The following is a 57671-nucleotide window of genomic DNA, read 5'->3' as shown; positions in this document are numbered from 1 at the left end:
AAAACCAACATTCATTGGAGAACCGAAACATAATTCCCCAATAGACCTTGTTAAAAGCCTATATTTTTATAAAAAAACGCTTAAATTGGTGGTAACTGCTCATTTCTATATAATAACATAACCGCTCTATGAAAAATTCTGTCCTTTACAACTTTATCTCAGGTCTACCCAAAACAGAATTACACTTACATATTGAGGGTACTTTTGAGCCGGAGCTCATGTTTAAGATTGCAAAGAGAAACAACCTTAAGATCAAATATGCCAACGTAGATCAAGTTAAAAAAGCATATAGTTTCAACAACCTGCAAGAGTTCTTGGATATCTACTATGCAGGAGCATCGGTATTGCTTAAAGAAGAAGATTTTTACGATCTTACTTGGGCCTATTTAACAAAAGTTCATGAGCAAAATGTTAAGCACGTAGAAATATTTTTTGACCCTCAGACCCATACTGATCGTAATGTTCCTTTTGACTACGTTTTGAATGGTATTTACAACGCTTTAGAAGATGGTCAAGAAAAACTGGGCATCAGCTTTAAGTTAATTATGAGTTTTTTAAGGCATCTAAATGAAGCATCGGCCTTTAAAACTCTAGAACAAGCTTTACCCCATAAAGACAAAATTGTAGCGGTTGGGCTAGATTCCTCTGAAGTAGGTAATCCGCCTTCAAAATTCAAAAACGTCTTTCAAAAGGCCCTTGAAGAAGGATTTTTAACCGTTGCCCATGCAGGTGAAGAAGGTCCATCCGAATATATATGGGAAGCACTGGATTTGCTTAAGGTTACACGTATTGACCACGGCAATCGCTGTCTGGACGACCCTAAGCTATTGCAGAGGTTGGCCAAAGAACAAATGCCCCTTACCCTTTGTCCTCTATCAAATTTGGAACTTAAAGTAATTCAAGATTTAAAGGAATATCCGCTGCTTACAATGATGGAGCACAACCTCTTGGTTACCATCCACTCAGATGACCCAGCCTATTTTGGTGGATATATGAACGAAAATTTCTGGGGCGTAGCCAATGCCTTAAACCTTTCTAAATCTCAAATCGCGGAACTGGCAAAAAACGGATTTAAAGCTAGTTGGTTGTCCAATCAGAAAAAACAGGAGTTCATTAAAGAAATTGACCTCTACTTACAAAACCATTAGCCGCTATTCTTATAAGTAGACGTCTTTTGCCCATATGCGTTACCCCGTACAATCACAATTCATTACTTTTGTATAAATTGTATTTAACTGACACAAAATGAGCAAAACAAAAATTGCACCGTCCCTTTTGGCTGCCGACTTTGGCAACTTGCAGCGTGATATAGAAATGGTTAACAATAGTGATGCAGATTGGCACCATATTGATGTAATGGATGGTGTTTTTGTACCTAATATATCGTACGGTATGCCTGTGGTTAAAACTATTGCCGAGCACGCTACAAAACCATTGGATGTGCATTTAATGATTGTTGACCCTGACCGTTATATCAAAACTTTTGCAGAGTTGGGTGCCACACATCTAACCGTTCATTATGAAGCCTGCACACATTTACACAGAACTATACAGGCCATCAAGGCCGAGGGCATGAAAGCCGGAGTTGCCTTAAACCCACATACCAATGTTAACCTGCTCAAAAATGTTATCAAGGATATAGACATTGCCCTTATCATGAGTGTAAACCCTGGTTTTGGCGGACAAAGCTTTATTGAGAATACTTACGAGAAAGTTTACAACCTTAAAGAATTGATAAAAGAGTCCGATGCTTCTACCTTAATAGAGGTTGATGGCGGGGTAAATTCTAAAAATGCCAAAGCCCTAATCAAGGCCGGTGCCGATATTTTAGTTGCGGGCAGCTTTATTTTTAAGACCGAAGACCCAATAAAAACAATTCAAGAACTTAAAAAATCTACCGATAGATGGAGCATTTTCGAGTTGTAATTATAGGAGGAGGACCTATAGGAATTGCATGCGGACTTGAAGCCAAGAAAAGAGGATTGAGCTATGTTATTTTGGAAAAGGGGCCTATTGTAAATTCCCTTTTTAATTATCCGCAGAACATGCAGTTCTTTTCTTCTTCGGAAAAATTGGAAATAGACAACATTCCTTTTATAAGCACCGAAGCTAAACCCAAACGTAACGAAGCCCTGGAATACTACAGGAGAATCGTTACTTCTAACGAGCTTAATATTAGGCTGTTTGAAAAGGTAGATAAGGTTGAAAAGACCGAAAATGGTTTTTCAATAGCATCTAGCAAGAATAGCTATGCAGCGGACAAGGTAGTCGTGGCCACAGGTTTTTATGATTTACCAAATAAGCTTAATATACCTGGCGAGGACCTTCCTAAAATAGCGCATTACTATGACGATCCACATTTTTACGCCAGTCAAAAACTGGCCGTTGTAGGCGCCAGTAATTCTGCTATTGACGCTGCTTTGGAGTGCTGGCGAAAAGGTGCTGAAGTAACTTTGGTGATAAGAGGAGATGAAGTAGGGCCACGGGTAAAATATTGGGTTAGACCGGATATTATAAACCGCATAGAAGAAGGCAGCATAAAAGCGTATTACAATTCTACGCTAAAAGAAGTGCGCCAGAATGAAATTGTTATTAATACCCCAGAAGGCGCCATAACCCTAGATAACGACTTTGTTCTAGCCTTAACCGGCTATATGCCCAATTTTAATTTCTTGACCCAGATGGGAATTGCACTCTCTGACGATGATAAAAAATTGCCGCAATATGACCCGGAAACTATGGAAACCAATGTATCCGGAATTTATTTGGCCGGTGTAATCTGTGGTGGCATGGAAACCCATAAATGGTTCATAGAAAATTCAAGGATACATGCTAAAATAATTATCGCATCCATTCTTAAAGAAAAAGAGGTAAGCAAAGTTTAAAATTTACATACCCCCGTTTTCAGGGGGTATTATTTCACTGTTACGGGTATAGTTCTCAGAGGTACAAACCATGAAATTTGTACCAACAAAGAACCCGAACAATGAAATACATTTATCCAAAATTGCTTTTCGTCTGTCTATCCGTAGCTATCTATTGCAACAATAAATCTCAAAAAAGAGATTCGCTTGCTAACTCGGGGCATACCAACCATTATTCTTTGTTGGTCCAAAGGGGTGCGTTTCATTTTGATTCGTTCAAAATCGTAAAAAATAAAATTTCCCACATTCCGGGAATTTCGTCCAATTTTGAAACAGCTACCTATAACAAAAACAGTCAAAGCTTTTTAGACACGTTGCAAACCTTAGGTTTTTTCAAAAAAATAGAGGCAAAAGGCTTTTGGGACCTAAAGCCCCATTACGGTTCAGAAACTTCATGTAACAGTCAACTTATTGTTACCCTGACCTCCAACGGAAAATCAAAAACCGTAATTTGCGATGATTACCAAACCAATTGCCCCGACCTCATAAAATATATAGAGAAAAAAGTTGTTGAATTGGAAGGAAACGATTTAAAACGGATCAACCTACCAGGATAAAACCATACCACTGAAAACAAAACGTAAATTTCACACCATAAAAGCCCTAAGCCTTTTCAACCTATTGGGCCTACTACTCTTATGTGGTGCACCAAACCTCTACGCCCAAAAACACAGTGTAGATTCCAGCAATGTCAATACGCAACAGCGCATTACGTTTTCCACCATTCCAAATAATAGGGAGGCATCATTAGAACCCTACTACAAAGCCTTAAAAAATGCCGATTTCGGGAGTCAACGGTTCTCCGTATTTGAACAACTAGCAGAATTACACATCCAAAAAGGAAATACAGATTCTATCCTACATTATGGCAACCTCTATGTAAAGGAATTGGGCAACTGGGACAAACCGGAAACCAACAAACAGTTGCATTATGCCAAAGCTCATTACTTTCTAGGCATTGGCAGCCATTTTAATGGTCTCTTAGACAAATCTATAGAATGGCATATTAATGGCCTGCAAGACGCAGAAGCCGGCAATTCAGATGAGCTTCAGTACCAGAACAAAATAGGTCTTGCCCATAATTATATTATAAAATCAGAAAGTGACAAAGCCCTTGAGGTACTCACCAAAGCCATTTTAGATTTTGGCACTACGTTTCCGGACCTGACCATGCAGGCAATTATTTATATGGGTAACGCACACTTGGTAAAAGGGGAATTTGAATTGGCCAAAACTCAGTTTGATGAAGCCCTGCGCATGGCTACGGATTTTAAAAATTTTGAAAAGGAACTTACCGTTAAGTTAGAACTCGCCAAATTAGCGGAAGCACAAGAAAATTATGAAAAGGCATTTCAGGACTATGAATCCATCCGAAACCAGGCCTTGACAAACGGATTTACCGCCATTTACTTTGAAGGCTCGTTACGTTTGGCCAAGCTCTGCTATAAAGAGGAAAAATATGAAATGGCCAACATTGCCTTAAGTTTCGCCTATATAAACGCTATTGACCGCGAGAACTTACAATTCCAAAAAGAAGCTCTAGTAATACAGGCCAGAAGTTTTGCCAAATTAGAGGACTACAAAAATGCTTATGCCGTAATGACCCAACTGTTTGGTGTTAACGACCAAATCAATAGCAAGCAACAGCGAGAAATTATTAAAGAACTGGAGATACAATACGAAACCCTAGAAAAGGAAAAGGCCATTTCTTCTTTGGAAGAGGAACAAATAGCGAAGAACGCTGAACTGGAACGACAGAAAACCATTAAAAATGCCTTTCTAATTGGCTTCCTGATTATATTAATTCCCATAATAGCTTTGCTGTATGTGTATTACCAAAAAATTCAGACCCAGAGCGAACTTTCCAAAAAACAAGAAGAAATAAACCTTCAGAAAGTAGCGTCCTTAAAACAAAAACAAGAACTGGACCTGATCAAAGCTTCAATGGAAGGGCAAGATGAAGAACGGAAAAGAATTGCCCAAGAGCTACACGATAGTATTGGCGGAAATCTTGCAGGAATTAAGCTTCAGGTATCTACCATGACATCGGAGTCCGGCAAATGGAAAGAAATAAACGGTCAATTAGACGAGACCTATCAACTGGTAAGGGATATATCACATACCCTGATTCCCAAGAAATTTAAACAACACGCTTTCTCGGATTTAATCAGAGAGTACATTGCATCAATTTCAAGAAGCGGAAAATTAAAAATAGGTTTTCATCCACACCCGGAGGTTGATGTAAACGGATTGGACGAAAAAATTCAAATGGAGCTTTATAAGGTCATTCAGGAGTTAATGACCAATACGTTAAAACATGCCCAGGCCAGTAGCGTAGATATACACTTAAACCTACTTAACGCAGAGCTATCCTTACTTTTTGAAGACAACGGAAAAGGATTTGACGCTTCTGAAGTAAAAGAAGGAATAGGGTTTCAAAATATTCGCAGTAGAATCAAGGAACTGAACGGTTCGCTCCATATAGACGCTTCTAAAAATAGGGGTAGCGTAATCTCTATAGAAATCCCTTTAAAAAACTCATCTCATGAAATATAACCTCATCATTGCCGATGATCATAAAATGTTCATAGACGGACTACTAAGCATATTGAACGACGCTCCGGAATTCTCGGTTTCAACAACGACCAAAAACGGGGCACAGGTCATCAAATATCTGGATATTAACGGTACAAAAGACCTTCATCTTTTGATTACCGACCTCAGCATGCCCGAAATGGACGGTATTGAACTTAACCGTACCGTTAAAGAAAAGTACCCCACCTTAAAGACATTGATCGTAAGTATGCATATTGATGGTGGTATGATCGAGAAACTCATCCAAAACAATGTAGACGGTTATGTTCCTAAAAACGCCGAAAAAGATGAGCTCCTAACCGCTATGCGAACCATAGTAAAGGGCGAAAAATATTTCTCACAAGAAATTAAACGCGCCTACACGGATGCTATGTTCGAAAACAAAAAACAGGAGGAGATTCACCTTACGGACCGTGAAAAGGAAGTGCTAAAACTCATTGCCAATGAATATACCACTCAAGAAATTGCGGACGAACTATTCCTGAGCAAACACACCATAGAGAGCTACCGCAAAAATCTCATTTCTAAATTAGAAGTGAAAAATTTAGCTGGGCTCACCAAACACGCCATTAAAATTGGACTCCTGGATTCTTGATTAAACAAAAAGCAAAATAAGGGTAAGCACCAGACCGCCAAGAGCAAAGTAAATGCCCTTCTTAAATATGGGTGCGCTAGGGCGAAACATCCAAAAAGCGGATACCACAAAAAACAATAACGCAGCCCCAAAGAAGATATTTAGAAAATATAAAGGCTGGCTAGAAGTTGCCTTGTGTATTTTTGTCATCTTGTCTAAAACGAAGGGTAATTTCTTTTCGGTATAATTAGCCTCCCCGGTTTTACTATCGTACGTACCTCCTTCAAAATGAACCATATTACCTTCTTCTTTTTGAAGTTTAAAATGCTTTATTTTTAGAGCCTTACCTACTTCATTGGCCTTTATATTTGGCTTTATGGTCTTCTCAACAGCTACTTCTTTCTTAAGAAAATCGGTATTTCTATAAATTAACACAATACCGCTAATTGCATACATAGCCATTATACCCGCTAGGAAAAAGCCTAGGTATCTGTGATAAGTACGCATTTTTTCTTCAGTTTTTCTTCCCATTTTTTAAAAGTAGTTAGTTGATTTATCTTCGTCTTCCAGAATATTCCATGGCCTCTCCTTTACCAAAGCCATAGCTAAAGCCAAATGTAATAAACCTACCTCTTTGTCTCCGGTTATAACTTGAAAAAGTTTCCTGAAAAGTTTCGGACTCTTCTATACGTGAAGCAAATAAATCCCTGATGCCTAAATTTACGACTCCCTTACCCTTTAAAATTTTCTTACGTGCTCCAAGATCCAAGAATACGTTTTCGCTGGTCTTTCCCTGCACTGTTTCATAACTACTTTGATAATTGCCAGTTGTCTCAAAATCAATATCTGCAGGTAGTTTAATTTTGGTCATAAGCTTAGCGGACCACCTGTCCGCATCAAAATCGAACACCTGAGTACCCAGACTGCCGTCCCTAACAAACTTGTTATAGTTTAAGTCTGTAGTAACGGTAAACCATTTAGCCGGACTATACTTTCCATTGAACTCAAGACCTGTGGCTTTATTGGTTCCAATGTTCTCCGGTTTACTGATTTTTACGTCATCTTCAAAAGTAAAAATGCTCTCTATCACCTCTGTAGTGTAGCGATGGTAAATGCTAAAATTCAACGAGGCTTTTCCTAAAACATATATACTGGTCACTTCATACGAATCTGTAAATTCCGGTTGCAGATCCGGGTTACCTTGCCGGATATTAAAATTGTTCCTGATATTAAAGAAAGGGTTCAAATCCCACAGGCCCGGTCTATACACCCTTCTTGAGTATCCCGCCTGCATAGAAATCTTATCGTTAAACTTGTAAGAAGTATGTGCACTTGGAAAAAGGTTGGTGTAATTCTGTTCGTTTCTTTCGTTGGTGTTTTTCAACAACGTATTCAGGTTGGTCTGCTCTGCCCTAACACCAGCTTTAACACCCCATTTTCCACCCTCATATGCGGCAGTACCGTACGCTGCCAACACCTTTTGATCATACTCAAAAACGTTGGTCAAATCAGGATTGGATTGGTAATCTCCGTTCACAAAATCATCTACTTCATAATCATTACTTACATCGTTCATAACATATTGACCACCCGCTTCCATAGTCCATTCTTCATTGAACGGACGGGTGTAATCTAACTTAAAAGTATACTCGGCCTCCTTAAACTCTGTACGTGTGCGCTGCAAGGCATCATTATCCTCTCCAGAAATAGTAACATCTTCAAAATCCGAAGACTGGTCTTTTCCGAAAAAATTACCCAAAGCACTGAATAAAAGGTCATGATCTTCATGATCCTTAAAGTCGCTTTTATATTGAAGTTCATATTGATATTTAGGGTTGGTAGCTTCGGTGGTTTCTGTACGTTCCCATTCGGAGACCAATTGGTTGCCGGCATCAGATGACTTAAAATTTGTATTGGATGGCTGGTCCTCTATTTCATAGGCAAAATTCCCCGAAAGCGTTACTACATTATTCTCGTTAATGTAATAATCCGTACCAAGGATAACATTATAAAACTCCTCGTTTCTAAACTCCTCACCTACTGAAGAAATAGCTGTACCGTCAACCAAATTCCGGTTAATATTCTCTACATCGTTAGGCAACTCCCTATATCCTGCACCCAACTGACTGAACAGATTAAAACGTTCCGTGCGACGGTTGAGACTTAATCCAAAACTATGATTGTCCGGCGAACCTGTATTTAAGCTAATAGAGCCATTAAGCCCCTCGCGTTCTTCTTTCTTTATGACGATGTTGATAATTCCGGATGTACCCTCTGCATCATATTTTGCGGATGGGTTGGTAATGACCTCTACCCTTTCTATCATATCCGAAGTAATCGTACCCAAGGCATTCCCGCCTTCTCCCGTAAGAATTGAAGGTTTACCGTTAATTAAAACTTGCACACCTTGGCTACCGCGCAAGCTAATTTGGCCTTCTATGTTTACGTTTACAGAAGGCACGTTATTCAGCACTTCTAAAGCGCTTGCCCCGGTACTACTAATATCCTTACCTACGTTGAATACACGTTTATCCAACTTAAACTGTGTTCTAGAAACCTCGCCCTCCACTACCACTTCGGAAAGTTGTTGGGCGTCTTGATTTAACTGAACCACACCCAGCTCAATTTTTCCGTTGGCGGGCACGAGATTATCAAAACGCTTCTTCTCAAAACCGATAAAACTAATTTCTACGAAAAAATCCTGAGCATCTGTTTTTATACTAAAACTACCATCATCTAAAGTAGTGGTGCCGGTAATTCCTTTTTGAGTAGTCTTTTCTCCTATAAGTACCGTGGCAAATGCCACCGGTTGTTTGCTTCCTGTTTCCACTACCGTACCGGTAATCTCCGTTTCTCCGTTTTGGGACAAGCCCCATTCCGAAATCATTACGATACAAGCGAACACAAAAAATGTGCGGGTAATTTTCAAATTCATGGTCTAAGTTGTTTGGAACATAAAAATGCGCAAAAAAATCATCCAACGAAACTTAGAAACTGCTATTTAACAATTTTAACAATATCGCATGAGCCTGATAAACACAATGAATATCAAGAATTTGAACCATATCTCTAATCCCATTTCATGTTCTGTAAACGAACTGCATTTAAAATTGCCAATAATGCGACCCCTACATCTGCAAAAACAGCTTCCCACATGGTAGCCATACCACCAGCACCGAGAATCATAACCAAGGCTTTGACCCCAAATGCAAGACCAATATTCTGCCAGACTATTTTTCTGGTAGACTTCCCTATTTTTATGGCCTGTGCTACTTTGGCCGGCTCATCGGTCTGAATGATAATATCTGCGGTCTCAATGGCCACATCACTTCCTAAACCGCCCATAGCAATACCAACATCGCTTGCGGCCAATACCGGAGCATCGTTTATTCCATCACCAATAAAAGCCACTTTTGTTCCGGAGACACGCTTTAGATTTTCAACTTCGTTGAGTTTATCCTCTGGTAGAAGTCCACCCTTTGCCCAATCTACGCGCAGTTCGTTTGCCACTTTTTGCGTAATGGCATCTTTATCTCCAGACAACATTACAATTTTTGACACCCCAGTTTTCCGTATACGCTCAACAGCAGCCCCAGCACCCTCTTTAAGTGCATCGGAAATAACAACATAACCCACAAACTTTCTATCAACAGCAACCATTACTACACTTTCTACAACATCCTCCGTCTCTTTTGGAACTGATATTCCATTAGCAACCATTAGTGCCCTATTTCCAGCTAAAACGGATTTACCGGCTACCGTACCTACCAAGCCTTTGCCAGCAATTTCAAATACATCTTTTGCTTTACTGGTTGCATCTCCCTTCTTATACTCCAGAATGGCCTTTGCTATGGGATGGGTAGATTGTGCTTCAATGGCCATGAGATACTCCATAAAATCCTTTTCGGTTAAGGACGCACCAGATTCCTGAGCATTAGCCTGTAAAACAATTTCCTTAATTTGGAACACGCCCTTAGTTACAGTTCCCGTTTTGTCCATTGCCAAGGTGTTAATTTTGGTAATGGTATCAAGAAAAGAAGCGCCTTTGAACAAAATACCGTTGCGGGAAGCAGCCCCCAGTCCCCCAAAATATCCTAAAGGAATAGAAATTACCAAGGCACAGGGACAAGAAATCACCAAGAAAATTAAAGCACGGTACAGCCAATCCCTAAAGATATATTCCTCCACAAAAAAGTAAGGTAGCAGGGTTACACCAATAGCCAAGAAAACCACAATTGGAGTATAAATTCTAGCAAACTTCCGGATGAAAAGTTCTGTTTTTGATTTGCGGGCAGTGGCATTCTGGACCATATCCAAAATACGGGCAATGGAACTATCCTTAAATTCTTTAGTAACTTCAACTTCAATAACCCCATCCAGATTGATGCTTCCTGCAAATACTTTCTCGGTCTCAACTATACTTGACGGTTTACTTTCCCCAGAAATTGCCGCCGTATTCAAACTGGCCCTAGCAGACAACAATTTACCGTCTAACGGAACTTTTTCACCTACACGAACTTGAATACGCTCGCCAATTTCTACAGCCTCCGGAGCTACTGAAATAAAAATACCATCACGAAAAACCATAGCCGATTTAGGCCTCACATCCAATAACGCCTTAATATTTCCTCTGGCCTTTGTTACCGCGGAATGTTGAAACAGTTCTCCCACCGCATAAAAAAGCATCACCGCCACTCCTTCCGGATATTCCCCTATAGCGAAGGCACCAACCGTTGCAATGGTCATCAATAGAAATTCGGTAAAAAAATCTCCGTTCACAATGCTCTTCCAGCCCTGTTTCATTACTGGAAGCCCCACGGGCAAATAAGCAATACCGTACCAAACTATACGTACCCAATCCGAAAAAAATGGCACGTTAAAAACATCCAGAGTAATACCTGACACCAATAAAACAAAGCTAATACCAGCTGGAAGATATGGAGAAAACTTAGTGGGCTTTTCACTTTCGCCATTACCACAACAACTCCCACAATCACCATTAGCAGCTGTATCTGAATGTTGATGAGTATCTATATCCTGAAGGTTGACCTTCTTCTTTTTCATGATTTTTTCAAAATTGTAAATTCTTAAATACACTCCTTCACCTGAGCGGCACATACCTTAAATAAACACGAATACCAGTAAAATAAGGACCTCGAACACAAAAATTATTGAGCGAAACGGGTTCATTAACCATGCTATTGGCTTAGTGGCTATGTTCCGCTTCTCCTTTTTTCAACTCCGCCATTAAATAGTATGCATTATTGAAAGCAAACTTGGAACTATTGGCCATTGGGGCCAAAAAATTGACTGCCACCCAACCATCATCTTCAGTACCTAAAGTTACTTCATGTGGAACAAAACGAAACGTATCTGCCTCTTTTTCTACAGTAAAAACAAAGGTTTTATCTCCATCTTTGGCAATAGCACTTTCGGGAACGGCTTTTACCTCATTAACAGCTATCTGGATTCTCCCTTTTATATACATCCCGGGAATTAGGTTTCCCTCCTTATTTTCTATTTCGGCATGTACGTGTAAGGCCTTGGGACTTTGTTCAAAGGTTTTCCCAATAGAATAAATCTCTGCCGTAAACTCTTTTTCTCCTAATGATTGTACAAAGAACTTCACGCTCTGCCCCTCCTTTATCTTAAAAACATCCTTCTCAAAAACCATGAGATCGGCATGCACATGATGAGTGTCCACTACTTGAAACAGGTCCGTTTGGGGGTCTACATATTGTCCCGTCTTTACCTCCACCTTTTGCACATGGCCTTCAATAGGGCTACGCAATGCCACGCGCTGGTAAATAGTTCCTTTTTCTACTCCGCCTGCGTTTATATTCAACTGCCGTAATTGAGCCGCCAAACCTTTGACCCTACCTTGCGATGATTGATATTGGGCTTGCGCTTTCTGAAAATTTAACCCACTGCCCACACCGGCATCATACAACTTTTTTTGTCGTTCATATTCCCCTTTCAAAAACTGACTATTACTAAAAGCATCCAAATAATCGGTCTGTTTTTGAATAATATTGGGGTGCGATAAGTAGGCCACCGCTTGACCTTTGGCAACTTTATCGCCCTCAATAACCTCAATGGACACCACATTTGCCCCTACCACCGAGGTTATTGTAGCTTCGTTCTGCGGAGGCACCTCCAATTGCCCGTTTGCCTCAACATAACCGCTCATATTTCGCATATGCAAAGTATCGGTCTGCATTTGCAAAGCTTCAAACTGCTGTTGGCTAAGCATGACTTCCTGCTCTTCCTCTTTGTGACCTTCAGATTCCTCATGCCGGTGATTTTCTTCTGTGTTTTCTTTTGTCTTGCTCTCGCCACAAGACGTAACTGCAAGCATCAAAATGAAGAAGGCTAAAACTTTATATGTATATGGATGTTTCATGTTTTATTGATTGAAGTATTGTAATTCGTATATAGATTCTAGGTAATTGTCCAGCGCGTCCAGCGCGTCCATTTCGGTTTGTATGGCATCTCTAATAATCTGAGTGAAGCCCAAATAATCTACCGCGCCCTCTTTAAAGGCCAAAAGCGCCCCCTGGTGTTGCTGTTCGGCAAGCGGAAGTGCCTCGTTCTTATAGAAGGACCAAGACGTCTTCCATTTTTGATAAGAAACTAACGCTTGTTGATATTCAGACCTTAGCTGTTTCTGCTCAAAATCAGATTTCGTCTTTTCAATTTCGCTGTTGATTTTAGCCGATTTTTTCCTGCTACGTGCCGTTCCCGAAAAAAATGGAACCGACACGCCGGCCTGATAACTATAAAAACCATCCGCTCCGTTCACTTTCTGAATACCACCTTGCAAATTGAATTTAGGCAACAATTCCGCCTTTGCTGCTTTATAATCCGCCTGTGCTTCGTCAATACGTTTTTGTGATAATTGATATTTAGGGTGATTTTTCAAATTAGGTTGAACCTCAAATACCACGTCCATCCCATTACCCAAATCATCAGGAACAGAATAGAAAGTTTCAGAAGCCAACCAAAGGTTAAACCTTTGCAAGGCAATATCATAATCGGCCTGTGCTTGCTGGTATTTGTTCCTGATCTGTAAAGCCTGGTTCATAGCCGAAGTATATTCCAATTGGGAAATAGCCTCAACTTCATAGTTAAGTTCAATTGCCTTTTTGAACTGCCCATAGACGGAATCCAACTTTTTGTATAAGAGGTATCCTTTCTTCGCCTTATAGGCCTTAGCCCAAGCTTTCTTGACCTCCTGCTCTACCTGAAGTTCGGATAGGTTATATGCCGCTTCTGCAAGGGCAATCCGTTCTTGGTACAATTTTTTCTTCGCCCCAATCCTAAATAGGTCTATCTTTTGTTGGCCCAGACCTACCAAAGTATACACCGCACGGTCATCGGAAATTTCCTCACCTCCGCTAAACACCTGTGTAGTTCCCAAATCATAAATTTCGGCCTTTTGCACAGATTGTCTTTCTATTTCCAATTGTTCTGATTTCAGTAATGGAAAATTTTGTTTGGCGGTCTCTACCGCTTTTTCCAAAGAGATAAGAGGTAAAGAAGCTTCCGTTTCTTGGGCCAATCCATTGAATGTCATCGCCATAAAACCAATAACAAGAAAGGCTGTTTTTAACGATGGATTCAGTTTTAACTTTTGCTCTTCCCTATTTTCTACCCATTGATAAAAAATAGGAAGTATAAAGAGCGTTAATAAAGTAGACGTCAACAAACCACCAATAACCACGGTTGCCAGAGGGCGCTGCACTTCCGCACCCGCCGAAGCTGAAATGGCCATGGGCAGGAAGCCTAAAATATCCGTAAAGGCCGTTAGCATGATAGGACGAATACGTCTTTTTGTGCCTTGAACAATCCGGTCTTTTAAATTAACAACTCCTTCTTCCTTCAACTCGTTCAATCCGGATATCATGACCAATCCGTTTAGAACTGCCACTCCAAAAAGCACAATAAAACCCACCCCGGCTGAAATACTAAAGGGCATATCCCGCAACCAAAGGGCAAAAACCCCGCCAATAGTCGCCATAGGAATTGCCAAGTAAATCATAATGGTCTGAGGAAGCGATTGCAAAGCAAAATAAATCAGGATAAAAATGAGCAGTAACGCAATAGGGACCACCACTTGCAATTTTGCACTTGCCCTTTCCAAATTTTCAAAAGCGCCCCCGTACCGTATAAAATAACCCGCAGGCAATTTAAATTCCGCATCTAGCTTTGCTTGAATATCCTCAACAACAGATTTCACATCCCTATCCCTAATATTAATTCCCACATAAGTTCTGCGGTTGGTGTTGTCCCTACTTATCTGCATTGGGCCCGGTTCATAACTGATGGTCGCCAATTCACGAAGGGGAATCTGAGAGCCATCATCCAAGTTCACGAACAGATTTTGAACATCTTCAATACTGTTCCGGTTTTCTTCATGCATGCGCACTACTAAATCAAACCGCTTTTCGCCTTCAAAAATCACACCTGCCTTGCCGCCTGCAAATGCCGCTTGGATTAAACTATTTAGCTGATTGACACTAACCCCGTATTGGGCCAATTTGCTTCGGTTATAATGAATTGTAATTTGCGGCAGTCCGTTTGTGGCTTCGACCTTCATATCTGCCACACCGGGAATGTTGGCAATAAGTTTTCCCATTTCATCGGCCTTACTGGCCAACACCTCCATATCCTCACCAAAAATCTTAATGGCCACATCTTCACGAACTCCCGTAATCAGTTCATTGAAACGCATTTCTATGGGTTGGGTAAATTCATAATTCACTCCTGGCAGAATACTAATAGCTTCTTTGATTTCTTGTATTAATTCTGCTTTGCTTCGGCCGGACTCCCATTCAGTTTGCGGTTTCAAAATGGCAAAAATGTCCGCAATATCCATAGGCATGGGGTCTGTGGGAACATCTGCAACACCAATCCTGCTTATGACACGTTCTACCTCAGGAAACTTAGCCTTTACTATTTGTTCTATTTTTGTAGTGGTTTCAATACTCTCGGACAAGGAACTACCCGGTTTTAAAATGGCATGAAAAGCAATATCGCCTTCATCCAGTTGCGGAATAAATTCGCCGCCCATGCGGGTAAAAGTGAATACCGCCAAAAGAAAGAGTACCACCGCACTAGTAAAAATTAATCTGGACTTTGTCAACGATTTTAACAACAGAGGCTCGTAAGCCCTTTCTACCCCATGCACAAACCGGTCTCCGTAAGATGGTTTTTGAGATTTAGGAGCTCTTAAGAACCATGCCGAAATCATAGGCACATATGTGAGACACAAAATCATGGCCCCGATCATGGCAAAAATAAAGGTGAGTGCCATGGGCCGGAACATTTTTCCTTCTACCCCTTCCAAAGCCAAGATGGGCAGGAATACAATGAGAATTATCAACTGTCCAAAAAATGCGGCATTCATCATCTTTTTTGAAGCATTGGCTGAAATTTCATCTCGCGTTTCCGCAGTAACGGTTTTCTTTTTTACCACGTAGGAATACATTAGAAAGACCGTTCCCTCAACAATAATTACTGCACCATCTACAATAATTCCAAAGTCTATAGCACCCAGACTCATGAGGTTTGCCCAGACATCAAAAAAGTTCATTAAAATAAAGGCGAATAAAAGCGATAAAGGAATGGTAGAGGCCACAATAAGACCTCCACGCCAATTGCCCAATAAAAGAACTAACACAAAAATTACGATTAAACCACCTTCTAAAAGGTTGTTCCTTACCGTTCCAGTGGTCTCCGCAATCAGCTCGCTACGGTCAAGAAATGGTTTTATCTTGACACCTTCCGGTAAGGAATGCTGAATCTGTTCCATCCGTTGGATAACATTCTCGATTACCTCATTAGAATTAGCTCCCTTTAACATTAAAATCATGCCTCCTACCGCTTCTCCGGTACCATCTTTGGTTAGTGCCCCATAACGAACGGCACTACCCATACGAACCGTTCCTATATCCTTTATTTTAATGGGCACTCCGTTAACGGATTTAACTACCATATTCTCAATATCCGAAATGCTTCTGGCCAGACCTTCGCCTCTAATGAAATTGGCCTGATGATTACGCTCAATATAGGCACCACCTGTATTCTGGTTATTCCTTTCCAACGCTCTAAATACCTCAGAAATACTTATACCTATGGCCCGAAGCTCATCCGGGTCAACTGTTACCTCATATTGTTTTTGATTACCGCCAAAGGCATTTACCTCTACCACACCGGGTACCATGGCCATTTGTCTGCGGATGATCCAATCTTGAAACGTACGCAGATCCGTTATGGAGTACTTGTCTTTATGTGCAGCATCTACTTCCAGTACATATTGATAAATTTCACTAAGCCCTGTGGAAATTGGCCCTATGAAAGGTTTACCAAAACCTGCGGGAATTTGTTCCTGTACTTCGGGTAGTTTTTCCGCTACCAGCTGCCTAGGGAGATAGGTTCCTACTTTGTCATTAAAAACTATGGTTACTACGGAAAGTCCAAACCGGGAAACGGAGCGTATTTCCTCTACATTGGGCAAATTACTCATGGCCACCTCTACAGGATAGGTCACGAATTGTTCTATATCTTCCGTACCCAAATTGGGCGACTGCGTAATGACCTGTACCTGATTATTGGTAATATCAGGTACTGCATCTATGGGCACTTGGGTCATGCTCCAAACGCCGGCACCTATGAGGGCAAGCGTAAATAGACCCACAATAAACTTATTATGGATTGAAAAATCAATGATTCTATTGATCATATGGATTGCTATAATTCAGTTAGACAATGTCTGTTTCCTTCATGCTATAAACACAACAAAAACTAGGGTAATGAAACCCGAAACGGATTCATTACAACGGGATATAGGTATCCTATAAAAAAAACTGAATTATGCCCTGGGAGGTTGCAGAAGATCTAGAATAACATCTTTACCAAGACTATCAAAATGCGCCAATTCCTCCTGGGAAATTAGTGATTGAAAAGGCTCAAATGTTAGTATTTCGAAATTTACCGTATGTGTATGGCAACAATGACACATGCAGAAAGGAGAACACAAATCACCGGATTCATGTCCGTGATCCATACCATTATCAACAGATACCGTAACCTGATCTTTGGTAACGGAACCTTCATCACTACAAGGCACAACGTTAAGTGCCAAGAAGTAAACGGATAATATGATGGCGAATAATCTCACAATACAAAGATAGAAAGATTTTGATCGGTGACTGATACTCAAACCGTTAATTTGGCAGTAATCAAATCCGCGCCCAGTAATTTACGACAGATTCTTGGATAGATTCTTGTTATCCAATACACTTTAGAAATCCATGAATCCTTAAAACACCAAAAATCACACCCCTCATTTATCACTAGGGTTACTGCTCATATTCATTTATCTTTGCGGGCTCAAAACCAATTCATGTCCTACTCACTTCTATCCTCACCTTTGCAAGGTTTTACAGATGCCACGTTCCGTAATGCACAGCAAAAGTTCTTTGGCGGTATAGATACCTTTTACGCCCCTTACATTAGGTTCAATAGAAAAATGATCATTAAAGGGTCATACCAACGCGATTTAAACCCGGAGGTGAATACCAGCTTAGAATTGATTCCCCAGGTAATGACCGCAGATGTGGAGCACTTCCTATTCGTGATCAAGTACATTGAGTCCTTAGGGTATACCGAGCTTAATTGGAATTTAGGCTGTCCATACCCTATGGTTACGAACAGCGGCATGGGATCAGGACTCATTTGTAATACCGAAAAAATAGATCATATTTTAGATCGCGCACATAGCGAGACCAATGTTACCATATCTATGAAAATGCGTCTAGGATATGAAAACAGTACCGAAATTCTAGATGCCTTCCCCATTCTTGAAAAATACCCGCTTAAAAACGTAGCGATACATGCACGTCTTGGAAAACAATTGTATAAAGGTGGTGTAGACCTAGAAGCTTTTCAGAAATGCATAGACGTTGCCAAACACACTTTATACTATAATGGTGATATTACCACGGTAACACAATTTAAAGCCATGAGAGAGCGCTTTCCCTCAATTGAACATTTTATGATAGGCCGCGGTCTTATAGCCGACCCATTCCTACCCAGTATGATCAAAGCGGACACCACGGACTACCCTGCCAAACGATGGGACATTTTTAGAGAATTCCATGACACTATTCACCAACAGTATGATGCTATGCTCTCCGGACCTACCCCAATTAAAATGAAAATGCTTGGCTTCTGGGAATTCTTTTCACAATCTACACACAACCCCCAAAAAGTATACAAGGCCATAAAAAAAGCAGGAAACCCTATGAAATACAAACAAGCTGTAAGGGAAATTATAGCTACCCAAAAAAGAATGACAACAGCTTAGGAACTCCGAACAGGAAACGAAATACACCTAATAAAAAAGCTCTTTAAAACTAATGTTTAAAGAGCTTTGGATAAAATTGTGACCCCGGCAGGATTCAAACCTGCAACCCTCAGAGCCGAAATCTGATGCGCTATTCAGTTGCGCCACGAGGCCAATTTTATGCTAATTTCTGTTTTACTATGGCAGATATGGTTTTACCATCTGCCTGTCCGGCCAATTCTTTGGACACTATGCCCATAACCTTGCCCATATCTTTCATGCCGGATGCTCCTGTTGCATCTATGGTCTGCACTACTACTTTTTCAATTTCTTCTTCCGTAAGCTGTTCCGGTAAAAACTGTTCGATTACCGCAATCTGTGCCAATTCCGGTTCAGCAAGATCTGCTCTTCCCTGTTCCGTAAAAATAGCCGCACTGTCCTTACGCTGTTTTACAAGTTTTTGAACCAGCTGAATTTCATCTTCCTCTGTAATCTCCTTGTCCGTACCACTGGTCTGTGCCATAAGCAGGGCCGATTTTATAGCGCGAAGCGATTCCAAAGCAACACTATCCTTTGCTTTCATTGCCGCTTTCATCTGCTCCATCACCTTTTGTTGTAAGCCCATGCCTTTTTTATTTAGGACTGCGAAGATAAAAAATAAACCCGAAAAAAAATTAATTTTTTCGGGTTTAAGCTTGAGTTAGTTAGTTTATTTTAAAATATCTAATCTACATTATCGTGTAAAAAAGAATTGTTGGAACGTAACCTAATTTCATCGTTGCTATCCTCTCCCAATGTAGTTCTTGAAACCTTGCTCTCTTCTCTTCTAGCATCGCTTAAATCAATACCCTGACGTTTGTAAGCCGGCTCCTTTTCAATTTCGTCAATGCTGCTTACACTGTTTTGAAACTTATAGTTGAAGTCCTTTAATTTTCTTCTTCGCTCATCCGCTCTCTCCCTTAAAAGATCATCAATTGGACTGTTCATTGGGTCTACCTCTGCCGGTGCTTCACTTTGAGGTGTTTCAACACGCTTTACTTCCATTTTAGGCTCTTCCCTAACTACTGGTTTAGGTTGTTGCGGTCTTGGAGTAGGCTTTGGTGCCGGTTTGGCATTGGCAAGCTTTTCCTCCATTTCCATATAGTCGTCCAAACTATAACGCTTTTCGCCTTCCTCGTTATATTCAAGAACAGGAATAACTTCTACGTGACTGTTAACGTCTATATCCTTAACATCATCATCCAGACTAAAAGTAATAACATTATCCTGTGCTTCGTCTTCTACTTCATCTTTTTGAGTGAAAGGCATATCAAAACTCATGGTAATCTGCTCTTCCTTGAGTTTATCATAAGATACCGTCATTGGGTCTATAACCTCAATATCATTGATAGCATCTTGGGCATTAACGATTACAAAATCGTCTTCAGAAGTATTTACCTCTGCAACTTCTTCTAAAACTTCTTCATAAAAAACGTTGAAGTTTTTAATATAGCTAGTAGTCTCTATTAAATCCATGCCCGGCTCCTCTGGCGCATCTTCTTCAAGAGTGTGCTTGATCACCGGGGGTTCTTCCTTTACTTTTTCAATTGGCAATTGGTGAACTACGTTCTTTCTTGCCATTAAATCATGCTGGGCCCGTTGCTCATCTTCCAACGTGTGAATGATTTTTTTAGTTTCGGTATTTACAATTTCATCTTGCTGATCTACATCAAAACCCGTTGCAATAATGGTTACGGCAATAGCCTCTCCTAAATCTTCATCTTCACCTACACCCATGATGATGTTAGCGCCATGACCTGCTTCAACTTGAATGTAGTCATTAATTTCACCTATTTCATCAATAGTAATTTCTTGAGAACCGGAAACAATAAGCAACAATACGTTCTTGGCCCCACTGATTTTGTTATCGTTCAATAATGGAGAATCCAACGCTTTTGTAATGGCCTCATGCGCCCTTGCAGAACCTGTTGCCTGAGCAGACCCCATAATGGCAGTACCACTATTGGAAAGTACGGTCTTGGCATCCCTAAGGTCAATATTCTGAGTATAGTGATGTGTAATTACTTCTGCAATACCTCTAGCAGCCGTAGATAATACTTCATCCGCTTTAGAGAAACCGGCTTTAAAACCAAGGTTACCATATACTTCACGAAGTTTGTTGTTATTGATTACGATCAATGAATCTACATTGGCACGTAATTTTTCAATACCGATACGTGCTTGTTCGCAACGCATTTTACCTTCAAACTCAAAAGGCATGGTAACGATGCCCACGGTAAGCACGTCCAACTCTTTGGCTTGTTTAGCTATTACAGGAGCAGCACCTGTACCGGTACCACCACCCATACCAGCGGTAATAAATATCATTTTGGTAGTAGTGGCAAGCATCTGCTTGATTTCTTCCATACTTTCCAAAGCGGCCTGTTCACCCACCTCAGGGTTGGCACCAGCACCCAATCCTTCTGTTAGTGAAACACCTAGTTGTATTTTTGTTGGCACAGAACTATTGTTCAAGGCTTGGGAATCCGTATTACAAATTACGAAATCTACGCCATTGATGCCCGACTGAAACATGTGGTTAATCGCGTTGCTACCACCGCCCCCTACGCCGATTACTTTAATTACATTGCTTTGATTCTTTGGAAGATCAAAGGATATTCCATCAAATTCCGTGTTGTTGTTCATAGTGTATTTTTATTACTGGTTAATGTGTGTCATACTTTACTCGGCGTTATCCAAAAAGTCTTTCAACTTCTCGGACCATTTGTCAAATACCGTTTTGCGTTCTTTTTGAACTTTTGCCGTGGCTTGTTGTTGCTGGTGTTGTTCTTCTTCCTCATGGCCTGCCATAACAAGTTCTCCTTCGTCTACAACAGGTGCTTCTTCCACTTCAACAACTTTACCTTTTTTTTCATTTGCCACTGCGTTCATCAATAGACCAACTGCCGTAGCATATAATGGACTGGCGATTTCGGCATCTGAATCGCCCGCCAAGTGTTCATTAGGGTAACCGATACGTGTATCCATACCCGTAATGTATTCCACCAACTGCTTTAAGTGCTTCAACTGGCTTCCACCACCTGTAAGCACAATACCTGCAATCAGTTTCTTTTTTTGTTCATCATGACCGTAGTTTTTGATTTCGGCATAAACTTGCTCAATAATCTCAACTACACGTGCATGAATAATTTTGGATAGGTTTTTAAGGGTAATCTCTTTAGGCTCCCTACCACGCAGACCGGGTATAGAAACAATCTCATTATCCTTATTTTCTCCTGGCCAAGCGGAACCGAACCTTACCTTTAAAAGTTCTGCTTGTTTTTCAATAATGGAACATCCTTCTTTAATATCCTCGGTTATTACACCGCCACCAAAAGGAATTACCGCCGTATGCCGGATGATGCCATCTTTAAAAATGGCCAAATCCGTTGTACCGCCTCCTATATCGATCAATGCCACACCGGCCTCTTTTTCTTCCTTGCTCAATACGGCATCGGAAGAGGCCAAAGGCTCCAGTGTAATATTACCTAAATCCAGACCGGCGCTTTTAATACACCTACCTACATTTTTGATTGAGGAAACCTGTCCTACAACCACATGAAAATTAGCTTCCAAACGGCCACCGTACATACCAATAGGCTCCTTGATCTCAGCCTGCCCATCCACTTTGTATTCTTGTGGAAGTACATGAATGATCTCTTCGCCCGGAAGCATCACCAATTTGTAAACTTGGTTACATAGCTTATCCAAATCGTCATCATTGATAACTTCTTCAGAATCTGCTCTGGTGATATAATCGCTATGGTGCAGACTTCTTATATGCTGCCCGGCAATACCTACCACAACAGAACCTATTTTAAGACCTGAGTTAAGCTCAGCTTCTTCTACGGCTTGCTGTATGGACTGTATAGTCTGTGTAATATTGTTTACAACACCGCGATGCACACCTAAACTTTTAGATTTGCCGATGCCTAGAACCTCAATCTTACCATACTCGTTTTTCTTACCGATTATGGCTACGATTTTGGTTGTTCCAATGTCCAATCCTACCGAATAATTACCTACTTCCATAACTTAAATTTTGGTGCACACTACTTGATTGTCAAACTCTAAACTAACAACATCATAGTTCTGCAGAGTTTTGTCTTTATTTGCTTTGGCGTAAAATGCCTTGAAATTGCTAAACTTTTCTTTCAACCTTTCTACATCTCCCAAATTGACAATAAACTCTTCGGTTCGAAAGCGAAGCTGGTATTTCTCCTCGCTTACGATATGTAACCCAATGATGTTTTTCTTAAGAAACTCGTCCATATTGATGTAGGTCAAAACTTTATAGACATCCGCTAAGCCTTCATCCGTTATCCGCCCGGTAATTATAGGTACCCGTGCAGAATAGCTATTTGACAATGGCATTTGCTTTCCGTCCTCGTCAAGATAAAATTTTGAATCCCCTTCTATACGTCCGATTGGTGTGCGTTGAATGATTTTCGACGCTAATTCACCGCTTACTGTAAGATAAACTTGGGCACTTTTTACCATTTTGTTGGCCTCAATGGCCTTCTCCAGGTTATTCAAAGCTAATTTTTCTTTGGGCAAGTTTTCAAGGCTACCGAATTTTTGTATTAACAATTTATTAACCGAGCCTTCGGTGATGAATAAATTTTGATTTTCAACGAATTCAATCGTTATTCCTTTTACATTTCGCTTCGCGCTTCTTTGGTTAGAAAATGCGTAAAGCCCCGTTATTACAACGATTAAAGCCAAAAACTTTATGTAGTTATAATTAATACGCATGTTGCAACTCTTTTGTGATCTTACTAACTTCCAAACCTATATCTCCCGCACCCATGGTAATAAGAACCTGCGGATTTTGTTCTTTTATTTCGTTTATTAATTTGGATTTCTGAATTGTTTTTACTTGAGCTCCCTTCATCTTATCCAACAACCATTCCGAAGTTATTCCTTCAATAGGTTTTTCCCTAGCCGGATAGATATCCAACAACAGAATACTATCAAACTTTGAAAGGCTTTTCGCAAATTCATCTCCAAAATCCCTAGTCCTTGAGAAAAGATGGGGTTGAAAAATAGCCAATGTTCTCTTGTTCGGGTGCATTTCCATTACCGCATCATAAACGGCATCTATTTCTGTGGGATGATGCGCATAATCATCTATAAAAACAAAATCTTCGTTTTTTATTTTATAGGAAAACCGTCTTTGCACCCCTTTAAAGGTTGCCAGTGCACCAACTAATTTATTTGCGGATACACCAGTGCGCAAGGCCATAGCAAAAGCTACCAGTCCGTTTAACAGATTATGTCTTCCCGGTTTACTGAACTTCACATCTATTAAAGTCGCATCCGGAGTTTTCAAATCAAAAATATAGCTTCCATTCTCGATTTTTAGATTGTTAATACAGTAATCCGCATTATCATCTATCCCATATGTAATTCCGGCCAACGGCAACCCTTTTCTCACGAAAAGTGCTCCATCCGGCGCCACTCTGTTGGCAAACTCAACAAACGATTTCTGTAATTCCTCTGGGTTGCCATAAATATCCAAATGATCTGCATCCATAGAGGTTACGCAAGCCACATTAGGAAACAACCTTAAAAAAGACCTATCAAACTCATCTGCTTCCACAACGGAATAATCCGTGCCTTCAAAAACAAAATTACTATTGAAATCTTCGGAAATTCCACCTAAAAAACCTGTAAAACTAACCCCTGTTTCTTTTAGCAAGTGCGCCAAAATACTTGTCGTGGTAGTTTTACCATGTGTACCCGCAACCGCCAAACAGAAGCTGCCTTTGGTTATCAATCCTAAAACTTCTGATCGTTTTTTAATTTCAAAACCATTGTTCTGAAAATATTGATATTCCGTATGCTCAACAGAAACCGCAGGTGTATATACCACAAGGGTATTTTCCTTATTTTTAAATAAATCCGCTACATCATTAATATCATCTTGATAATGGATATCCATATCCAGACCGGAAAGTTCTTCCGTAAGGGGAGTTTGGGTTTTATCGTAACCGGCAACATTCTTTCGTATAAACTTAAAATAACGTGCCAATGCAGACATACCAATGCCTCCAATGCCAATAAAATATACGTTATGTATGCGTTTTAAGTCCATTTCTACCAATCTTCATGCCTCTAGTTACGGGCGGCATCCCCAATTAATTTTTCTATTTCGTCTACAATATCCTTGGTTGCATTAGGCAAGGCCAACCTTTTAATATTTTCGGCCAGACTTGCTTGCTTGACTTTATCTTGAAAAAGCTGCGTAAACTCGTTTTCAAATTTCGCGTCAAGCTCACTTTCCTTCAATAAAATAGCCGCATCTTCATTAGCAAGTGCGCGTGCATTTTTTGTCTGATGATCCTCTGCTACGTTGGGCGAAGGAATAAATATTACCGGCTTACCTACAATGCACAGTTCCGATACGGAACCGGCACCAGCGCGCGATATAATGATATCTGAAGCAGCGTATGCATAATCCATCCGGTTCATAAAATCCAACACCTTCACCGTTTCCGAGTTGTATTTGGCATACTCATCTATGTAAAGTTTACCACACTGCCATATTAGTTGAATACCCGTCTTTTCAAAGAAATCAAGGTTAGCCGCTATCAATTGGTTGATGCGTCGTGCACCAAGACTTCCGCCTAAAACCAAGAGTGTAGGCACTCCCGTTTTCAATCCAAAGAAATCCAACGCTTCATTTTTATCAGCTGTCATTTCCACTAAATCGCCACGAACCGGATTCCCGGTCTTCACAATTTTATCCTTTGGAAAAAACCGATCCATCTCATCATAGGCCACACAAATTTTGGCCACTTTATCCTTTAGTAATTTGTTAGTAATACCGGCATACGAATTCTGTTCCTGCAATACACAGGGCACGCCTTTACCGGAAGCCACACGCAACATAGGACCACTGGCAAAGCCGCCAGTACCTATTACGGCATGGGGCTTGAACTTTCGGACTATTTTACCTGACTTCAACAAACTACTTATTACTTTAAATGGAAACATTAAATTTTTAAGGGTCAGTTTCCGTTGCAACCCGCTAATCCATAATCCTTCAATTTCGTAACCTGCTTGCGGCACCTTCTCCATCTCCATACGGTCCTTAGCACCCACAAATAAAAATTGTGCGTCAGGATGCCTCCTTTTCAATTCGTTGGCAATGGCGATTGCCGGGTAAATATGCCCGCCCGTACCACCACCGGAGAGTATGAATCTATAATTGCCCACTTAGTACTTCTAAAGGATTAGTTTCATCTATATCTGCGGATGGTTTTTCCGCATTTGAATTTTTATTACTTACACTTAAAATAATACCAATGGCCAAACAGGTCATCCAACTGCTGGTACCACCACTACTGATCAGCGGTAAGGTTTGCCCTGTTACAGGAAAAAGCTCAACCGCAACGGCCATATTTATCAATGCCTGAAAAACGATAGGAAGCCCCACTCCAAGGGCTACGAGTTTCCCAAAAATAGTACCACTACCATTGGCCACTACCACAATCCGGAATAAAAGGAACATGTAAAAAAACATTAGCGCAAATCCTCCGACAAGTCCATATTCCTCAACGATTATCGCATAAATAAAATCCGAGGAACTCTGTGGCAAAAAGTTCTTCTGAATACTTTTACCAGCACCCTTCCCCACGATACCGCCTGTGGCAATAGCAATCTTGGCCCGTTCAATTTGATAATCTGCTTCCGTATCTTCTGCATCGGCAAAATTCTCTACCCTACTGATCCAAGTATCTACACGATTAGGAAACAAACCAGGAATTGCCTTGGCCGTTAGTATAAAAAATGCAAGGCTCAACACACTCGCACCTATAATTCCGATAAGATATTTAATAGGATATCCTCCTAAAAAACACAACAAAAGCACCATAGAAAATATAATGGCCGCAGTTGAAAAGTTTGCCGGTAAAATAAGGGCTACCGTTAGAAAAACAGGAATCCACAATGGCAAAATGCTCTCCTTAAATTTCACATCTTTAAGACGGATCTTACTGAGATACCTAGCTACATAAATCATTAATACCACGGCAGCCAGATTAGAGGTCTGAAACGAAATACCCACTAGCGGCACACTGATCCATCTACTAGCATTGGCACCTCCTATAGTAGTTCCTTGAGCCAAAGTAAACACTAACAAAACCAATACAATAGGCATGGCAATAAGAGAAAGTCCCTTAAAAAAATGCGAAGGAATACGATGCACCCCATATATAATACCAAAGCCCAATGACAACAACAATGCATGTTTTACCAAATAGCCAAAAGTAGTTCCGTTCCCCACAACATACACCAGGTTACTACTGGCACTGTACACCGGTAAAAACGAAAACAAGCCCAAGAGGGCCGCAATGGCCCAAATAGCTTTATCTCCTTTGATATTTTGAAAAAATGCGTTCACTCTATATACTTTTTACAATGCTTTTACAGCTGCTTTAAATTGGTCGCCACGATCTTCATAGTTCTGAAACAAATCAAAACTGGCACATGCGGGAGACAACAAAACCGTATCGCCACGTTCGGCAATCTTATAAGCTACCTTGACAGCTTCTTCCATAGCAAAGGTCTCCACCATCAAATCCACCACGTTACCAAAAGCATCTTTGATTTTTTCGTTGTCAAGTCCTAAACAAACTATAGCCTTAACTTTTTCACGCACTAATGGCATCAATTCTTTATAATCATTGCCTTTGTCCTGTCCTCCAACAATCCAAACAATAGGTGTTTTAACGCTATCCAATGCGTAAAATACAGAGTTTACGTTGGTTGCCTTAGAATCGTTTATATACTGTACGTGATGTATTTTCAATACGTTTTCAAGGCGATGTGGCGCTCCCTGAAAATTAGCGATACTCTCACGGATCGATGCTTTTCTTATCCCTACTAATTTTGCAGCAGTCATTGCCGCCATGCTGTTCTTTAAGTTGTGTTTTCCTTCTAGTGCTAATGTCTCTTTTGTCATTTCCAATGTCTCGTTAGTTGAGTTCAGTATTATGTTGTTGTTCTTTAAGTAAGCTCCTTCTTCCAATTCTCGCATAATGGAAAAAGGGAGCAATTTTGATTTAAAGGGGTGCTTTTCAAGCCACGCGACAATCACCGGATCATCTGCGTCATATATAAAAAAGTCGTCTTCGGTCTGGTTCTCCGCTATGCGGAATTTTGAAGCGACATAATTTTCAAATTTGTAATCATACCGGTCCAAATGGTCCGGAGTAATATTTGTTAGAATGGCGATATGCGGTTTAAAATCTACAATACCATCCAACTGAAAACTGCTTATTTCCAAAACATAGAAATCAAAATTGTTCTCCGCTACCATTTTGGCATAACTATCACCAATATTCCCCGCCATTCCTACATTTGCACCTCCTTCTTTTAAAAGGTGATTTGCCAACATAGTTGTGGTGGTCTTACCATTGCTTCCGGTAATTCCTATTAAAGTAGCATCTGTATATTTTGATGCAAATTCGATTTCCGAAATAACAGGAATACCTTTTTCCTGCAAGGCCTGAACCAATGGCACCGTATCAGGTATACCCGGACTCTTCATTACCAAATCCGCATTTAGGATTTTCGCCTCGGTGTGCTTTTCAGCTTCCCAATCAATATCAAAATGTTCAAGAACGTTTCTATATTTTTCTTTAATTTTTCCTCTGTCGGACACAAAAACCTCGTATCCCTTTTTCTTTCCCAAAATGGCCGTGCCTACTCCACTTTCGCCTCCACCTAAAATCACCAACCTTTTCATCTTATCTTACTTTCAAGGTAACGATGGTAATAATGGCCAATAGGATACCTACAATCCAAAAACGGGTTACGATCTTACTCTCATGATACCCTTTTACCTGATAATGATGATGAATGGGCGACATAAGAAAAACACGTTTCCCCTCTCCAAATTTCTTTTTGGTATACTTGAAGTAACCCACCTGTATCATAACCGATAAAGACTCGGCAAAAAAGATTCCGCATAAAATGGGAATCAATAATTCCTTTCTAATAATGATGGCGATTACCGCAATGATTCCTCCAATTGTTAAACTACCGGTATCTCCCATAAACACCTGTGCAGGAAAGGCATTGTACCAAAGAAACCCTACCAAAGCCCCTACAAAAGCAGTTATAAAGACCACCAACTCCCCTGAATTGGGTATAAACATGATATCTAAATAATTGGAAAATATGACGTTACCGGATACCCACGCAAAAATGCCGAGCGTAAATACGATAATTGCCGATGTACCCGCTGCTAGCCCATCTATACCATCCGTAAGGTTGGCTCCATTGGAAACCGCAGTTACAATAAGTATTACGATAGGAATGAATATCAACCACGCATAATCCCTAGCACTTTCTCCGGCCCAACCAATAAAATCACTATAATCCAGTTCATTGTTCTTGAAAAAAGGAACCGTAGTCCTTACGGATTGAATTTCCTTCCCCATAACGTCACGTACTTGAAGCTCCTCCGTAATCATAGTGCTAGAGTCTTCTCTCATGGTTACTCCAGGGTGAAAATATAGGGTAGCTCCAACACCAAGCCCTAAAACTACCTGACCCAAAACCTTAAACCTGCCTTTAAGCCCTTCTTTGTCCTTTTTGAACACTTTAATGTAATCATCCGTAAAACCGATGAAACCCATCCAAAGCGTGGTGACAATCAACAAGATGATGTAAATATTATCCAACTTAGCGAACAGAAGTACCGGTATTAAAGTAGACATGATAATGATGAGTCCGCCCATGGTAGGGGTTCCCGCCTTTTGTTTCTGCCCTTCAAGACCAAGGTCTCTTACACTTTCCCCTATTTGTTTCTTTTGAAGAAAAAGAATAACGCGCTTACCATATACCGTAGCGATTATCAATGAAAATAGAATAGCCATAGCCGCTCTAAAGGTGGTGAACTGAAACAAGCTCGCCCCCGGCAACTGGTATTGTTTTTCTAAATATTCGAATAGGTAGTATAGCATCTTTTAAGCTTCTAGTCTTTTTCTTATTTGGTCCTTGTTATTTATCCAAACTTTTGAGAACGTCTTTGACCATTTCAAAATCGTCAAAATGAATACGCTTTCCGTTGGTCTCCTGATAGGTCTCATGACCTTTACCCGCAATGAGGATAATATCTTCGGCATTGGCCAATTGGCACGCCGTTTTTATAGCCTGTTCCCTATTTTCTATGGATAGGATTTTCTTTACGTTCTGTGGCTCCACTCCCTCTTCCATAGCTTCAATTATGGAGGACGGCGACTCACTTCTAGGATTATCCGAAGTAAAAATGGCCTTATTGCTCATTGCCGAAGCAATATGACCCATTACCGGACGCTTAGATCTGTCTCTATCGCCACCACACCCCACAACGGTGATGACGTTTTCATTTCCAGTTCTCAAAGTGCTGATTGTTTCCAACACATTTTTTAGCGCATCCGGCGTATGGGCATAATCCACTATGGCAGTAATCTTTTTACTAGATATAAAATATTGAAAGCGGCCATCTACATTGTCCAATTCACTCAGCAACCTTAAGGTTTCCAGAGTTTCCATACCCAACAAATCCGCGGTAGCGAAAATAGCCAACATATTATAGGCATTAAAATGACCTATTAACCTAGACCACAGTTCATGCTCGTTTATTTTTAATAGTGTACCGTTAAATTGACTCTCCAATACTTGCGCACGATAATCCGCATACGTTCTTAGCGCGTAGGTATATTTTTTTGCTTTCGTATTCTGAAGCATGACAGCCCCATTCTTATCGTCTATATTGGAAATGGCAAAAGCACTTTTTGGTAATTGATCAAACAGTATCTTTTTGGTATCCCTATACTCTGCAAACGTCTTATGGTAATCTAAATGGTCATGGGAAAGGTTCGTGAAAATAGCCCCTTCAAAGACCAACCCTTGTGTTCTTTTTTGGTGAATTCCGTGCGAACTGACTTCCATAAAACAAAACTCCACACCAGCCTCGTTCATAAGGTACAGGTGCTCATTAATTGTCAATGCATCCGGAGTGGTATGGCTTGTTGCATAAACCTCATCATCTACCATAATTTTGATAGTTGATAAAAGACCCACTTTGTATCCTGCTTTTTTAAACAATTGATACAGTAAGCTAGAAATAGTGGTCTTACCATTGGTACCCGTTACCCCAACTAATTTTAAATTCTTTGAAGGATTACCATAAAAATTAGAAGCCATCATTGCCAAGGCAGTATTGCCGTCCTTTACCTCTACATAGGTAACCCCATCTATGGTTTGCTCTGGTAGCGTCTCGCATACAATAGCTTTTGCACCAAGGTCTATAGCCTTAGCTATGTACAAATGACCATCTGTTACCGTGCCTTTTATAGCCACAAAAACATCATCCATCTTAACTTTTCTAGAGTCAAAACAGATAGCGTTCACCAATACATCGGTAGAACCGATTACGTTGGTGAGGCTTGCACCGAACAATATGTCTTTTAGCAACTTCACGATAATTCTAGTGTAATTTTTTTGATATCCTTAATATCCGCTCCTTGTGAAACGGACTGTCTTTTTACTTTGCCATTGCCCCTTACCTCTACCTCAATCCCTAAATTTTCTAGAATGGAAATAGCATCCATACCGCTCATACCCTTAACATTAGGCACTTGCTTGTAGCTCTTTTGGGCCTCCGCATAATATTTTTGGTACGATTTATCCAATCGTTGGTCTTTCATCTTTTCCATATCTACCTCATCTACCAACGGCGATGTAGCGTACACCTTCTGAGCAACAGATTTAAATACCGGTCCGGAAACATCCGCCCCATAATACCCCACACTCTTGTCCGGTTCATGAATAACCACTATACAGGAGTATTTTGGGTTTTCCGCCGGAAAGTAACCTGCAAACGAGGATATGTATTTTAATTTGTCCGGATCCTTGGACACATAGTTTTTCTGTGCCGTACCCGTTTTCCCTGCCATTGAAAAATTAGGTGAATACAGACCGTGACCCGTTCCATATTTTTTCTCCACTACATTCTTTAACAACTGCTGAACTTTAGCCGCCGTTTCTTTAGAACAAACCGAAGGATTAATCACCTCTTTATCAAATTTCTGAATGGTAAGATCCCACTCACGCACTTCTTTTATCAACCTAGGCTTTACCATTTCACCATCATTGGCGATAGCGTTATAAAATGTCAACACTTGTAAAGGCGTCATTGAAACCTCATACCCATGGGACATCCAAGCCAACGAAATACCGGACCAACCTTTATCTCCAGGAAATCTAATAACCGGCTCTCCTTCACCCTTTATAGGCAAATCAAGCTTTTTGTTGAGATTCATACTCATAAGACGATTGACGTATTTTTCCGGATCGTTCTTGTAATTGTTATGAATCATTTTTGCAAACGCCGTGTTAGAAGAAACCTCAAAAGCATGGCCTGCAGAAATCTTACCGTAACCGCCCCACTTGGAATCCTTTACAATTCTATCATAGATTTTCCAGCGTCCTTTTTCCGTATCCATTACGGTACTGGTATCAATTACCTTATCTTCTAATGCGGCCACAAGCGACATTAACTTAAAAGTAGATCCGGGCTCACTAGACTCCCCAATAGCATAATTTAAGCGCTCATAATACTTACCGGACTCCGTTCTTCCCAAATTTGAGATAGCCTTTACCTCTCCGGTTTCCGTTTCCATTACAATAACACAACCATGGTCCGCTTTGTAATGCTCCAGCTGCCCCAGCAAAGCGTGGTGGGCGATATCTTGAATATTAATATCGATGGTAGACACCAAATCATACCCATCTTTAGGCTCTACGATATTCTCCCACCCTATTGGCTTCCACTGGCCTTTGGCAATCTTTTGTTTTAGTCTTTTTCCTTCAACACCTCTCAAATATTCCCCATAGGCCCTTTCCAGCCCCACACCGGAATAGTACCCATCCTCATCTACATTCTCGTACCCAACGCTACGTTCGGCAATCTTACCTAACGGATGCTCCCTTACCGTTTTCTGCTCAATAATCAATCCTCCTTTGTACGGACCTTTATTGAACAAAGGAAAATCCTTAACCATTATATATTCTGAATAATCCAGGTTTCTAGCGATAAGTGCATACCTATTTTTATTCACTTTAGCCTTGCGCAATAATTTTTGATAATGCGATGAAGGCTTACCCAACATTTTTGAAAGCGAATTGGACAATGGCACAATATTCTTTCTAAAATCCTCATCGCTTACGGTAACCGCATCAAAACGAATAGTGTAACGCGATACCGAAGTAGCCAACAAACTACCATCATCCGAGTACAGATTACCCCTATTAGGCGCAATAGTGAACATTTTCTCCGTACGCTCCATAGCCAAAGCCTTATACTTCTCTCCTTGCACGAACTGAATGTTCACCAATTTGAAAAGTACTGCTACAGCAAACAGGAACATGAACGCCGACACAACGTACAACCGGGTCAATATGCTTTTTTCGGTTACAGCCACTATTCTTCCTCTTTGTTTGATATTACCCTAATCTGTTTGGGCGGCACCTGTGAAGGAAACAACCCTTTCTCCGCAACGATCTGCATCACGGTAGATTCCAACTTTAATTGCTGAACATCCGATCGTGCATCTACAAATTCATTCCGAAGCTCTTTCACCTCTTCGTTCAAAGCGGCAATTTGATGTACTTTTTTATCCGCACTATGCGAGCTACCGATCATTACTGTAGCCAGAAAAGAAGTGAAAATGATGAACAACCAGTTCTTAGGCGCGTCATCACTCACCAAAAACCTACCTTTAAGTATGTTCAACAATCCTTTTTTCATGTTTTTCTTCTCTCTTTTCAATTTTTAAGATTCACTTTTTCTATGCGCTCCGCAATTCTCAATTTGGCACTTCGCGCACGATTATTCTGTGCTATTTCCTCTTTGGACGGAACAATTAACGGCCCCACTTTTTTAAATGGAACATCTATATTTCCATAAAAATCTTTTGGCGCCTCGCCCTGAAACTGCCCTTCTCTAATGAACCTTTTTACCAAACGATCCTCCAATGAGTGATAACTTATTATACTCAGCCTACCTCCTACATCTAGCAACTCCCGAGTTTGCAACAAAAATTCCTCTATTACAGCAATCTCCTGATTGACCTCAATACGAATAGCCTGATAAATTTGGGCCAATATTTTATGCTCTTTCGCATTGGGCAGAAATGAGCGCAACACCTCTTTTAACCTGTCCGTTGTCTTTATAGGCTCTTCTTCTCGCTTTGCCAAAATGGTCTTTGCCATGGCATTCGCATTTCTTAAATCGCCATACTGAAAAAGAACTTTTCTTAAATCGTCATAATCATACGTATTGACCACATCATAAGCGGACAAAAGATTCCTTTTGCTCATGCGCATATCCAAATCCGCTTCAAAACGGGTAGAAAATCCGCGTTCAGCTCTATCAAACTGATGTGATGAAACACCAAAATCGGCTAAAATTCCATCTACCTTTCTAATGCCATAGAACTTAAGAAACTGTCTAATGAACCTAAAGTTCTCATTGATCAATGTAAACCTTGGGTCTCCTAGCGTATTTGCAAGCGCATCTTCATCTTGATCAAAGGCAAACAATTTACCCTCGCTTCCCAATTGCTTCAATATGTGCTTGGAATGCCCTCCGCCACCAAAAGTGACATCAACATACACGCCGTCTTCCTTTATATTGAGACCGTTTACGGACTCTTCCAATAAAACAGGGTTATGATACATAGCTTTCGTCATCTCCGTCATCCCCCATCACCTCTTCTGCCAGTTCGGCAAAATCCTCTGCAGTTTCTTCCAATACTTTCTCATAACTATCCTTGTCCCAAATTTCAATAATGTTGATTGCCGAACTCAAAACCACCTCTTTAGAGATATTGGCAATCTCCACAAGGTTCTTAGGAATTAGCATTCTACCTGTAGCATCGATCTCTATGACCTTTACCCCAGCAGAAAAACGACGGATAAAATCGTTATTCTTTTTCTTGAAACGGTTTTTCTTGTTCATCTTCTCCATAAGAAGATTCCACTCTTCCATAGGATATAATTCCAAACAAGGCTGAAAAACAGATCTTTTGATGACAAAACTTTGATTTAAAATAGGAGACATCTGATTTTTTAGGGCAACTGGTATCATTACCCTACCTTTGGCATCGGCCTTACAATCGTATGTCCCAATGAAATTTATCACTTAAAAAAGCTGTTTTACAATACTATAACTCAAAACTACAAATTTTATTACCACATTTTACCACTAATTACCACTTTGTTAATAACTAGTGGCTTTTGGGCATAAATTATGGGCAATTTAGTGCCCTGAAAAAAGAGCGAATTTTAGTCGTAATCAAAAAATAATGGGCAATTCTCGCTTTATTGGCCTATACTTGTATAATAGTCATTGTAGGATTATGTCTATCTTTGACGAACAGACCAAGAAGTATCTTGAATGGAAGAAAATTTAATTAAGGAAGGAAAATTCCGGTATATAGAGATAGGCGAAGGTACACCTATCATTATTTTACACGGTCTTATGGGAGGGCTTAGCAACTTTCAAGGTGTTACTGAATACTTTCCTAAAAAGGGTTATAAAGTACTTATTCCAGAATTACCTATCTACGATATGCCCATGCTTAAGACGAACGTCAAGCAATTTGCTAAATTCCTAGCCAAATTCATTGAGTTCAAAGAGCTTAAAGATGTTATATTATTAGGAAACTCTCTAGGAGGGCACATAGGTCTACTCCACACCAAGCTGTACCCTAAACTGGTAAAAGCCCTCGTAATTACAGGCAGTTCCGGTTTATATGAAAGTGCTATGGGAGACGGCTATCCAAGACGTGGCGATTATGAATTTATAAAGAAAAAGGCCCAAGACGTTTTTTATGATCCCGCCATTGCCACCAAAGAAATTGTAGACGAGGTATTTGCTACTGTAAACGACCGAAAAAAAATTATAAAAACATTGGCTATCGCCAAAAGTGCCATACGCCACAACATGGCCAATGACCTCCCTAAAATGAATACACCAACCTGTATCATTTGGGGCGAGAACGATGGGGTTACCCCACCGGACGTGGCCGATCTTTTTCATGAATTGCTACCTGATTCTGACCTTTATTGGATTGAAAAGTGTGGTCATGCCCCAATGATGGAGCATCCTGATAAATTTAACGAAGTTCTGGACAACTGGTTGACCCAACGTAAATTTTAGCAACCACACTACCCAATTAAATAGTTTCCGAAGGTGAATATTAAAACGGCTAATTTTATAATCAGTAATACTGATGTGGCAAGATGCCCAAAAGAACCCCTACCCGAATATGCTTTTATAGGCCGATCTAATGTAGGGAAGTCTTCTTTGATAAATAGCCTTACTGAAAGAAAAAGTCTTGCAAAGACCTCTGGCCGCCCCGGAAAAACCCAATTAATCAATCATTTCAAAATCAACGAAAATTGGTTCCTTGTAGATTTGCCAGGCTATGGGTACGCCCGTGTTTCAAAAAAGAGCAAAAAGACATTTCAGAAATATATAACCGATTACTTTCTTAAACGAGAGCAACTGGTCTGCGCTTTTGTTTTAGTCGATATTCGTCATGAACCGCAAAAAATTGACATGGAATTCATGGAATGGCTTGGCGAAAACGGCATTCCGTTCTGTATTATATTCACCAAGGCCGATAAACTGAAGCCTAACGCCATTGAGAAAAATGTAAACAGTTACATTACCGAATTACTGAACGGTGTTTGGGAAGAAGCCCCAAAATACTTCATAACCTCATCTTCTAAAGGATATGGTCGTGATGATGTTCTGGACTTTATAGAAAACATAAACATAGATTTTTTCAAAGACAAAAAAATCTAGGCTTCCATCCTCTTTGTAATTAAATCTACGAGCGATTCCGCATTTTCAATCGTATTCATCTCTTCAGTACCCACAAATACTTCCAAATCATTGTTTGTCCGGGCCAAAATAATCGGAAACGTAAACTTGTTACCAAACTTAGAGGCATACTGTTTTTTGTATTCGTCCCTGTGCAGAAACTCCATTTCCATACTTGTAGACTCTCTAAAACCCTTCCAAACTTTGTTCTCCGTAAAAACTCCGAACGTTATGTCGCACAGGTTGCAATCATACGTACTAGGGCTTAAGATTTTATGAGCACTATCCAATAGAGAGTTTTTTAAACCTGAATCTGCATTATATATAAAAACGAGTTTTTGAATATCTGAATCTTTCATTAGTGCAAGGTAAAACTATATATTTATGAAACTTAAAGAACAAAACCTCATGAACTACAAATCGCCACTTATAATTTTGCTTTTTTCTGTTCTACTACTAAGTTGTAAGTCCCAAAACGGAAATAGAACTTACAGTAGCGAAACCCTAAAAATAATTCCTGTTTCCCAAAACAGCTATATTCATGTTTCATACCTGCAAACAGAAGATTATGGCAAAGTAGCTTGTAACGGATTAGTTTACATGAACGCCGGTGAGGCCGTAGTTTTTGATACACCAATAGACACGGAGACTTCTAACGAACTTATTGATTGGATCACAAAAACGAAGGAACATAAAATTAAAGCAGTGGTCGTAAATCATTTTCACGATGATTGTCTTGGGGGAGTTGACGCTTTTCATCAATTGAACATCCCATCCTATGCCAACAATAAAACCATTGAACTAGCAAAGAAAGAAGGAAATCGGCTGCCACAAATAGGTTTTGAACAAGTAAACGAAATCATCCTAGGAAATAAAAAAATAATCAACCGGCATTTTGGGGAAGCCCACACCAGAGACAATATTGTTAGCTACATTCCAAGTGAACACCTCCTTTTTGGTGGATGCCCCGTTAAATCCTTGAACGCCACAAAAGGATATCTGGGTGATGCCAATACCGATGAATGGAGCAGCACTATCTCTAAAATTAAAACAGCATATCCTGACCTAAAAATCGTCATTCCAGGACATGGAGACCATGGTGGCACGGAGCTGTTGGACTATACCATATCACTATTCAAAACCGAATAACAACCTTTACAGAACCATAACGAATATGAAAAAGAGTCTTTTAATCCTGGTTTTAACCTGGTTCTTCACCAATCCTATAGCGGCACAAGAGCAAAAACCTCCTATAATTGCACCTTTTGACAATGTAGACAAACTATCTACAAACGATTGGTGGAACCGCGATAAAAACCCCATTATCAATCTAAAGGTAAATCGCGATAGTGTAGTTGCTTTTGGCATCTATACCGTTGCCCAACAAACATTGAAACTCAGCGCACAGCTCTACCCTCTTTACCCCAACGAAACACGGGTGGTACGATTGGAAATTAAAGAGAATGGTTCATGGAAAGAGATTCAGAAACAAAACGTAAACGATTTAGGATGGTCCGCTCTTTTTCGTATTGAGAACTGGGACGACACAAAAGACATAAAATATCGCATACGGCATGGTAACAAAGCCACTTATGAGGGATTGATTCGCAAAGACCCAAAAGAGAAAGACGAAATTGTTCTTGCTGCCCTTTCCTGCAACTCTAATCAAGACCGGGGCATGAGAGAAAACTTTGTCCGCAACATTAATCATCAAAATCCGGATCTGATATTTTTTGCCGGGGACCAATCCTATGACCATACCGAACATACGGCGGCTTGGTTAAAATTCGGTCTTCAGTTCAAGGAAACTTTCCGCAACCGCCCTGCTATCAGTATTCCGGACGACCATGATATTGGGCAAGGAAATCTTTGGGGAGAAAACGGAAAAATATCACTCGTAAAAGGGTCTAACGATGGTGGTTACACCTACCATCATGAATATGTAAAAATGGTAGAGCGTTGCCAAACAGCACATTTACCAGACCCTTATGACCCTACTCCCATTCAACAAGGAATTGGTGTCTACTATACCAATTTACCTCTTGGCGGTATAGACTTTGCCATTCTGGAAGACCGAAAATTCAAGTCTGGACCTAATGGAAAAATACCCCAGCAAGGCCCACGACCGGACCATATTAGAAATCCCGACTATGACCCGGCATCTATAGATTTGCCCGAACTTAAATTGTTGGGCGACCGTCAGCTTACATTTTTGGACAACTGGGGAAAAACAAATACAGAGTCACTTAAAGTAGTTTTATCACAAACCGGTTTCTGCGGTGGCGCACATATTCACGGTTCTTTGGATAACAGGCTTCATGCCGATTTGGACAGTAACGGATGGCCGCAGACAGGGAGAAACAAAGCCCTACAACTTATAAAAAACGCCAATGCCGTTCACATTGCCGGAGACCAGCATTTGGCAACCGTAATCAAGCAAGGCATCCATGAATTTGGAGACGGGCCATGGTCCTTTATCGTTCCTGCTATCGTAAACGACTACTATAGTCGTTGGTGGTGGCCAGAAGATGAGAAAGCTGGAAAAAAACCTAATACCAATACATCACTTCCTTGGACGGGCGACTATCTAGACGGATTTAACAATAAAATAAGCATGATGGCCTATGTGAACCCGGAAAGTAATTCCAAGGGAGGTGGTTATGGTCTGGTTCGGTTTAACAAAAAAGATAAAATAACCACATTTGAATGCTGGCCCAGATATGTAGATGTAACGCAGCCAGATGCCCAACAGTTTGAAGGGTGGCCCTTCACAATTCCTATGGAATACCCAAAAAATTAAAGACATGAAAAGTACACTTCACAAAGCCAATACCCGAGGCCATGCCAATCATGGCTGGCTCAATAGTTATCACACTTTTAGCTTTGCCAATTACCACAATCCAGACCGTATGAACTTTGGGGTCTTACGTGTCTTAAACGACGATGAAGTTGCTGCGGGAATGGGTTTTGGAACCCACGGCCATAGCAATATGGAAATCATCTCTATTCCACTTGAAGGCGACCTTGAGCACAAAGACGATATGGGAAATACCACCATTATTCGCCAAGGAGACATACAGGCTATGAGCGCAGGTTCCGGAATACAACATAGCGAAAAGAACAAAAGCCGAGAGAACAAGGTAAAGTTTCTACAAATCTGGATACTTCCAAATAAGGTTAATGTTACACCACGTTACGATCAGATAACCCTAACTTCGGGCAGTTTAAGCAATCGCTTGCAGCAAATTGCATCTCCCAACCCCGATGATGACGGTATTTGGATTCATCAAAACGCTTGGTTTCATCTAGGGGAGTTTCACAAAGGAAAAACCCACACCTATACATTGAAAAACACGAACAACGGAGTTTATGTTTTTCTACTTGAAGGTAAATGTACCGCAAACGGTATCGCATTGGAAAAAAGAGATGGACTTGGAATTGAAGCCACCAAGACAATTGACTTTAACTATAGCGAAAATTCAAAAATCCTTTTAATGGAAGTCCCTATGGCCAATTAGAATTTTTATTTTTTCAACTCTAATTTTTCAGCAAAATATTCACAGAAATCTTTCATGGTAGCCGTCATTTTTTCATCTTGGGTAGCCTTCATGAAAGTATCGGACAATGAAACTAGGGTCTGATGAAAGAATATTTTCATCTCGTCTACAGGCATATCTTTGGTCCAAAGGTCTATTTTAAGGGACTCTTGGTTTTTGCTGTCCCAAACGGACAATAGCATTGCTTTGGCCTTTTCATTGTTTATTCCACCGTCTTGAGCGGACCACGTAAGTTCTTCGGGCACGCGGTTTTCATCTAAACCTACCTTTAATGTTATTTCTGAAGTATAAAGATTTGCCATGTTATTTTTTAGGTTTGTAATTAGATTTTTTAAATATTTCATCTGCAGGTAAGCTCAACATCTGTTGTAACGTTACCTCATTCTTATCCATAAAGGCACGTACAATCTGCCAACCAATATAGCGACCAATACGCCCTGGAGACTCATTGTCCAACTCCAACCCAAACTTGGAAAACGGAGCCGGGTCTAAAAAACGTCTCGCCAAGGTATTATCTGTACTGTATAGATATTCACTCTCAATAAAATTCCTCCAAATGGGTTGCTCATTAGCTTCCGACCAAATCCACTGCTCTTCTGAGAAATTTATCTTTTGAGCATCCGTGGCCAAAGGAAGCAACCTATCCTTTAAATAAAGTTCCTTGCCATAGTAGATAAGTTGCGCAAGAAAGCTACGTTCTTGTGGCTTGGGCACCACCTTTTTTGCAAAAGCACTGGCAACGTCCACAGCTAAATACTTCCTATCCAAATCTGCGCTTATATACCTTTGGATATCCCGGTAAAACCTATGTTCCGGCCCCAAATAATTATCTAGACCAATGAGCAGCAAGGTGTCCGTTAAGATAATTCTGTTACTGTAATCCACATCCGAAGTTACGGTCACTACTTTAGGTGCCTCAAACTTTGGAAAATAGTATTTGATATGCTTAAAGAGGAGTTCTAAAGATTGTTCTTCTTCTGAAAAATCCGAAAATGTCTTTTGCACTTCGGACAATAGCTCCATCTGTATGGTATCTTTCATTTTGGCCACCCAGACACTATCCAGATATTGTGCGGGAAACAGATATGGATATTGTTTTTTTAAAACAGGAAGATCCTCTGGTGTTGTTTCCGCAAACTGCGTATCAAACCTATTAACCTGCAAATCAACTTTTATTTTCTGTACATCTTCAGAGACCTTTGGCCCCTCATTACACCCAAAAAAGGCGAATAAAATCATAAAAATGGCAAAAACTGGTATTTGTTTGCAAAGTAATTTCCGATACATTTCAATATTTAACCGCAAGACGTTATTTTTAAGCTCACAAAGTTAGTCGATCTAGACATAATGAACATCCTATGCAGACAGAAAAGGTAGTAGATTATATAGTAAACTGGTTAAAGGAATATGCGGTAAATGCAAACATGAAAGGTTTTGTCATTGGAATATCAGGCGGAATAGACTCTGCAGTGACCTCCACGCTCTGCGCCAAAACCGGTCTTGAACTCATGTGTTTGGAAATGCCCATACACCAAGCTGAAAACCAAGTAACCCGAGCATCACGCCATATAGACTGGCTGCAAGCTAATTTTAACAAGGTAAGAAGACAACCGGTAAACCTCACCCCAGTATTTGACAGTCTTGTATCCTCTCTTCCAAAAGTAGATAATGAAGAAGAACGTTTTATGTCATTGGCCAATACAAGAGCCAGATTACGCATGACCACCCTTTACTACTTTGCGGCTCTGGAAGGCTATTTGGTAGCAGGCACAGGAAATAAGGTAGAGGACTTTGGTGTAGGATTTTACACCAAATATGGTGACGGAGGTGTAGATTTGAGCCCCATTGCAGACCTTTTAAAGACTGAAGTATACGAAATAGCCAAACACCTGAATATCAATACAGATATCCAAAATGCAGCCCCAACAGATGGACTTTGGGGAGACGACAGAACCGATGAAGACCAGATAGGAGCAAGCTACCCTGAGCTAGAATGGGCTATGAAAATGCAAGATGAAGGAAAAAAAGTGAGCGATTTTACTGGCAGAGAGAAGGAAGTATTCTCAATATACACGAAATTTAATTCAGCTAACCAACACAAGATGAATCCGATACCCGTTTGCGAAATTCCTGACGCTCTATTTTAGCGATATATCCGTAAATAAGGTAATCTAATCGAATAAATTCATAAAAGAGGCTAATTTTATGAAAAAAACACCAATTTTGTTTAAGTAATTAGATTTTTAAACCTTACATTGCATGTCAGTATTTTAGACGGGCGAAAGAACGTTTATAATCTAGGTTAAAACTATCAACATGATTAAAGTATTAATTGCAGACAACCATCCCATTATTAGAATGGGTGTGACTAATGTTCTTGAATCTGCTAATGGATTTGAAATAGTGGGTGCGGTATCCACTACTTCTGAGCTCTTCGATAAGTTGGAGAAATCAAATCCTGATGTAGTAATGCTGGAGATGGACATTCCGGAAATTAACGGGATTGCCACGCTGCGAAAAATCAAAAAAGAACACCCGAGTGTAAAGGTATTAATGTATAGCGGTCAATCTGAAGACGTTTATGCACTAAGTACTATTCGCGCAGGTGCCTTTGGATATCTTTCAAAAGCCTCAGACATAGACTACATCATAACAGCAGTTAAAAAAGTAAGCGAAGGCAACATGTTCATTACAAATGAACTTGCACAACGTTTAGCATTTGATGAAGGTACCCAAAAACCCAGAAGGTTCTTTAGAAAACTTTCTACCCGTGAGGTTGAAGTACTTAAATTATTGGCTAGCGGTAAGCGTAACAAAGATGTAGCCATCGGTTTGAACTTAAACGAAAAAACAGTGAGTACCTACAAGGCTCGTTTAATGAAAAAGTTAAACGTAGACAACATGGTAGATCTTTTGCAACAGGCAAAAGCATTGGAACTTTATTAAGAAGTTAACATTCGTAACGTGTACAGACCCTGATGATTTCGTTAGGGTTTTTTTATGCCCTAAAATCAAGCTTTCGCCACGTATTCTTAAGAGAATACTCTATTCAACTTTTTATTTAGCAATTTGTTCAGTTGAAGATAATTCATGATTTCTTCAAGCGTTTCCCTGTGATCTTGTTGACTTTCCTTAGTATGGTCTTGCAAGGCCGTCATACGTTTTTTTATTAAAAAACACCGCAAGGTCAGGATAGTTTCACTTACCAATTGGGCCACGCCTACCTTCTTTTCCTTTGGATAAATATCTTTCCTTTCCCAACTGTGCAATGTATACTTTTCCTCTTCCATTAAAATAGAAGACACTTCAGAAACCAACTGTTGCTCTAGTCCGCTTAAAAATGTACTTATCGTAAAATCGGAATCTTGGTTTAAGGCCTCAATAAGTTTATAGTAAATCTGCCGGAATTGTTCATTTGCCAATTCAATCTCATCATCCTGTAGATCCAAGAAAATCTTTTCGTACACCTTAGCTTCAACCGACTCAGGCTCCAGTATCAGGTCTCCAGATTCATTTTCTTTTAGCACCAAATCCTCAAACTCTTCTTTTTCATTCCCATACAGCAGCAACAGTTCAATAATTTTGCGTTCCAGTAAATACTGCACGTCTACTTTCTCCTGCAGAGCCTCGTTCTTGACTACATCAAAAGCTTTTTGTTCCGGTTTTTGATTTTTAGAATCTGCTGAAGCTCCCTTTTTGCCCATTTGTGCCAACGTACTAAAGAGTACGCCCTCGGAAACCTTCATGATATTAGCACATTCTTGAATGTAAATTTCCCGCTTTATGGCGTCCGGTATTTTGGAAATACTCTGAATAATATCCCTGACCGTATCCGCCCGTTTTATAGGGTCATTGGCCGCTTCTTGAGCCAAAAGTCCCGCTTTAAATTGTATAAAATCCTGCGATTTTTCTTCTAAATACTGTTGAACATCCTCAAGGGCATTGTTTTTAGAAAAACTGTCCGGGTCTTCTCCTTCAGGAAACGTGCAGACCTTTACGTTCATGCCCTGCTCCAAAATTAAATCAATACCACGTAAAGAAGCCCTAAGGCCCGCTGCATCACCATCAAAAAGTACTGTTATATTTTTTGTAAGCCTGTTGATTAGACGTATTTGCTCTGGAGTAAGTGCCGTTCCACTTGACGATACCACATTATGAATACCACGTTGGTAAAACTGGATAACATCCGTATAGCCTTCAACCAAATAGCAATTGTCCTCTTTGGCAATAGCCTGTTTAGCATGATAAATACCATATAACACTTTGCTCTTATGATAAATATCGCTCTCTGGCGAGTTTAGATATTTTGCCGCCTTTTTATCATTACCTAAAATTCTACCTCCAAAACCTAAGACCCTACCGCTCATGGAATGTATAGGGAACATTACCCTTCCTTTAAAGCGATCAAAAGTTTTTGGGCTGTTGGGGTTTTGTGCATCCTGTTTTACAATGGTCAGTCCCGTTTGCTCCAAGTACTTTAATTTATACCCTTCATCAAATGCAGCTTTTGTAAAACCGTCCCATTGATCCAAACAATAGCCTAGATTGAATTTTTTTATGGTCTCCTCGGTAAATCCCCTTTCCTTAAAGTAACTAAGACCAATGGCTTTACCTAATTCTGTATCCCACAACATATGGGAAAAATGCTTTTGCGCAAATTCCGAGACCAGGTACATGCTTTCGCGCTCATTGGCTTCTTGCTTTTGCTCATCCGTACGCTCTGTCTCTTCTACTTCAATGTTGTATTTTTTGGCAAGGTATTTTATGGCCTCTGGATAGGTAAAATGTTCGTGTTCCATTAAAAACGCCACTACATTACCCCCTTTTCCACTACTAAAATCTTTCCATATCTGTTTTACCGGAGACACCATAAAACTTGGTGTTCGCTCATCTGAAAACGGACTGAGCCCCTTAAAGTTAGAGCCAGATTTTTTCAGTTGGACAAAATCGCCGATCACCTCCTCTAGTCGGGCGGATTCGTAAACTTTATCTATGGTAGTTTTTGATATCAAATCAGTAGAAAATAAAAATAGTGTCTAAAGATAGACACTATTTTTCATATAAAATTCCGCTCTGTTTTATTTGGCCTCAATTCTCCAAATGACACCACTATCATCATCATTTACTAAAAGAGCACCATCGGTCGCAACCGCCACACAAACAGGTCGTCCATACACCTCACCAGCCTCTTCATCAGCAATAAAACCGGTTAGAAAATCTTCCGGTTGTTGTGGCTTGCCTTCTTTGAAGGGCACAAACAAAACTTTGTACCCAGAAAAGATAGCTCTGTTCCAAGAGCCGTGCTGCCCTACAAAAGCACCATTTTTATACTTCTCCGGAAACTGATCAGCCGTGTAAAAAGTGAATCCTAGAGAAGCGGTGTGACTACCAACGGGAACATCCGGAATAATTGCCTTACCCACCATTTCTTCATGTGGATCATCTTGCCAACGTGGATCCTTAATCTGACCGTAATAACTATATGGCCAACCATACCATCCTCCTTTTTGGACGCTGGTCACATAATCCGGAACCAAATTATCCCCAATTTTATCCCTTTCATTTACTGCTGTCCATAGTTCACCGGTTACAGGGTTCCAATCCATACCTACGGGATTCCTTAATCCGCTAGCGTATGTGATTTCTCCAGAACCATCTAGATTCACCTCTAAGATAGTTGCACGGCGTTCTTCTTTTTCCATACCTTGTTCCCCTACATTACTTGCCGATCCAACAGAAATGTAAATCTTATTACCTTCTTTATTGGTTATGATGTTACGCGTCCAGTGGTTGTTATACCCACTGGCGGATAATTCTACGATTTTCTCTCCTTCACCTTCCAGTTTAGTCTGTCCCGCCTTATACGGATATCTGAAAAGTCCGCCTGTATTAGCTATATAGAAATAATCACCTATTACTAACATTCCAAAATTCTGATTCAATCCCTCTTTAAAAACATAGTGACCATCAACTACACCGTCTTGATCCTTATCTCTCAACAACGTAATCTGATTAGCGCTGTTCTTGGTATTGGATTCCGCAACGAATATATCGTTATTAGGTGCTATATACGTCCATCTGGGATGCTTTAAACTATCTGCAAATTTGGTGACGTAAAAACCTTCCGGTGCTTTTGGTTTGACATTTTCAGGCCAACCGATAACCTTGCTTTCCTTGGTGACCGATTCAGTTGAAAAGGGCGCTACCAACTCTAGCGGACCGATAGCTGTCTGCACCGTAGTGATTCCGCTTTCTGCCAAGTCCTTTTTTTCTTCCTTCGAAATTTTAGCTGTCTCTTTACAAGATAGGAACGTCCCACAACCTATTAGTAGTAAAAGTATTTTTCTCATATTGTAAGTTTTACCTGAAAATAAAATTTACAATTCAGAAAACTGAACACTATCAACCCTAGTAATTGCTCAATCGATAGCTATCGAATTTAAAGCTCCACATCTCGCTTATCCCTGTTTTCAGGGATGGTATTTTCACTACTACAAGTGAAACTTCGCAACTCATATAGCCGCAACTTTGTCCTATATATTTTTAACCCTATTACAAACCTAAAAACAAAATTATGATCTGGGGAATTGCATTAGTATTATTAAGTATTGTAGCCGTACCATCTTTATTGCTATCAAAAAAACCGAATGCGGGAGAACTTTTAGAAAAAATTGAGCCTTACCAAGGATGGATCGGAATTATATTCTGTTTCTGGGGTGTTTGGGGCCTTATCACAGCCGTTCTTAATTTAGGGTGGTTAAGCACCTCCCCTATTTGGTGGGCCACGTTTTTAGCCGGCAATCTGGTATCTGCCGCTTTAGGCTTTATGTTGGGATCAGGCCTAATAAACAAATTGCTCTTGTCCAACAGCCAGGCCGCACGTGTACGAGCCGAAGAATTACGTGCCAAAATTGCCCCGAAACAAGGAAAATTGGGTATTCTGGGCATAGTTGTTGGCAGCTGGATGATCGTTGCTTCATTTTTATACTCGGCAGTATAAGTTTCCACCTATAAAAGTCGTTAATCACTTAACAGAAAAAATCTAAAAATAATATCATGAAAAAATTAATAACAGGTATTGCACTACTAGCTTGTACAGTTATGACTTTCGCACAGAGCACTTTTCAAAACAACATTAATGTAAATGGCTCACATGAGTACAGTATAACACCTGAATACTCAAGTAAAATGATTGTTAGCCTTAACAACGTATACTATGATGCTCAGACCATGAGTCTTGATGAAGTTAAGACAGGATATATGGAGAAACTTAAAAAGGCCAATATAGATACATCTCAGCTTGTAGAAGCTCCTCTTTATTATGCGCTTCTAGGATATGAGAAGGAAGGTACCGTATATGAATTTAAAACTAAATCTTTAGAGGAAATGCAGAAGTTCCTTAGTGTGAAAGCTATTGGTGTTACGCGTTCGGACACCAACTTAGAAGCCGAACTTAGTGAAGCTCAAATGGCCGAATATGCCAAATTAGCTTTTGATGACGCTAAGATCAAAGCCACTGCCATTGCTAAAAAAATTGGGAGGAAAATTGGAAAAGCCATTTACATTAACGACACGAACGTAAAAAAAATAGCCGAATCTATGTACTATGGAAATGCTGAGCAGAAAAGAAACTATTACTTATCCGTTTCCTTTGAGTTATTATAAAATAACTTGTTCTTAAAAACAGTCCTTCGTAAAGCAGTCAAAAAAGGCTCTTTTACGGAGGATTATTTTTTTCGGTCTACTACATAGTTTACCATTAACTCTAGAGAATCCCTATAGGCAGATTCTGGATATGTGGCTAGTATTTTTAATGCCTCTTCTTTGAAATAAAGCATTTTTTGAACAGCGTAGTCCAAGCCTCCATTATTGCGAACAAAAGCAATTACCTCTTTTACGCGCTTTTTGTCCTTATTATGGTTTTTTACCGAATTGATAAGCCATTTTTTATCCGCTTTTGAGCAGGTATTTAGCGTATGAATCAGTGGCAAGGTCATTTTTTGCTCTTTAATGTCAATTCCGGTAGGCTTTCCTATTTTATCCTCGCCATAATCAAAAAGGTCATCTTTAATTTGAAAAGCCATGCCACACAACTCCCCAAACCTTCTAAAAGTCTCTACACTTGGGGATTCCGGCTGAACAGAACATGCTCCCAAACTACAGCAGGCCGCTATTAAGGTTGCCGTTTTTTGCTTGATGATGTTATAATAGACGTCTTCTGTAATATCCAGTCTACGTGCCTTTTCAATTTGCAGCAATTCTCCTTCGCTCATCTCACGTACGGCAACGGATATGATTTTCAGAAGGTCAAAATCTTCGTTGTCAATTGATAATAACAGCCCCTTAGACAATAGATAATCACCAACTAGCACTGCAATCTTATTTTTCCATAGGGCATTTATGGAGAAAAAACCCCTACGCTTGTTACTTTCATCCACCACATCATCATGTACCAATGTAGCGGTATGAATTAACTCTATAACGGAAGCGCCACGGTAGGTCCGTTCGTTTACCTCTCCGTTGTTTAGCATTTTGGCCGTAAGAAATACGAACATAGGCCGCATTTGTTTTCCCTTACGATTTACGATGTAGTAAGTAATACGATTAAGTAACGCCACTTTTGAGGACATTGCCTCACGAAACTTTTCCTCGAAAAGTTCCATTTCGTGATTTACCGGCTCCTTTATCTGCGATACTATTTTCAAAAACCTGTGTTTTGTTCGCTACTTGCTTTAGCGTATAAATTTAGGAAAAAACAAGCGAGTACCCTGTATGCTTCAACCACTATTCGTAAAAAGTATAAAAGATAATTCTTTTAAGGAATTTCAGGGAAGAAAACACCTATCACATAAGACCAATAAAAAAGCAAATATCTTGTGCGTCCTATTGTTTATTGGCCAACTGACCACATGCCGCATCAATATCCTTGCCCCTAGATCTTCTAACCGTAACCACAATGCCATTACGTTCCAAAGTTGCCACATACATTTCTATTGCGCTATTGGCCGCTTGTTGAAACTCACCATCATCTATGGGGTTATACTCAATAAGATTAACTTTAGAAGGTGCAAATTTACAGAAGTTCACCAAAGCATCTACATCCTTCTGGGTATCGTTAATACCCTGCCAAACCACATACTCATAGGTAATTCTGCTCTTTGTTTTTGCATACCAATATTCCAACGCCTCCCTAAGGTCTTCTAAAGTAAAGGTTGCGTTAAAAGGCATTATTGAAGTACGTATTTCATCTACTGCTGAATGCAGGGAAACGGCAAGTTTAAACTTTACCTTATCATCGGCCATTTTACGTATCATCTTGGGCACACCAGATGTAGAAACCGTAATGCGCTTGGGAGACATACCCAAACCCTCCGGAGATGTAATCTTATCAATAGCTTTTAGCACATTGTTATAGTTCATAAGCGGCTCGCCCATGCCCATAAAAACAATATTGCTCAAAGGTTTATCAAAATACAATCTACTCTCATTATCTATGGCCACTACCTGATCATATATTTCATCAGGGTTTAGATTACGCATACGTTTTAAGCGAGAAGTAGCACAGAACCTACAATCCAAGCTACAACCCACCTGACTGGAAACACATGCCGTAGTTCGTGTTTTAGTTGGAATAAGAACCGATTCTACCACTAGATCATCATGCAAGCGAACGGCATTTTTTATAGTGCCATCACTACTGCGCTGCATTTGATCTACCTTAATGTGATTGATCACAAAATTAGCCTCTAGCATATCTCTTGTTTCTTTTGAGATATTGGTCATTCCCTCAAAAGAATGTGCTGCCTTTTGCCATAGCCATTCATACACTTGGTTACCTCTAAAAGCCTTATCTCCATTAGTAACAAAGAAGTCTCGTAACTGCTCCTTAGTAAGTGCCCGTATGTCCTTTTTTTGTGTCTTCACGTTCTAAAAACTAAAAAGCCCTTCTATACTTTCAATAAAATATAAAGAAGGGCTTTAAATTTATGTTTTTACCTTTTGGGTAAAACTAGATTATTAGCATTGCATCACCATACGAATAGAACTTGTACTGCTCTAAAATGGCTTCTTTGTACGCTTTTTTCATTAAATCATGCCCAATAAAGGCAGATACCATCATCAACAACGTAGATTTTGGCAAGTGAAAATTCGTTACCATACAGTTGGCTATACTGAAATCGTATGGAGGGAAGATAAACTTGTTCGTCCATCCATCAAAAGTATTTAAAGTATGCTCGGAAGAAACAGCACTTTCAAGGCCACGCATTACCGTTGTACCAACAGCGCAAATACGTTTTTTGTTCTTCTTGGCATTGTTCACTACCTCAGTAGCCCTTTCGTCAATTACCAGCTCTTCACTATCCATTTTGTGTTTGGATAAATCCTCAACCTCAACCGGGTTAAAAGTACCCAAACCTACGTGAAGGGTAACTTCGGCAAAGTCAACACCTTTAATTTCCAATCTCTTCAACAAGTGCTTTGAGAAATGAAGACCTGCGGTTGGTGCAGCCACAGCTCCTTCATGCTTGGCATAGATGGTCTGGTAACGCTCTTCATCTTCCGGCTCTACATCTCTTTTAATGTATTTAGGCAAAGGAGTTTGACCCAAATCACGAAGTTTTCTTCTAAAGTCTATATACGAACCATCGTAAAGAAAACGTAACGTTCTACCTCTTGAAGTAGTGTTATCAATAACTTCCGCTACTAATGTTTCATCTTCTCCAAAGTACAATTTGTTACCAATACGTATTTTACGTGCTGGATCAACCAAAACATCCCAAAGGCGTTGTTCTTCATTCAGTTCACGTAATAAGAATACTTCAATTCTTGCACCTGTTTTTTCTTTGTTACCGTATAAACGGGCTGGAAAAACTTTGGTATTGTTCAAAACCATTACATCGCCTTCATCAAAATAATTGATAAGGTCTTTGAACATTTTATGTTCTATTTTTCCGGTTTCACGGTGAATGACCATTAATTTAGACTCATCCCTATTTTCAGCAGGATACTCGGCCAATAGATTATCTGGTAATTCAAAATTGAAGTGCGATAGTTTCATCTATGAAATTTTGTTAAAAGTTTTGCGGTTGCAAATATACGATGTGCAGATAGGGGTTGTCAAGTAAAACGCAGATTATATTGGTTCTTACCTGTTTATCATCTGTCTTTAACAGGGAAATTTACAGCACAAACAGCAAAACAAACTCGCAAATTACTAATTACCAGCTAACTAAATATCTTTAGACACAAAACCCAATTTCTCAAGGTCATTCCAAAAATCAGGGTAGGATTTAGAAACTACACCAGCATCGTTTATGTACAAAGGTACTTTTAGTGCTAAAGGAGCAAATGCCATGGCCATTCTGTGATCATTATAGGTATCAATTGCAACCTCTGTATTGAATGCTTCGGATAAACCTAGAGTTAATTCTTTATCGGTAACCGCTATATTCGCCCCCAATTTAGAAAGCTCCGTATGCAATGCTTCCAAACGATCGGTTTCTTTGATTTTAAGGGTATGTAGTCCTGTTAGATGACATTCCATTTTCAGACCAAAACAAGTAACGGCAATGGTCTGTGCTATATCCGGAGCATTGCTCAAATCAAATTGAGCTTTCTTCTCAGCAGGATTTTCAACCTTACGTAGCACTACATTGTTTCCTTCAAAATGGGTTTCCACACCAAACTCAGTATACAATTCTTGAAGTACACTATCTCCTTGCAAGCTATTGTTCTTATATGCCGATAAGGTAATTTCGCTTCCCACATCAGAAAGGGCAACAATACTGTAGTAGTAGGATGCAGAACTCCAGTCCGACTCCACTACCAAGTTTACATTCTCTACACTAGCCTTTGGCGCAACTTTTATGGTATTGCCCTCAAAAGAATTTTCTACCCCAATCTGTGACAACAGGGCCAAAGTCATTTTTATATAAGGAACCGAAGTTATTTTTCCTACCAGCTCCAATTCCAAACCGTTTTTAAGGCTAGGAGCAATCAATAATAAAGAAGAAATATATTGACTACTGATATTCGCAGGAAGACTCACTTTGCTTTCAACCAGCTTTTTACCCTTTATTTTAATTGGCGGATATCCCTCATCTTTCACGTATTCTATTTCCGCGCCTAAACTCTGGAGCGCCTCCACCAAAACCTTTACCGGCCTTTCGGTCATACGCTGTGATCCAGTAAGCGTTACTTCTTTTCCCTCTTGAGAAGCAAAATATCCCGTTAAGAAACGCATTGCGGTACCGGCATGGTGAATATCCACTACTCCATTCTCAATTTTAAGCCCTTTTTGCATCACCTCCGCATCATCTGAATTGGAAAGGTTTTCAATACTAAGGTTCGGGTATAAAGCTTGTAGCAATAATGACCGATTAGACTCACTCTTTGAGCCCGTAATCTGGATGCTATTTTTTAATAAGGTATTGGACGGCGCGGATAAATGTAGTTTCAAAAGTAATTCTCTTTATAAGGTTCTTAAACGGAACAGGTTTGTTTTTAAACCATTCCGCAGCCCCACCTGTTATGGAGCACAATTTAAGTTGCCAAAGATAATACTATTTGAGCTTTTCATTGTTGTGATGACGGTCATGATCTCGTTTTGTTTTTAAATCGAGTTTTTTGTCAAAAGCCGTCTGTAGATCTACACCGGTCTGGTTGGCCAAACAAAGGGTTACAAAAAGCACATCTGCCAGTTCTTCTCCCAGGTCTTTGTTCTTATCTGATTCTTTTTCACTTTGCTCACCGTACCTGCGGGCTATAATACGCGCTACTTCACCAACCTCTTCCGTAAGCTGTGCCATGTTCGTAAGCTCATTAAAATAACGCACCCCGTGCTCCTTAATCCATTTATCTACCCTTTCCTGTGCTTTCTGTAGTTCCATTGGAAGTAATTTTTGATAAAACTACTTTTTCTGTTTGTTTTTCAACTAAGTTTTTGAAGAATTCTTTTAAATAGGAATAGTGTTCCGCCCCTATTATCGGTTGGTTCAACTTTAAGTCGGCCACAAGCTGCAATTTCTGCCCGCTACCCATAATCTTGTACTGAAATGTACCTATACCATCAATGAGGCCAATGGCCATATCTTCAGGCTTGGAGATAACTTCATAATTCTCCGGAATAGAAATGCTCACCAAATATTTACTTCGCTTAGGAAATGTAAAATCTACGGGATATTTTCTCTCATCCAGTTTAAAAGGGTTCTCGGCCTCTACCAGATGAAACAAAGGTGAAAAATAAATTTTATCGCCAATTACATCTGCCTGCCTGTCCAAAACAAACTCATAGCTCTCTTGAACAGGTTTGTTTATATTCATTTTATTCTTGATTTCATAGTTTGAAATCTCCATGCCACTGTTACGGTTCTCCAACTTTTCCAAATAATCTTCTTCATTACTATTTGCATATTTATTTCTGAACAAATAAGCATTGTAATAACGGTTGGTCTGTCTTAATTTTCCACTAAGGCTTCCATTATCGTTGAGCTTAACGCTCATTTGTATATTATCTTCAGAAAGTTGTTTAGGAAAAAGATTTATGGAAACCGAAGACCCGTCTTTTTCTATTTTCTTACCAAACCAATTTAATGTCCTTGTTGGTAAAAGGTTTGGCCTAGTGTATTTGTTAGTAGCATCTAGCAACACCATTTCACCATCTATCTCTACCGAAGCAATTACATAATTAAAACCTTCCCTAGTTGGAAACATTGGCACACCATGACTCCTGGTACTTACTAACACTGGACTAGCATCTAGACCTGCCTCCTGAAGCATAGCCGTAAGTATAAGGTTGATATCCCCAACATTGCCCGTTCTCTCTTTATAAGCCGTTTTTACACCTTTGTCTACATGATAACCGTATATATTGTTCCAATTCATGTGGTTTTGAACGTGAAAAAATATACCGGCCAATAACTCAATCGGAGAGGAAGCTTTACTTTTTATAGCTTCAAGGTCGTCCTTAAAATACCTGTTGGCTTTTAATTGCACTCCAAACCCTTCGCTCTCATATATTTTTTTGATTACAGCTTCCCATGTGGTTGCATAATTTTCCATCATCTGATGTGGAAACTGAATATACTGCAATTCATAATCTACAGAACTTCTGTAATTGTCCATATCGTTTACGAACGGCTCTTCTTTTAAGGCTGGCACATTGGTCATAATGTAGTCTGTAGTATTAATCTTAAAATCAATATTTTGATTTGAATATTTTGTAGATGTCACATCAAACCCACCACCAGTAGTTCTATTTTTACTTGTTAAATTTATATTTCCTGATTTTGCCGTGTACTTGGGTGTTACGGCCAAATACCCTTTCATACTTGTCTTAAAATTGAAATACTCCGGAGTAGCAATGGTTATTTCTTGTTTTTTTATGGGAATATCATATTGCAATACTATTTCGTCTATAGAGTAGTAAAAAGGGGAAATGATTTTATACTGAAATTCTATAACAGAACCTTCCTTTATATTCGGAAGAGTAAATTTTTCTTCATTCCTATACTTGTTCAATTCAGTAGTAAATACAGCAGATTTTTCCATTTTACTCTTTTCAACCTTACCGTTCATTAAACTGTAAGTACATGCCTTTAGCCCAGAAATAGACTCCGCATTACTATCACTTTTATACAACATTTGTGAAATAGTAGCATAGTCAAATCCCGCTTTATTATATATTTTTATACGTTCAAAAACATCGGTAATAATAGTAAAACCAGCTCCCTGAGCATAATTGAACCTAACATTCTTACTTCTATATAAAACCGTAGCTGCTGCTGAGGAATCACTGGGGTTAAAGGTTTCTCTTAATTCTGCCTCGGAAACTTTTCCGAATTTATAACTCTGGGCATTTGCCGTAAATACTATGGTCAAAAGAACCATTAGCAAGGTTATTCTAATTTGCATCATGTTATTGGTTTTATGTAAAAAGTGGCTGTTTATTTCTTTAGAAGTACAATCTGCGCATTGTCCGTGCTGGCAACTTCTTTTCTAAAGTCGCGATACGCATTATATTTTTCTTTGGGATAAAATCCTTTTTTCAGGAAAAAACTTCGTTTGTAACTCACGGTATTCTCCGCTTCGTTATAATCAAAATCTACAGTGTATACGCCAAATTCATTTTCGATTTTCTTAGCACTAGGCAGCGCCTCTACCACGTATCCTTCAGGAAGCGTGATAACCGAATTATCCTCATCTAGGTACCCACGTTGAATTTCAAATGGCAGCTTTCTATTGCGGTAACGGTCCGGGACAACATTACGGTTATTAAAGGCATTGGCCGTAAACAAAATTCTATTTCCACTTAAAGAAGCATAGTTAGATGCGCTCAAAGAAACATTTTCATTAAAGACAACTTCTTTTTTATTATTATCAAAGTTATAGTTGGCAACGGTTAGGTTGTTTATGGAACTCCATCTGCTTTTAATCTTTTTTACAATTTCTTCTTCGGTTTCTTCCTCTAACCTAAAATGACTATTGTATCTACTTCCTTTGGTCATGAGATTCGTTTCTCCAACAATGCTGCCATTAGGTTTTAGCTCATATGATGATGTAATAGATTGATAATTGTTCTCATTAAGGTAGGCTGTTGTAGTAACAATTTCACCACCTTCTGGTTTTACGATCATTACTTTTCTATCGTCCGTAAAACTGCCAACATAACCAAATGGAAGAATCTGGGATGTGCAGTCTACCCAATAGTACCTATCATTATACGGTATGGCAAGAATGACATGATTGCCCTGCGCCAAATCAGCAAAATCATCTTCAAAATCTACCTTATCACCTCCAGCTTGGACCACTGCATAATAAGAGGTAACCCCTACTTCTTTTAACAATGCTTTGGTATAGTTTGAAAGCCCCTTGCAATCTCCATACTTTACGCGGTCTACCTCAACAGCCGCTATAGGCTGAAGCCCCCCTATTCCTATTTGCACACTAATGTATCTGGTATTGTCCTGAACGTATTTATAGATGATTTTCGCCTTTTCCAAATCATCTTGAACGCCATCCACCAATGACTTGGCCTTTGCAACAGTTTGCGGACTTAATTCATCTCTGCCGGACAACAATTTTTCATCTACCCAAGTACCTAAATCTTTCCAGCTATCTACAGAAGCATCAAATCCTTTATAATGAAAATTCTTTATCCGGGTCATTAACCTGGGACAGATTTTCTTAAAAGAGGGACTCATGCTTTCCCGTTTTATAGCTTTAATACTATTTGCAGTATAGGTAATTGAGTTGTTTGTTTCCTCTATATCAAAATCAATGTTTTCTAAGTTTTTCTCTATGATAGTTGGCTTCAAATTCGCATTTGCATAGGTTATGCTATAGCGACTTTTTTCCACACTTACCAAAAAGCCATTTAAGAAAAACCATGATGGAATCGTGCCCGTATCCGGTGTCTCGTATTCACTTTCAAAAACTAGGGTATACGGGTAATTGACAGGGGTATAATCATAATATAAATGGCGATAATCATTATATAACGAAAACCCGTCAGCAGCGTTAACATCCTTAAAATCCTTCCTTTTAATTTTCTCTATTTCATTGCCCATGGTATCATAGACACGAACCTGAATATCCTTTATTTTTTTATCACTGTCATACCCCATACCGGTTCTTGCATGGCGGTCTCCAAGACGATTTAACACAGTAATTACCTGCTTAGTTTTAACCGTCATCTTTTGCTGTGAAAGAAGCTCAATCTCAACTTGATCTAAACGGACTACTGCATTTGCGTTCTCCGTAAGTTCTTTTTTTAATAAGAGGGCATTGTAATTTAATTCTTGAGCTGTAGAAATAATGCTCGTAAAAAATAAAAATGTTATTAGAGAAAGTCGCATTGCCTGTGATTGTCGTGAGAATTCAGAACAAAACACATATTTTTCTTACAAATTGAAGAAAAAATTCGATAAAGAGAACCTATTCCTTGCTCTTCGTATCTATGGCAATAGTAACCGGGCCATCGTTTAGCAAATCCACTTTCATATCGGCGCCAAAAATACCGGTACCAACCTTTTTGCCTAGATCCAGTTCAATTTGCGCAATGAACTTCTCATAAAGAGGAATGGCCACATCCGGTTTTGAAGCTTTTATATATGACGGCCTATTACCTTTTTTTATAGCGGCATGTAAGGTAAACTGACTGACAACAATAGCATCTCCGTTTACTTCCTTTAGCGATTCGTTCATAACACCATTGGCATCATTAAAAATTCTAAGGTTGACAATTTTTCGGGACAGCCATTCAATATCCTCTTGTCCATCGGCATCTTCAATGCCCAACAAGATTAAAAGTCCATTCTGTATTTCTGAAATTATTTTTCCCTCTACCGTTACACTGGCCCTAGAAACTCTCTGAATAATAGCTCGCATTGCTCTTAATATAATATTTGATATTCCTAGTGACGCTATTTTTTTACGTCATGGATATCTACCCTGTAATTCTCTTCTTCTCCCGTTACCATTTGCACATAGCTACGATAGCGGCTCCATGCTACCTCTTCTGCCTCCAGTGCCTCTTTTACGGCACATTTGGGTTCGTCTAGATGAAGACAATTGTTGAATTTACACTCCCCTTTCAATTCAAAGAATTCAGGAAAATAATCCCCAATTTCCTCTTTTTCCATATCTACAATCCCAAAGCCCTTGATGCCTGGAGTATCTATGATGCGAGCACCAAAATCCAAATCAAACATTTCCGCAAAAGTAGTGGTATGTTGGCCCTGAA

General features: G+C 39.8%; 51 protein-coding genes and 1 tRNA gene (2 of these 52 running past the window's edge). 17 read left to right on the top strand and 35 right to left on the bottom strand.

The genetic code is table 11. The features are described 5' to 3' along the window. From Q4597_RS12440 to Q4597_RS12410, 7 genes are all read left to right on the top strand, one after another. A protein-coding gene (locus tag Q4597_RS12440) for a tRNA (cytidine(34)-2'-O)-methyltransferase (protein ID WP_303406448.1) crosses the window boundary here: on the top strand, positions 1-2 show a 2-nt sliver of it. The gene continues 451 nt to the left of window position 1, outside the view; a 2-nt sliver of its 453-nt coding sequence is all that appears in the window; its start codon lies beyond the left edge, outside the window; the stop codon is cut by the window's left edge — 2 of its three bases fall inside, at positions 1-2. 126 nt (positions 3-128) lie between these two features. After that, positions 129-1148, top strand: coding sequence for an adenosine deaminase (locus Q4597_RS12435; RefSeq protein ID WP_303406447.1), 1020 nt, complete (start codon positions 129-131; stop codon positions 1146-1148). 97 nt (positions 1149-1245) lie between these two features. Then, positions 1246-1926 carry a ribulose-phosphate 3-epimerase gene (gene rpe, locus Q4597_RS12430; protein WP_215441274.1) on the top strand — a complete coding sequence of 227 codons (681 nt, stop codon included), beginning with the start codon at positions 1246-1248 and terminating at the stop codon, positions 1924-1926. Next, positions 1905-2885: a YpdA family putative bacillithiol disulfide reductase gene (locus Q4597_RS12425; RefSeq protein WP_303406446.1), complete on the top strand. Its 981-nt coding sequence runs from the start codon at positions 1905-1907 to the stop codon at positions 2883-2885. Before rpe ends, Q4597_RS12425 begins: the two co-directional genes overlap by 22 nt. Before the next feature lie 101 nt (positions 2886-2986). Next, the gene (locus tag Q4597_RS12420) at positions 2987-3481 is read left to right on the top strand and encodes a hypothetical protein (protein WP_303406445.1); all 495 of its coding nucleotides are present in this window, start codon (positions 2987-2989) and stop codon (positions 3479-3481) included. Positions 3482-3545: 64 nt separating this feature from the next. Next, positions 3546-5480, top strand: coding sequence for an ATP-binding protein (locus tag Q4597_RS12415; RefSeq protein WP_303406444.1), 1935 nt, complete (start codon positions 3546-3548; stop codon positions 5478-5480). Next, entirely contained in the window at positions 5470-6114 is a 645-nt protein-coding gene (locus tag Q4597_RS12410) for a response regulator transcription factor (protein WP_303406443.1), read from the top strand. Before Q4597_RS12415 ends, Q4597_RS12410 begins: the two co-directional genes overlap by 11 nt. Here Q4597_RS12410 and Q4597_RS12405 read toward each other — a convergent pair whose 3' ends face one another. The 6 genes from Q4597_RS12405 to Q4597_RS12380 form a co-directional block, all read right to left on the bottom strand. After that, a complete protein-coding gene (locus tag Q4597_RS12405; protein ID WP_289041671.1) occupies positions 6115-6624 on the bottom strand; it encodes a PepSY domain-containing protein in 510 nt (169 codons plus the stop codon). It lies immediately after the preceding gene. A gap of 22 nt (positions 6625-6646) precedes the next feature. Next, the gene (locus Q4597_RS12400) at positions 6647-9028 is read right to left on the bottom strand and encodes an outer membrane beta-barrel family protein (protein WP_303406442.1); all 2382 of its coding nucleotides are present in this window, start codon (positions 9026-9028) and stop codon (positions 6647-6649) included. Positions 9029-9162: 134 nt separating this feature from the next. Next, complete coding sequence (locus Q4597_RS12395; protein ID WP_303406441.1) at positions 9163-11157, bottom strand: heavy metal translocating P-type ATPase; 1995 nt, start codon at positions 11155-11157, stop codon at positions 9163-9165. 142 nt (positions 11158-11299) lie between these two features. Beyond that, complete coding sequence (locus Q4597_RS12390) at positions 11300-12496, bottom strand: efflux RND transporter periplasmic adaptor subunit (protein ID WP_303406440.1); 1197 nt, start codon at positions 12494-12496, stop codon at positions 11300-11302. Between the two features lie 3 nt (positions 12497-12499). Further along, the gene (locus tag Q4597_RS12385) at positions 12500-16837 is read right to left on the bottom strand and encodes a CusA/CzcA family heavy metal efflux RND transporter (RefSeq protein WP_303406439.1); all 4338 of its coding nucleotides are present in this window, start codon (positions 16835-16837) and stop codon (positions 12500-12502) included. Between the two features lie 129 nt (positions 16838-16966). Beyond that, positions 16967-17275 (bottom strand): DUF6660 family protein, encoded by a 309-nt coding sequence (locus tag Q4597_RS12380; RefSeq protein WP_303406438.1) that lies wholly within the window; start codon positions 17273-17275, stop codon positions 16967-16969. Between the two features lie 225 nt (positions 17276-17500). Between Q4597_RS12380 and Q4597_RS12375 the strand changes: the two genes are divergently transcribed. Further along, on the top strand, positions 17501-18463 hold the full coding sequence (locus Q4597_RS12375; RefSeq protein ID WP_303406437.1) for a tRNA-dihydrouridine synthase: 963 nt from the start codon (positions 17501-17503) through the stop codon (positions 18461-18463). A 79-nt stretch (positions 18464-18542) separates the two neighbouring features. On the opposite strand, the gene Q4597_RS12370 is transcribed toward Q4597_RS12375, so the two are convergent. From Q4597_RS12370 to mraZ, 15 genes are all read right to left on the bottom strand, one after another. Further along, a tRNA-Arg gene (locus Q4597_RS12370) sits at positions 18543-18616 on the bottom strand. A 4-nt stretch (positions 18617-18620) separates the two neighbouring features. Next, entirely contained in the window at positions 18621-19067 is a 447-nt protein-coding gene (locus Q4597_RS12365; protein WP_303406436.1) for a GatB/YqeY domain-containing protein, read from the bottom strand. Between the two features lie 98 nt (positions 19068-19165). Continuing rightward, positions 19166-21127, bottom strand: a complete 1962-nt coding sequence (gene ftsZ, locus Q4597_RS12360) for a cell division protein FtsZ (protein WP_215911801.1) — start codon at positions 21125-21127, stop codon at positions 19166-19168. Positions 21128-21163: 36 nt separating this feature from the next. Continuing rightward, complete coding sequence (ftsA, locus tag Q4597_RS12355) at positions 21164-22513, bottom strand: cell division protein FtsA (RefSeq protein WP_215441251.1); 1350 nt, start codon at positions 22511-22513, stop codon at positions 21164-21166. Positions 22514-22516: 3 nt separating this feature from the next. Next, positions 22517-23206, bottom strand: coding sequence for a cell division protein FtsQ/DivIB (locus Q4597_RS12350; RefSeq protein WP_368506682.1), 690 nt, complete (start codon positions 23204-23206; stop codon positions 22517-22519). A gap of 19 nt (positions 23207-23225) precedes the next feature. Continuing rightward, positions 23226-24578, bottom strand: a complete 1353-nt coding sequence (gene murC, locus Q4597_RS12345) for a UDP-N-acetylmuramate--L-alanine ligase (RefSeq protein ID WP_303406434.1) — start codon at positions 24576-24578, stop codon at positions 23226-23228. A 20-nt stretch (positions 24579-24598) separates the two neighbouring features. Next, positions 24599-25702: an undecaprenyldiphospho-muramoylpentapeptide beta-N-acetylglucosaminyltransferase gene (gene murG, locus Q4597_RS12340; protein WP_303406433.1), complete on the bottom strand. Its 1104-nt coding sequence runs from the start codon at positions 25700-25702 to the stop codon at positions 24599-24601. Then, positions 25689-26888 (bottom strand): FtsW/RodA/SpoVE family cell cycle protein, encoded by a 1200-nt coding sequence (locus tag Q4597_RS12335; protein WP_289063371.1) that lies wholly within the window; start codon positions 26886-26888, stop codon positions 25689-25691. Before Q4597_RS12335 ends, murG begins: the two co-directional genes overlap by 14 nt. 12 nt (positions 26889-26900) lie before the next feature. Next, positions 26901-28235: a UDP-N-acetylmuramoyl-L-alanine--D-glutamate ligase gene (murD, locus tag Q4597_RS12330; protein ID WP_303406432.1), complete on the bottom strand. Its 1335-nt coding sequence runs from the start codon at positions 28233-28235 to the stop codon at positions 26901-26903. Position 28236: 1 nt separating this feature from the next. Beyond that, on the bottom strand, positions 28237-29457 hold the full coding sequence (gene mraY / locus Q4597_RS12325) for a phospho-N-acetylmuramoyl-pentapeptide-transferase (RefSeq protein ID WP_215441245.1): 1221 nt from the start codon (positions 29455-29457) through the stop codon (positions 28237-28239). A 37-nt stretch (positions 29458-29494) separates the two neighbouring features. Then, a complete protein-coding gene (locus Q4597_RS12320; RefSeq protein WP_289041647.1) occupies positions 29495-30958 on the bottom strand; it encodes a UDP-N-acetylmuramoyl-L-alanyl-D-glutamate--2,6-diaminopimelate ligase in 1464 nt (487 codons plus the stop codon). Next, positions 30955-32961, bottom strand: coding sequence for a penicillin-binding protein (locus Q4597_RS12315; protein ID WP_303406431.1), 2007 nt, complete (start codon positions 32959-32961; stop codon positions 30955-30957). The genes Q4597_RS12320 and Q4597_RS12315 overlap by 4 nt, the downstream gene beginning before the upstream one ends. Then, positions 32961-33287 (bottom strand): FtsL-like putative cell division protein, encoded by a 327-nt coding sequence (locus tag Q4597_RS12310; protein ID WP_215441242.1) that lies wholly within the window; start codon positions 33285-33287, stop codon positions 32961-32963. The genes Q4597_RS12315 and Q4597_RS12310 overlap by 1 nt, the downstream gene beginning before the upstream one ends. Positions 33288-33304: 17 nt before the next feature. Next, on the bottom strand, positions 33305-34231 hold the full coding sequence (rsmH, locus tag Q4597_RS12305) for a 16S rRNA (cytosine(1402)-N(4))-methyltransferase RsmH (protein WP_303406534.1): 927 nt from the start codon (positions 34229-34231) through the stop codon (positions 33305-33307). Continuing rightward, positions 34209-34682, bottom strand: a complete 474-nt coding sequence (gene mraZ, locus Q4597_RS12300; protein ID WP_215441241.1) for a division/cell wall cluster transcriptional repressor MraZ — start codon at positions 34680-34682, stop codon at positions 34209-34211. The genes rsmH and mraZ overlap by 23 nt, the downstream gene beginning before the upstream one ends. 255 nt (positions 34683-34937) lie before the next feature. Between mraZ and Q4597_RS12295 the strand changes: the two genes are divergently transcribed. Both Q4597_RS12295 and yihA read left to right on the top strand, forming a co-directional pair. Next, positions 34938-35702 (top strand): alpha/beta fold hydrolase, encoded by a 765-nt coding sequence (locus Q4597_RS12295; RefSeq protein ID WP_215441239.1) that lies wholly within the window; start codon positions 34938-34940, stop codon positions 35700-35702. Between the two features lie 33 nt (positions 35703-35735). Then, on the top strand, positions 35736-36353 hold the full coding sequence (gene yihA / locus Q4597_RS12290) for a ribosome biogenesis GTP-binding protein YihA/YsxC (protein ID WP_289063369.1): 618 nt from the start codon (positions 35736-35738) through the stop codon (positions 36351-36353). Here yihA and Q4597_RS12285 read toward each other — a convergent pair. Further along, positions 36350-36730, bottom strand: coding sequence for a GTPase (locus Q4597_RS12285; RefSeq protein ID WP_215441235.1), 381 nt, complete (start codon positions 36728-36730; stop codon positions 36350-36352). The two genes, yihA and Q4597_RS12285, sit on opposite strands and share 4 nt — an antisense overlap. Positions 36731-36779: 49 nt before the next feature. Here Q4597_RS12285 and bla point away from each other — a divergent pair, with 49 nt between their 5' ends. The 3 genes from bla to Q4597_RS12270 are packed head-to-tail and all read left to right on the top strand — an operon-like array spanning position 36780 to position 39889. Beyond that, positions 36780-37520, top strand: coding sequence for a subclass B1 metallo-beta-lactamase (gene bla / locus Q4597_RS12280; RefSeq protein ID WP_303406533.1), 741 nt, complete (start codon positions 36780-36782; stop codon positions 37518-37520). A gap of 25 nt (positions 37521-37545) precedes the next feature. Then, a complete protein-coding gene (locus Q4597_RS12275) occupies positions 37546-39171 on the top strand; it encodes an alkaline phosphatase D family protein (RefSeq protein ID WP_303406430.1) in 1626 nt (541 codons plus the stop codon). A gap of 4 nt (positions 39172-39175) precedes the next feature. Continuing rightward, positions 39176-39889, top strand: coding sequence for a pirin family protein (locus Q4597_RS12270; RefSeq protein ID WP_303406429.1), 714 nt, complete (start codon positions 39176-39178; stop codon positions 39887-39889). Between the two features lie 5 nt (positions 39890-39894). On the opposite strand, the gene gldC is transcribed toward Q4597_RS12270, so the two are convergent. Together gldC and gldB are read right to left on the bottom strand one after the other, a co-directional pair. Next, positions 39895-40230, bottom strand: coding sequence for a gliding motility protein GldC (gene gldC / locus Q4597_RS12265; RefSeq protein WP_303406428.1), 336 nt, complete (start codon positions 40228-40230; stop codon positions 39895-39897). Between the two features lies 1 nt (position 40231). Continuing rightward, positions 40232-41215 (bottom strand): gliding motility lipoprotein GldB, encoded by a 984-nt coding sequence (gldB, locus tag Q4597_RS12260; protein WP_303406427.1) that lies wholly within the window; start codon positions 41213-41215, stop codon positions 40232-40234. A 71-nt stretch (positions 41216-41286) separates the two neighbouring features. On the opposite strand from gldB, the gene nadE reads away from it, so the two are divergent. Together nadE and Q4597_RS12250 are read left to right on the top strand one after the other, a co-directional pair. After that, a complete protein-coding gene (gene nadE / locus Q4597_RS12255; RefSeq protein ID WP_303406426.1) occupies positions 41287-42075 on the top strand; it encodes an NAD(+) synthase in 789 nt (262 codons plus the stop codon). A 169-nt stretch (positions 42076-42244) separates the two neighbouring features. Beyond that, complete coding sequence (locus Q4597_RS12250; RefSeq protein ID WP_215441227.1) at positions 42245-42874, top strand: response regulator transcription factor; 630 nt, start codon at positions 42245-42247, stop codon at positions 42872-42874. Positions 42875-42960: 86 nt separating this feature from the next. Here the strand turns inward: Q4597_RS12250 and dnaG are convergent, their stop codons facing one another. After that, positions 42961-44940 (bottom strand): DNA primase, encoded by a 1980-nt coding sequence (dnaG, locus tag Q4597_RS12245; protein ID WP_303406425.1) that lies wholly within the window; start codon positions 44938-44940, stop codon positions 42961-42963. 66 nt (positions 44941-45006) lie between these two features. Next, positions 45007-46278: a sorbosone dehydrogenase family protein gene (locus tag Q4597_RS12240; RefSeq protein WP_303406424.1), complete on the bottom strand. Its 1272-nt coding sequence runs from the start codon at positions 46276-46278 to the stop codon at positions 45007-45009. 224 nt (positions 46279-46502) lie between these two features. On the opposite strand from Q4597_RS12240, the gene Q4597_RS12235 reads away from it, so the two are divergent. Together Q4597_RS12235 and Q4597_RS12230 are read left to right on the top strand one after the other, a co-directional pair. Next, the gene (locus Q4597_RS12235) at positions 46503-46928 is read left to right on the top strand and encodes a hypothetical protein (RefSeq protein WP_289063357.1); all 426 of its coding nucleotides are present in this window, start codon (positions 46503-46505) and stop codon (positions 46926-46928) included. A gap of 56 nt (positions 46929-46984) precedes the next feature. Then, positions 46985-47593, top strand: coding sequence for an SIMPL domain-containing protein (locus Q4597_RS12230; protein ID WP_303406423.1), 609 nt, complete (start codon positions 46985-46987; stop codon positions 47591-47593). A gap of 62 nt (positions 47594-47655) precedes the next feature. Here the strand turns inward: Q4597_RS12230 and Q4597_RS12225 are convergent, their stop codons facing one another. From Q4597_RS12225 to rsgA, 9 genes are all read right to left on the bottom strand, one after another. Beyond that, positions 47656-48633, bottom strand: coding sequence for a polyprenyl synthetase family protein (locus Q4597_RS12225; protein WP_303406422.1), 978 nt, complete (start codon positions 48631-48633; stop codon positions 47656-47658). A gap of 178 nt (positions 48634-48811) precedes the next feature. Further along, positions 48812-49852 carry a 23S rRNA (adenine(2503)-C(2))-methyltransferase RlmN gene (gene rlmN / locus Q4597_RS12220; RefSeq protein ID WP_303406421.1) on the bottom strand — a complete coding sequence of 347 codons (1041 nt, stop codon included), beginning with the start codon at positions 49850-49852 and terminating at the stop codon, positions 48812-48814. 85 nt (positions 49853-49937) lie between these two features. After that, on the bottom strand, positions 49938-50987 hold the full coding sequence (gene queA, locus Q4597_RS12215) for a tRNA preQ1(34) S-adenosylmethionine ribosyltransferase-isomerase QueA (protein WP_215441218.1): 1050 nt from the start codon (positions 50985-50987) through the stop codon (positions 49938-49940). Between the two features lie 171 nt (positions 50988-51158). Further along, positions 51159-52388, bottom strand: a complete 1230-nt coding sequence (locus Q4597_RS12210; RefSeq protein WP_303406420.1) for a 3-phosphoshikimate 1-carboxyvinyltransferase — start codon at positions 52386-52388, stop codon at positions 51159-51161. Between the two features lie 103 nt (positions 52389-52491). Continuing rightward, complete coding sequence (locus Q4597_RS12205; RefSeq protein ID WP_215441214.1) at positions 52492-52818, bottom strand: nucleotide pyrophosphohydrolase; 327 nt, start codon at positions 52816-52818, stop codon at positions 52492-52494. Beyond that, positions 52784-54844 (bottom strand): DUF3857 domain-containing protein, encoded by a 2061-nt coding sequence (locus tag Q4597_RS12200; RefSeq protein WP_303406419.1) that lies wholly within the window; start codon positions 54842-54844, stop codon positions 52784-52786. Before Q4597_RS12200 ends, Q4597_RS12205 begins: the two co-directional genes overlap by 35 nt. Positions 54845-54873: 29 nt before the next feature. Next, a complete protein-coding gene (locus tag Q4597_RS12195) occupies positions 54874-56784 on the bottom strand; it encodes a DUF3857 domain-containing protein (protein ID WP_303406418.1) in 1911 nt (636 codons plus the stop codon). Between the two features lie 79 nt (positions 56785-56863). After that, positions 56864-57316 (bottom strand): D-aminoacyl-tRNA deacylase, encoded by a 453-nt coding sequence (gene dtd / locus Q4597_RS12190; protein ID WP_303406417.1) that lies wholly within the window; start codon positions 57314-57316, stop codon positions 56864-56866. 35 nt (positions 57317-57351) lie between these two features. Then, positions 57352-57671: the final stretch of a ribosome small subunit-dependent GTPase A gene (rsgA, locus tag Q4597_RS12185; RefSeq protein ID WP_215441206.1), read on the bottom strand. It continues 634 nt past the right edge of the window; only the last 320 of its 954 coding nucleotides appear in the window; its start codon lies beyond the right edge, outside the window; it ends in the stop codon at positions 57352-57354.

The sequence above is a fragment of the Zobellia sp. 1_MG-2023 genome (assembly GCF_030549125.1).
Lineage (GTDB): Bacteria > Bacteroidota > Bacteroidia > Flavobacteriales > Flavobacteriaceae > Zobellia > Zobellia russellii.
The sequence above is the reverse complement of the archived record's forward strand: the minus strand, read 5'-3'. Positions and strand labels throughout refer to the sequence as shown.

Excerpts from the sequence above, each read along its gene's own strand:
- nadE (WP_303406426.1), top strand. The coding sequence starts at position 41,287 with ATGCAGACAGAAAAGGTAGTAGATTATATAGTAAACTGGTTAAAGGAA.
- Q4597_RS12365 (WP_303406436.1), bottom strand. The coding sequence starts at position 19,067 with ATGGGCTTACAACAAAAGGTGATGGAGCAGATGAAAGCGGCAATGAAA.
- ftsZ (WP_215911801.1), bottom strand. The coding sequence starts at position 21,127 with ATGAACAACAACACGGAATTTGATGGAATATCCTTTGATCTTCCAAAG.
- Q4597_RS12395 (WP_303406441.1), bottom strand. The coding sequence starts at position 11,157 with ATGAAAAAGAAGAAGGTCAACCTTCAGGATATAGATACTCATCAACAT.
- Q4597_RS12410 (WP_303406443.1), top strand. The coding sequence starts at position 5,470 with ATGAAATATAACCTCATCATTGCCGATGATCATAAAATGTTCATAGAC.
- gldB (WP_303406427.1), bottom strand. The coding sequence starts at position 41,215 with ATGTATCGGAAATTACTTTGCAAACAAATACCAGTTTTTGCCATTTTT.
- gldC (WP_303406428.1), bottom strand. The coding sequence starts at position 40,230 with ATGGCAAATCTTTATACTTCAGAAATAACATTAAAGGTAGGTTTAGAT.
- Q4597_RS12400 (WP_303406442.1), bottom strand. The coding sequence starts at position 9,028 with ATGAATTTGAAAATTACCCGCACATTTTTTGTGTTCGCTTGTATCGTA.
- Q4597_RS12435 (WP_303406447.1), top strand. The coding sequence starts at position 129 with ATGAAAAATTCTGTCCTTTACAACTTTATCTCAGGTCTACCCAAAACA.
- Q4597_RS12310 (WP_215441242.1), bottom strand. The coding sequence starts at position 33,287 with ATGAAAAAAGGATTGTTGAACATACTTAAAGGTAGGTTTTTGGTGAGT.
- murD (WP_303406432.1), bottom strand. The coding sequence starts at position 28,235 with ATGAAAAGGTTGGTGATTTTAGGTGGAGGCGAAAGTGGAGTAGGCACG.
- murC (WP_303406434.1), bottom strand. The coding sequence starts at position 24,578 with ATGGACTTAAAACGCATACATAACGTATATTTTATTGGCATTGGAGGC.
- bla (WP_303406533.1), top strand. The coding sequence starts at position 36,780 with ATGAACTACAAATCGCCACTTATAATTTTGCTTTTTTCTGTTCTACTA.
- Q4597_RS12425 (WP_303406446.1), top strand. The coding sequence starts at position 1,905 with ATGGAGCATTTTCGAGTTGTAATTATAGGAGGAGGACCTATAGGAATT.
- ftsA (WP_215441251.1), bottom strand. The coding sequence starts at position 22,513 with ATGGAAGTAGGTAATTATTCGGTAGGATTGGACATTGGAACAACCAAA.
- Q4597_RS12285 (WP_215441235.1), bottom strand. The coding sequence starts at position 36,730 with ATGAAAGATTCAGATATTCAAAAACTCGTTTTTATATATAATGCAGAT.
- Q4597_RS12250 (WP_215441227.1), top strand. The coding sequence starts at position 42,245 with ATGATTAAAGTATTAATTGCAGACAACCATCCCATTATTAGAATGGGT.
- rsmH (WP_303406534.1), bottom strand. The coding sequence starts at position 34,231 with ATGACGAAAGCTATGTATCATAACCCTGTTTTATTGGAAGAGTCCGTA.
- rpe (WP_215441274.1), top strand. The coding sequence starts at position 1,246 with ATGAGCAAAACAAAAATTGCACCGTCCCTTTTGGCTGCCGACTTTGGC.
- Q4597_RS12390 (WP_303406440.1), bottom strand. The coding sequence starts at position 12,496 with ATGAAACATCCATATACATATAAAGTTTTAGCCTTCTTCATTTTGATG.
- Q4597_RS12420 (WP_303406445.1), top strand. The coding sequence starts at position 2,987 with ATGAAATACATTTATCCAAAATTGCTTTTCGTCTGTCTATCCGTAGCT.
- Q4597_RS12270 (WP_303406429.1), top strand. The coding sequence starts at position 39,176 with ATGAAAAGTACACTTCACAAAGCCAATACCCGAGGCCATGCCAATCAT.
- Q4597_RS12230 (WP_303406423.1), top strand. The coding sequence starts at position 46,985 with ATGAAAAAATTAATAACAGGTATTGCACTACTAGCTTGTACAGTTATG.
- Q4597_RS12200 (WP_303406419.1), bottom strand. The coding sequence starts at position 54,844 with ATGATGCAAATTAGAATAACCTTGCTAATGGTTCTTTTGACCATAGTA.
- Q4597_RS12275 (WP_303406430.1), top strand. The coding sequence starts at position 37,546 with ATGAAAAAGAGTCTTTTAATCCTGGTTTTAACCTGGTTCTTCACCAAT.
- dtd (WP_303406417.1), bottom strand. The coding sequence starts at position 57,316 with ATGCGAGCTATTATTCAGAGAGTTTCTAGGGCCAGTGTAACGGTAGAG.
- Q4597_RS12195 (WP_303406418.1), bottom strand. The coding sequence starts at position 56,784 with ATGCGACTTTCTCTAATAACATTTTTATTTTTTACGAGCATTATTTCT.
- Q4597_RS12235 (WP_289063357.1), top strand. The coding sequence starts at position 46,503 with ATGATCTGGGGAATTGCATTAGTATTATTAAGTATTGTAGCCGTACCA.
- queA (WP_215441218.1), bottom strand. The coding sequence starts at position 50,987 with ATGAAACTATCGCACTTCAATTTTGAATTACCAGATAATCTATTGGCC.
- Q4597_RS12240 (WP_303406424.1), bottom strand. The coding sequence starts at position 46,278 with ATGAGAAAAATACTTTTACTACTAATAGGTTGTGGGACGTTCCTATCT.
- Q4597_RS12375 (WP_303406437.1), top strand. The coding sequence starts at position 17,501 with ATGTCCTACTCACTTCTATCCTCACCTTTGCAAGGTTTTACAGATGCC.
- Q4597_RS12385 (WP_303406439.1), bottom strand. The coding sequence starts at position 16,837 with ATGATCAATAGAATCATTGATTTTTCAATCCATAATAAGTTTATTGTG.
- Q4597_RS12205 (WP_215441214.1), bottom strand. The coding sequence starts at position 52,818 with ATGGAACTACAGAAAGCACAGGAAAGGGTAGATAAATGGATTAAGGAG.
- Q4597_RS12295 (WP_215441239.1), top strand. The coding sequence starts at position 34,938 with ATGGAAGAAAATTTAATTAAGGAAGGAAAATTCCGGTATATAGAGATA.
- Q4597_RS12405 (WP_289041671.1), bottom strand. The coding sequence starts at position 6,624 with ATGGGAAGAAAAACTGAAGAAAAAATGCGTACTTATCACAGATACCTA.
- mraY (WP_215441245.1), bottom strand. The coding sequence starts at position 29,457 with ATGCTATACTACCTATTCGAATATTTAGAAAAACAATACCAGTTGCCG.